Origin of the sequence: Streptomyces sp. NPDC059037 (assembly GCF_042740015.1) — a bacterium.
Lineage (GTDB): Bacteria > Actinomycetota > Actinomycetes > Streptomycetales > Streptomycetaceae > Streptomyces.
The window spans coordinates 1-57,671 of the sequence record NZ_JBHYIG010000006.1 but is presented as its reverse complement, the minus strand read 5'-3'; the positions used below and the strand labels follow the sequence as shown (position 1 = coordinate 57,671).

The 57,671-nt window shown below is 71.1% G+C and carries 41 protein-coding genes and 1 tRNA gene (1 of these 42 running past the window's edge); 11 read left to right on the top strand and 31 right to left on the bottom strand.

The features are described from left to right. The 3 genes from ACFWY6_RS02660 to ACFWY6_RS02650 all read left to right on the top strand — a co-directional run. On the top strand, window positions 1-4,039 hold the 3' portion of the coding sequence (locus tag ACFWY6_RS02660; protein ID WP_384685594.1) for an amino acid adenylation domain-containing protein. The gene continues 3,431 nt to the left of window position 1, outside the view; the window shows 4,039 of its 7,470 coding nt (coding positions 3,432-7,470); its start codon lies off the left edge, out of view; its stop codon occupies window positions 4,037-4,039. Window positions 4,040-4,138: 99 nt separating this feature from the next. Next, window positions 4,139-4,369, top strand: a complete 231-nt coding sequence (locus ACFWY6_RS02655; protein ID WP_384685591.1) for an MbtH family protein — start codon at window positions 4,139-4,141, stop codon at window positions 4,367-4,369. Next, complete coding sequence (locus ACFWY6_RS02650; RefSeq protein ID WP_384685588.1) at window positions 4,366-5,562, top strand: cytochrome P450; 1,197 nt, start codon at window positions 4,366-4,368, stop codon at window positions 5,560-5,562. Before ACFWY6_RS02655 ends, ACFWY6_RS02650 begins: the two co-directional genes overlap by 4 nt. An 83-nt stretch (window positions 5,563-5,645) precedes the next feature. On the opposite strand, the gene ACFWY6_RS02645 is transcribed toward ACFWY6_RS02650, so the two are convergent. The 5 genes from ACFWY6_RS02645 to ACFWY6_RS02625 all read right to left on the bottom strand — a co-directional run bounded on the left by ACFWY6_RS02645 (window position 5,646) and on the right by ACFWY6_RS02625 (window position 11,076). Further along, window positions 5,646-6,662 (bottom strand): aldo/keto reductase family protein, encoded by a 1,017-nt coding sequence (locus ACFWY6_RS02645; protein WP_384685585.1) that lies wholly within the window; start codon window positions 6,660-6,662, stop codon window positions 5,646-5,648. Between the two features lie 514 nt (window positions 6,663-7,176). Further along, on the bottom strand, window positions 7,177-8,433 hold the full coding sequence (locus tag ACFWY6_RS02640; RefSeq protein WP_384685582.1) for an ABC transporter permease: 1,257 nt from the start codon (window positions 8,431-8,433) through the stop codon (window positions 7,177-7,179). Beyond that, complete coding sequence (locus ACFWY6_RS02635; RefSeq protein WP_384685579.1) at window positions 8,430-9,155, bottom strand: ABC transporter ATP-binding protein; 726 nt, start codon at window positions 9,153-9,155, stop codon at window positions 8,430-8,432. The genes ACFWY6_RS02640 and ACFWY6_RS02635 overlap by 4 nt, the downstream gene beginning before the upstream one ends. Then, entirely contained in the window at window positions 9,152-10,519 is a 1,368-nt protein-coding gene (locus ACFWY6_RS02630) for a peptidoglycan-binding protein (protein ID WP_384685576.1), read from the bottom strand. The genes ACFWY6_RS02635 and ACFWY6_RS02630 overlap by 4 nt, the downstream gene beginning before the upstream one ends. Beyond that, complete coding sequence (locus ACFWY6_RS02625; RefSeq protein ID WP_384685573.1) at window positions 10,516-11,076, bottom strand: hypothetical protein; 561 nt, start codon at window positions 11,074-11,076, stop codon at window positions 10,516-10,518. Before ACFWY6_RS02625 ends, ACFWY6_RS02630 begins: the two co-directional genes overlap by 4 nt. 116 nt (window positions 11,077-11,192) lie before the next feature. On the opposite strand from ACFWY6_RS02625, the gene ACFWY6_RS02620 reads away from it, so the two are divergent. Beyond that, the gene (locus ACFWY6_RS02620) at window positions 11,193-13,490 is read left to right on the top strand and encodes a glycosyltransferase family 39 protein (protein WP_384685570.1); all 2,298 of its coding nucleotides are present in this window, start codon (window positions 11,193-11,195) and stop codon (window positions 13,488-13,490) included. Between the two features lie 52 nt (window positions 13,491-13,542). Here ACFWY6_RS02620 and ACFWY6_RS02615 read toward each other — a convergent pair whose 3' ends face one another. The 15 genes from ACFWY6_RS02615 to ACFWY6_RS02545 form a co-directional block, all read right to left on the bottom strand. Beyond that, window positions 13,543-14,730, bottom strand: coding sequence for a cytochrome P450 (locus ACFWY6_RS02615; protein WP_384685567.1), 1,188 nt, complete (start codon window positions 14,728-14,730; stop codon window positions 13,543-13,545). 15 nt (window positions 14,731-14,745) lie between these two features. Beyond that, window positions 14,746-15,933, bottom strand: a complete 1,188-nt coding sequence (locus ACFWY6_RS02610) for a cytochrome P450 (protein WP_384685564.1) — start codon at window positions 15,931-15,933, stop codon at window positions 14,746-14,748. A 1-nt stretch (window position 15,934) separates the two neighbouring features. Then, complete coding sequence (locus ACFWY6_RS02605) at window positions 15,935-23,287, bottom strand: amino acid adenylation domain-containing protein (RefSeq protein WP_384685561.1); 7,353 nt, start codon at window positions 23,285-23,287, stop codon at window positions 15,935-15,937. A 41-nt stretch (window positions 23,288-23,328) separates the two neighbouring features. Next, window positions 23,329-25,506 carry an ABC transporter ATP-binding protein gene (locus ACFWY6_RS02600; RefSeq protein WP_384685657.1) on the bottom strand — a complete coding sequence of 726 codons (2,178 nt, stop codon included), beginning with the start codon at window positions 25,504-25,506 and terminating at the stop codon, window positions 23,329-23,331. Window positions 25,507-25,558: 52 nt separating this feature from the next. Further along, window positions 25,559-25,804: an MbtH family protein gene (locus ACFWY6_RS02595; protein ID WP_384685558.1), complete on the bottom strand. Its 246-nt coding sequence runs from the start codon at window positions 25,802-25,804 to the stop codon at window positions 25,559-25,561. Between the two features lie 119 nt (window positions 25,805-25,923). Continuing rightward, window positions 25,924-27,204: a sensor histidine kinase gene (locus ACFWY6_RS02590; RefSeq protein ID WP_384685555.1), complete on the bottom strand. Its 1,281-nt coding sequence runs from the start codon at window positions 27,202-27,204 to the stop codon at window positions 25,924-25,926. A 16-nt stretch (window positions 27,205-27,220) separates the two neighbouring features. Beyond that, the gene (locus ACFWY6_RS02585; RefSeq protein WP_384685552.1) at window positions 27,221-27,874 is read right to left on the bottom strand and encodes a response regulator transcription factor; all 654 of its coding nucleotides are present in this window, start codon (window positions 27,872-27,874) and stop codon (window positions 27,221-27,223) included. Between the two features lie 59 nt (window positions 27,875-27,933). Next, window positions 27,934-28,734: an alpha/beta fold hydrolase gene (locus ACFWY6_RS02580; protein WP_384685549.1), complete on the bottom strand. Its 801-nt coding sequence runs from the start codon at window positions 28,732-28,734 to the stop codon at window positions 27,934-27,936. A 24-nt stretch (window positions 28,735-28,758) separates the two neighbouring features. Beyond that, a complete protein-coding gene (gene dpgD, locus ACFWY6_RS02575; protein WP_384685546.1) occupies window positions 28,759-29,562 on the bottom strand; it encodes an enoyl-CoA-hydratase DpgD in 804 nt (267 codons plus the stop codon). Then, the gene (gene dpgC / locus ACFWY6_RS02570) at window positions 29,559-30,845 is read right to left on the bottom strand and encodes a (3,5-dihydroxyphenyl)acetyl-CoA 1,2-dioxygenase DpgC (protein WP_384685543.1); all 1,287 of its coding nucleotides are present in this window, start codon (window positions 30,843-30,845) and stop codon (window positions 29,559-29,561) included. Before dpgC ends, dpgD begins: the two co-directional genes overlap by 4 nt. Continuing rightward, window positions 30,842-31,504 (bottom strand): enoyl-CoA-hydratase DpgB, encoded by a 663-nt coding sequence (dpgB, locus tag ACFWY6_RS02565; protein WP_384685540.1) that lies wholly within the window; start codon window positions 31,502-31,504, stop codon window positions 30,842-30,844. Before dpgB ends, dpgC begins: the two co-directional genes overlap by 4 nt. 14 nt (window positions 31,505-31,518) lie before the next feature. Then, on the bottom strand, window positions 31,519-32,628 hold the full coding sequence (gene dpgA / locus ACFWY6_RS02560) for a 3,5-dihydroxyphenylacetyl-CoA synthase DpgA (RefSeq protein WP_384685537.1): 1,110 nt from the start codon (window positions 32,626-32,628) through the stop codon (window positions 31,519-31,521). Window positions 32,629-32,734: 106 nt separating this feature from the next. Beyond that, window positions 32,735-34,069, bottom strand: a complete 1,335-nt coding sequence (locus ACFWY6_RS02555) for a PLP-dependent aminotransferase family protein (protein WP_384685534.1) — start codon at window positions 34,067-34,069, stop codon at window positions 32,735-32,737. 227 nt (window positions 34,070-34,296) lie between these two features. After that, window positions 34,297-35,304, bottom strand: a complete 1,008-nt coding sequence (locus tag ACFWY6_RS02550) for a ParB N-terminal domain-containing protein (RefSeq protein WP_384685531.1) — start codon at window positions 35,302-35,304, stop codon at window positions 34,297-34,299. Window positions 35,305-35,812: 508 nt separating this feature from the next. Beyond that, on the bottom strand, window positions 35,813-36,472 hold the full coding sequence (locus ACFWY6_RS02545; RefSeq protein ID WP_384685528.1) for an LmbU family transcriptional regulator: 660 nt from the start codon (window positions 36,470-36,472) through the stop codon (window positions 35,813-35,815). Window positions 36,473-36,658: 186 nt separating this feature from the next. Between ACFWY6_RS02545 and ACFWY6_RS02540 the strand changes: the two genes are divergently transcribed. After that, entirely contained in the window at window positions 36,659-36,919 is a 261-nt protein-coding gene (locus ACFWY6_RS02540) for a hypothetical protein (protein WP_384685525.1), read from the top strand. A 105-nt stretch (window positions 36,920-37,024) separates the two neighbouring features. Then, entirely contained in the window at window positions 37,025-39,277 is a 2,253-nt protein-coding gene (locus ACFWY6_RS02535; RefSeq protein ID WP_384685522.1) for a peroxidase family protein, read from the top strand. 742 nt (window positions 39,278-40,019) lie between these two features. On the opposite strand, the gene ACFWY6_RS02530 is transcribed toward ACFWY6_RS02535, so the two are convergent. After that, window positions 40,020-40,093 (bottom strand) — tRNA-Pro (locus ACFWY6_RS02530). 108 nt (window positions 40,094-40,201) lie between these two features. On the opposite strand from ACFWY6_RS02530, the gene ACFWY6_RS02525 reads away from it, so the two are divergent. Further along, window positions 40,202-40,735 (top strand): DUF309 domain-containing protein, encoded by a 534-nt coding sequence (locus tag ACFWY6_RS02525; protein ID WP_384685519.1) that lies wholly within the window; start codon window positions 40,202-40,204, stop codon window positions 40,733-40,735. A 120-nt stretch (window positions 40,736-40,855) separates the two neighbouring features. On the opposite strand, the gene ACFWY6_RS02520 is transcribed toward ACFWY6_RS02525, so the two are convergent. Further along, complete coding sequence (locus ACFWY6_RS02520) at window positions 40,856-41,161, bottom strand: hypothetical protein (RefSeq protein ID WP_384685516.1); 306 nt, start codon at window positions 41,159-41,161, stop codon at window positions 40,856-40,858. A gap of 59 nt (window positions 41,162-41,220) precedes the next feature. Here ACFWY6_RS02520 and cobF point away from each other — a divergent pair, with 59 nt between their 5' ends. Together cobF and ACFWY6_RS02510 are read left to right on the top strand one after the other, a co-directional pair. Further along, complete coding sequence (gene cobF, locus ACFWY6_RS02515) at window positions 41,221-42,009, top strand: precorrin-6A synthase (deacetylating) (RefSeq protein ID WP_384685513.1); 789 nt, start codon at window positions 41,221-41,223, stop codon at window positions 42,007-42,009. Between the two features lie 76 nt (window positions 42,010-42,085). Beyond that, a complete protein-coding gene (locus ACFWY6_RS02510; protein WP_384685510.1) occupies window positions 42,086-44,179 on the top strand; it encodes an MDR family MFS transporter in 2,094 nt (697 codons plus the stop codon). An 86-nt stretch (window positions 44,180-44,265) separates the two neighbouring features. On the opposite strand, the gene ACFWY6_RS02505 is transcribed toward ACFWY6_RS02510, so the two are convergent. The 7 genes from ACFWY6_RS02505 to ACFWY6_RS02475 form a co-directional block, all read right to left on the bottom strand. After that, the gene (locus ACFWY6_RS02505; protein WP_384685654.1) at window positions 44,266-45,006 is read right to left on the bottom strand and encodes a cobalt-precorrin-6A reductase; all 741 of its coding nucleotides are present in this window, start codon (window positions 45,004-45,006) and stop codon (window positions 44,266-44,268) included. Window positions 45,007-45,272: 266 nt separating this feature from the next. Beyond that, window positions 45,273-46,016: a sulfite exporter TauE/SafE family protein gene (locus ACFWY6_RS02500; RefSeq protein ID WP_384685506.1), complete on the bottom strand. Its 744-nt coding sequence runs from the start codon at window positions 46,014-46,016 to the stop codon at window positions 45,273-45,275. A gap of 47 nt (window positions 46,017-46,063) precedes the next feature. Then, the gene (locus tag ACFWY6_RS02495) at window positions 46,064-47,581 is read right to left on the bottom strand and encodes a long-chain fatty acid--CoA ligase (protein ID WP_384685504.1); all 1,518 of its coding nucleotides are present in this window, start codon (window positions 47,579-47,581) and stop codon (window positions 46,064-46,066) included. A gap of 113 nt (window positions 47,582-47,694) precedes the next feature. Beyond that, window positions 47,695-48,882: a thiolase family protein gene (locus ACFWY6_RS02490; RefSeq protein ID WP_384685501.1), complete on the bottom strand. Its 1,188-nt coding sequence runs from the start codon at window positions 48,880-48,882 to the stop codon at window positions 47,695-47,697. A gap of 240 nt (window positions 48,883-49,122) precedes the next feature. Beyond that, on the bottom strand, window positions 49,123-50,355 hold the full coding sequence (locus tag ACFWY6_RS02485) for an FAD-dependent oxidoreductase (protein ID WP_384685498.1): 1,233 nt from the start codon (window positions 50,353-50,355) through the stop codon (window positions 49,123-49,125). Next, window positions 50,352-51,794, bottom strand: a complete 1,443-nt coding sequence (locus tag ACFWY6_RS02480; RefSeq protein WP_384685495.1) for an FAD-dependent oxidoreductase — start codon at window positions 51,792-51,794, stop codon at window positions 50,352-50,354. The genes ACFWY6_RS02485 and ACFWY6_RS02480 overlap by 4 nt, the downstream gene beginning before the upstream one ends. A 25-nt stretch (window positions 51,795-51,819) precedes the next feature. Then, window positions 51,820-53,292 carry an FGGY family carbohydrate kinase gene (locus ACFWY6_RS02475; protein WP_384685492.1) on the bottom strand — a complete coding sequence of 491 codons (1,473 nt, stop codon included), beginning with the start codon at window positions 53,290-53,292 and terminating at the stop codon, window positions 51,820-51,822. Between the two features lie 239 nt (window positions 53,293-53,531). Between ACFWY6_RS02475 and ACFWY6_RS02470 the strand changes: the two genes are divergently transcribed. Then, a complete protein-coding gene (locus tag ACFWY6_RS02470; RefSeq protein ID WP_384685489.1) occupies window positions 53,532-54,524 on the top strand; it encodes a hypothetical protein in 993 nt (330 codons plus the stop codon). A 94-nt stretch (window positions 54,525-54,618) separates the two neighbouring features. Continuing rightward, complete coding sequence (locus ACFWY6_RS02465; RefSeq protein WP_384685487.1) at window positions 54,619-56,151, top strand: amino acid permease; 1,533 nt, start codon at window positions 54,619-54,621, stop codon at window positions 56,149-56,151. 15 nt (window positions 56,152-56,166) lie between these two features. Here ACFWY6_RS02465 and ACFWY6_RS02460 read toward each other — a convergent pair whose 3' ends face one another. Together ACFWY6_RS02460 and ACFWY6_RS02455 are read right to left on the bottom strand one after the other, a co-directional pair. Then, window positions 56,167-56,721 carry a GNAT family N-acetyltransferase gene (locus ACFWY6_RS02460; RefSeq protein ID WP_384685484.1) on the bottom strand — a complete coding sequence of 185 codons (555 nt, stop codon included), beginning with the start codon at window positions 56,719-56,721 and terminating at the stop codon, window positions 56,167-56,169. Between the two features lie 43 nt (window positions 56,722-56,764). Then, entirely contained in the window at window positions 56,765-57,499 is a 735-nt protein-coding gene (locus ACFWY6_RS02455; protein WP_384685481.1) for an SDR family NAD(P)-dependent oxidoreductase, read from the bottom strand. Window positions 57,500-57,671: the final 172 nt, after the last annotated feature.

Genomic DNA, 57,671 nt, shown 5'->3' with positions numbered 1-57,671 from the left:
CGGATGGTCCCTTGCACCACTGTGGCAGGACCTCGCCACCGCCTACGCCGCACGCCGTCGCGGTGAAGTCCCCGGCACGGAGCCCCTGCCGGTCCAGTACACGGACTACACCCTGTGGCAGCGCCGGCTCCTGGGCGACGAGGGCGACCCCGGCAGTCCGGCCGCCCGCCAGCTCGCCTACTGGACCGGTGCCCTGACCGGGCTGCCCGAGTGCGCCGAACTCCCCCTGGACCGGCCCCGGCCGCAGTCCGCATCCCACCGCGGCGACACCCTGCACTTCACCGTGGACGCCGATCTGCACCGGCGGATCGTGGACCTGGCAGGGCGGTGCGGGGCGAGCCCGTTCATGGTGGTGCACGCCACTCTCGCCACCTTGCTGACCAAACTGGGCGCGGGCCACGACATCGCGATCGGTACCCCGGTCGCGGGCCGCACGGACCATGCCCTGGACGGTCTTGTGGGGTTCTTCGTCAACACCCTGGTGCTACGCACCGACACCTCGGGGAACCCCGCCTTCCGAGATCTGCTCGCCCGGGTGCGGGAGACCGACCTGGCCGCGTACGCCCATCAGGACATGCCGTTCGAGCGCCTGGTGGACGCCCTCGCCCCGGCGCGCGGGACGGCCCACCACCCCCTGTTCCAGGTGATGCTCGCCCTCCAGAACGCTCCACAGGGTGCGCCGGAGCTGCCGGGTCTGGCCGTCGGGGAGCGCGCGGTGAGCACCGGTGCCTGCCGGTTCGACCTTTCGCTGAGCCTGCGGGAGTCCCGGGGCGCCGACCAGCGCCCGCAGGGCATGGACGGGGTGGCGGAGTACAGCACCGATCTGTTCGACCGGGGCAGCGTCGAGCGTCTCGTCCAACGGTTCCTGCGTTTCCTCGACGCGGTCACCGCCGACCCCGGGCAGCGGATCGGCGCGCTCGACGTGGTACTCGCCGACGAGCGGGAAAGGCTCCTTGCGCAGGGCCGCGACAGCGTGCGGGAGGTACCGCGGCTGCCCCTGCCCGAGCTGTTCGAGGCGCAGGTCGAGCGGGCGCCGGAGGCGACGGCGTTGCTCTTCGACGACGGTGTGGGACCCGTACGGAAGTTGACGTACCGTCAGCTGAATGCCCGGGCGAACCGGCTCGCGCGGTATCTCGTCGGCTGCGGCATCGGCCCCGAGCAGTACGTGGCCATCGCGCTGCCCCGTACGGTCGACTCGGTCATCGCCACCCTCGCCGTGCTGAAGGCGGGAGGCGCGTATCTGCCGCTGGACGCGAACCATCCCGCGGCGCGGCTCCGGTTCATGCTCGAGGACGTCCGCCCGGTGCTGCTCCTCACCGACTCCGGCACCTCGCTTCCCCTGCCGGATGTTCCCGGTACCCCCGGCATGCGCCGAGTCGTCCTGGACCGGGCCGAGACCCGGCACGCCGTCGGCCTGTGCCGGGAGACGGACGTCGCCGACGACGAGCGGGTACGCCCGCTGACGGACACGAGTCCCGCGTACGCCATCTACACGTCCGGGTCCACCGGCCGTCCCAAGGGCGTCGTGGTGACCCACTCCGGTTTCTCCGGTGTCGCCGAGGCGCAACTGCGGCGGTTCGGGGTGACGGCGTCGAGCCGGATCCTCCAGTTCGCATCGCACAGCTTCGACGGCGCCGTGTGGGAGCTGTGCGGCGGGCTCCTCACCGGCGCCACGCTGGTGATGGCACCGGCGGAACTCACCGCGCCCGGGCCCGGGTTGGCCGCCCTGGTCGAGCGGCTCGACGTCACCCACGCGACGCTGCCCCCGGCCGCGCTGACCGTGATGGAGCCCGCTCAGCTGTCCTCCCTGTCCTCACTGATCGTCTCGGGTGAGGCGTCGTCCGGGGAGACGGTCCGGCGCTGGTCGGCCGGACGCCGTTTCATCAACGGCTACGGCCCGACCGAGACCACCGTGTGCGCCACGCTCAGCTCTCCGCTCTCCGGCAGCGGTACGCCTCCGATCGGCACGCCCACCGTGGGCGCGAGCACCTACGTCCTCGACCGCGACCTGTGTCTCGTGCCGCCCGGGATCCCCGGCGAGCTGCACGTCTCCGGGGCCGGACTCGCCCGCGGCTATCTGCACCGGCCGGGGCTCACGGCCGACCGGTTCGTGGCCGACCCGTTCGGCGCCCCCGGCTCCCGGATGTATCGCACGGGCGACATCGTGCGCTGGAACAGCGACGGGGAGCTGGAGTACATGGGCCGCGCTGACGGCCAGGTCAAGATACGGGGGTTCAGGATCGAGCCGGGCGAGGTCGAGGCCGCCCTGAGCACCCACCCGGACGTCGCGCAGGCCGTGGTCGTCCCCCGCAAGGACAGCCGCGGCGCCATCTGCCTCGCCGGATACGCCGTGCCCGCCGGGAACTCGGCGACCCTGAACGGCCTTGAGCTGCGCTCCCATCTCGCCGGTCTGTTGCCCGACTACATGGTCCCGGCCTCGGTGACGGTGCTCGACGCGCTGCCGATCGCGGCAACGGGCAAGGTGGACCGGGCCGCGCTCCCGGCGCCGGACTTCGCGACGCTGTCGGCAGGCCGGGCGCCGCGCAATCCGCGCGAACGCATCCTGTGCGAGCTGTACACCGAGGTTCTGGACGTCCCGCAGGTCACCATCGACGACAGCTTCTTCGCCCTGGGCGGGCACTCACTGCTCGTGACCCGGGTGATCAGCGGGATCCGCCGCCGCCTCGGGGTGGAACTGCCCGTCCGTACCCTCTTCGAACGGCAGTCGGTGGCCGCGCTCCTCGAGGCCGTCGACGGGCCGACCACGCCGATCGACCCGCGCGGGGCGGACGCGTGCGGTCCGGGCCCGGCCGGCCTCGCGGCGGACGCCGTGCTCGACCCGCGGATCACCGTCGGGCCCCGGCTGGAGGGCCAGTCCGGCGACACGACGGACCACGAGAACATCCTGCTGACGGGCGCGACGGGCTTCCTCGGCGCCTTCCTCCTGCGCGAACTCCTCGACCGTACGAGTGCCGACATCCACTGTCTGGTCCGCGCGGACGACACCGAGCAGGCGGCCAGGCGCGTCCGGCGGAGCCTGGTGGAGTACGGGCTGTGGAACGAGTTCACCCGCAGCCGGATCGTGCCCGTGCCCGGCGATCTGGAAAAGCCCCTGCTCGGCCTCTCCCCGGAGCGGTTCGACGCCCTGGCGGCCCTGACTGACGTCGTCTATCACAATGGCGCGCGGGTCAACGCGGTCGAACCGTACGCCCGGCTGAGGGCGTCGAACGTGTCCGGCACCCAGGAGGTGCTTCGGCTTGCGGCCCGCTCGATTCCGGTGCCGGTCCACTACGTCTCGACTGCCGCGGTCTCCGTGAGCACCGACGGGGACTTCGAGGGCCTCGGCCCCGTGCCCGAGTCCCACCGGGTACGCCCGGAGTCCCTCATGCCGGGCGGCTACACGGCCAGCAAATGGGCGGCGGAGCAACTCGTGTGGGAGGCAGCCGAGCGCGGGCTCCCGGTGAGCGTGTACCGGTTCGGCCGGGTGAGCGGACACACCGTCAGCGGGGCCGGTTCCAGCAAGGACGTGCTCTGGCAGCTCGTGCGGGCCATGCTCGTCATCGGGGCCGCGCCGAGCCCGGCCGGTCAGGACGCTCCACCCCCCGTGGTCGATCTGATCCCGGTGGACCACGCCGCCGCGGCCCTCGTCCATCTCTCCCGCCGCCGCGGCAGCCTCGGTCTGGCGCACCATCTCACGTGCCCCGAACCCGTCCCCTTCGACACCGTCCTCGGCCATCTGCGGGCGTACGGCTATCACTTGGACACCATGGGCCTCGACGACTGGACCCGAGCCCTGCGCCGGCAGGCGGACGCCGAGGCGGACCGGGCGGCAGGCGCGGGACTCCTTGACGCGGCCGTGCTGCTCACCGACACCCTGCCCGCGCTCTCCCGCCTGGGACAGATCCGTCTCGACCGGACCAACACCCTGACCGGCCTCGCGGACTCGGGACCCGCGTTCCCGGCCCTGGACGGCGCGCTCATCCGTACCTACGCCGATCACTTCGTCACATCCGGCTTCTTCCCGCCGCCCGCTCGCTGAGCAGCACCTTCACGCGGACGGGACCTGGCCGCCGCACCACCACGCCATCACCTCATCCAGTCACCCACTCATCCAGTCCCCCACGGAAAGGCACGCATCATGAGCAACCCCTGGGACGACCCCGAGGGCACCTTCTCGGTGCTGGTCAACGACGAGGGACAGCACTCCTTGTGGCCGTCCTTCACCACCGTGCCCGCGGGGTGGACCACGGTCCACGGCCCCGCCTCCCACCAGGAGTGCCTCACGTACGTCGAGGAGAACTGGACCGACATGCGGCCCAAGAGCCTCGTCGAGCACTACAACCGGTTCTCGGAGGTGCGGTCCGCATGAGCGACCAGCAGTCACCCCGCAGCTACCCCTTCAGCGAAGCGGTCGCCCTTGACCTCGATCCGCTGTACGGAAAGCTTCGCCACGAAGACCCCGTCCCCCGGGTCAGCTGCCCTTTCGGCGAAGACGCCTGGCTGGTCACCAAGCACACGGACATGAAAACGATCCTCGGGGATCGCCGGTTCAGCCGTGCGCTGGCAGCGGAGCACGACGAGTCCCGCCTCACCCCGCTGCCCATCCACACCAGCATCCTGGGCATGGACCCGCCCGACCACACCCGGCTGCGCCGTCTCCTGGCCAAGGTCTTCACCACGCGCCGCGTCGAGCTCCTTCGCCCCCGGATCGAAGGGGAGGCGCACCGGCTGATCGACGGACTCGTGGCCCAGGGGCCACCCGGTGATCTCATGGAAGGGTTCGCGGTTCCCTTCGCCGGCACAGTCGTCTGCGATCTGCTCGGCGTCCCGTTCGAGGACCGCGAGCAGTTCCGCAGCTGGCTTGACGCGTTCTCCGCCACGACCGTGATGACGGAGGAGGAGATCGAGGCGGACACCGAGCGGCTGCACGGATACATCGCGCAGCTGATGGGCAGCCGGCGAGCGCAGCCGCAGGACGACCTGATCAGTGCCATGGTCAAGGCCAGCGACGAGGAGGACAAGCTCTCCGAGAAGGAGCTGGTGGAACTGGCGAGCGTCCTGCTGATCGCGGGGCACGAGACGGTCTCGTCGCAACTCATCGACTCCCTCTACGTCCTGTTCACCCACCCCGAGCAGCTTGAGCTGCTCAAGCGCAGGACCGAGCTGATGCCAAGGGCGATCGAGGAGCTGCTGCGTTACGTGCCCCTCATCTCCCATGTCACCTTCGCGCGCTACGCCACCGAGGACATCGAACTGAGCGGAACGCTGGTCCGTGCGGGCGAGTCCGTGCTTCCCGCCATTCCCTCGGCCAACCGCGATGAATCGGTGTTCGAGAACGCGGACCTTTTCGACCTGACCCGGGAGCACAATCCCCATCTGGGATTCGGGTACGGAATCCACCGCTGCCTGGGTGCGCCGCTCGCCCGCCTTGAAATGCGGGTGGCGCTGGAGGCGCTGTTCGCGCGGCTGCCCGGCATGAGATGCGCAGTTCCCATGAATTCACTGGAATGGAAGGACGGCATGCAGGTACGGAGCCTGCTGCGGTTGCCGATCGCCTGGTGAATTCCCGGTAAACCCGCAGGGCTTGGCAGAGGGCCTCCCCGCGGACGTGTCATACGTCCGCGGGGAGGCCCGCGCCCGCACCGTCAGGCGAGCCGCCACTCGGGGGACGGGGGGCTGCTCTCGACCGTGGCCGCGGCGTCACGGTTGGCCACCGGGCCGAGCACGGTATCGATCCGGGCCATGACCTCGTCGTCCAGTCTGATGCCGACCGCCTTGACGTTGTCGGTGATCTGCTCGGGCCGCGACGCTCCGAGCACGGCGGCACAGATATTGGGGTTCTGGAGCACCCAGGCGAGCGAGAGTTGAGCGACCGTCAGGCCACCGTCGGCGGCGATCGGCTGGAGCTGCTGCACCCGGCCGAGGACATCGTCCGTCAACCAGGCGGCCAGTTCCGCCGAGCCGTCGTTCGAGTCCGTCGCCCGGGAGCCCTCCGGCCACTTCCCGCCCGGCAGATACTTGCCGGTCAGCACGCCTTGGGCCAGTGGCGACCAGACGATCTGCCCGACACCGAGCTCCTCGCAGGCCGGAATCACCTCGGCCTCGGGCACCCGCCACAGGGCCGAATACTGCGGCTGGTTGGACACCAGGGGGATCTTGAGCTCCCGGGCGAGGGCGTGCCCGCGCCTGATCTGGTCCGCGGTCCACTCGGAGACACCGATGTAGTGCGCCTTGCCGGAGTGCACCACGTCGGCCAGCGCTTCCATGGTCTCCTCCAGCGGGGTGGAGAGGTCGAACCGGTGGGCCTGGTAGACATCCACGTGGTCCGTGCCGAGACGGCGCAGGGAGTTGTCGATCGACTCCCGTATGTGCTTGCGCGAGAGCCCCATGTCGTTGCGGCCCGGCCCGACAGGCGCGAAGACCTTGGTGAGAATCTCCAGGCCCTCCCGCCGCTCTCCCTTCAGTGCCCGGCCGAGGGATTCCTCCGCGTGGGCGTCCGCATAGACGTCCGCGGTGTCGAAGGTGGTGATACCGGCGTCGAGTGCGGCCCGCACGCAGGCGAGTTCCGTCTCTTCGCTTCTCGATGAACTCCGGGTCAGCCAGTTGCCGTAAGCAATCTGACTGACAATTAAACCGCTGCGTCCCAGATGGCGAAAGTCCATGGCCTCAAATTATCAACGGAATTGGGATCGTTCCGGCGAATGCGCAATTGACTAGGGCCGCCATCGGTCGCGGCCTGGTGGTCGAGGTCCTTCCGGACACCACCCGGCATGCGGTGAACTCCCGTCAGTCGTCGGCGAGGCCCGCCGCCGTCAGCTCGGCTCAGGCCGCAGGCGGGATCGGAGTGGACTGTGGCGACCCACTGTGGAAACCGTGCACCGTCACGTTCGTTCATCAAGATCGCGAAGCTCATGTTCCACCGGGTCGCTGTGCGCGGAGACGGCGGCTGCGAAACCGGCCCACCTGCCCCCCGCCAGACCGGAGGTGATCCTCGATCGCTCGGTCGACGCCCTTCTCGCCCACGCCCACGCACCGGACGCCTTGTTCGGCTACGAGGTCCACCACCAACTCCGCGACCCGCCCGAAGGGTTGCGTGCCGCCGCAGACGGTGCGGTGCCCCTGCTGCTCGGGGGTGTCAGCAGGGGCACCGCGGCCCGGGGCGGAACGGCAGCGGGACTACGAGGTGGCCAGCGCTTCGGTGGGAGGCAGCCGGGCGGCTCGTACAGCCGGATAGAAGCCGGCCAGGCCGCCGATCACGAGGGTGGCGCCGACACCGCCGACCATGGCCCAGACCGGCACCACCGTGGTCATGTCCTGGTACGTCGCGTAGCCGATGGTGACGCCGATGCCGAGCAGTACGCCGCCGATGCCGCCGAGAGCAGACAGCAGCAGCGCCTCGGCCAGGAACTGGGTGCGTATCTGGCCTCGGGTCGCGCCGAGCGAGCGGCGCAGGCCGATCTCGGAGCGGCGCTCGAGGACGGAGATGACCATGGTGTTGGCCACGCCGACGCCGCCGACGAGCAACGCCACGCCGCCGAGGCCCAGGAGCAGTCCGCTGAGGGTGTCGTCCGTGGCCTCCTTCGCCGCCAGTACGTCGGAGGGGCGGGAGACGTCGACCTCGTTGGGCACCTCCGGGTTGGCGGTGGCGCCGAGCTTCGCCTGGACGTCCTTGACCGCGTCCTCCTCGGCACGGACGTAGACGGTGGTCGGGTAGCCGTCGAAGCCGAGCTCCTGCTGTGCCACGCCCCAGCCGATCATCGCGTTGTTGTCCAGGTCGGGCAGCAGCTCGTTCGGCGCCATCAGCCCCACGACGGTGAACCAGCGGTCGCCGAGCCAGACCCGTACCTCCGGTCCGGCGTGGTGGACATTCAGCTGGTAGGCGGCGTTGGCGCCGAGCACGACGGCCGGGTACTTGCTGTTGGCCGCGTTGAGCCAGCGGCCGTCCGTGAGCTCGGCGCCGATGGACTTCAGCAGGTCGGTACGGGCGGCGGTGACGCGCAGGCCGCCGGATTCCTCCTTCGGCATCAGGTCGTTGCGGTAGACCTTCGCGCTGGTCTTGCCGAGGGCGGAGACCGAGGTGACGTCCGGGATGTTGCCGATCATCGAGAGGGAGCGCTCGGGCAGGTGCGCGGTGCCGCCGCCGAAGGACTCGCCAGGGGACACCGTCAGGAGGTTGGTGCCGAGTGCGGCGAGGCGCTGGTTGAGGTCGTTGGTGGAGGACGAGGAGATGCCCACCACGCCGATCATGGCGGCGATACCGATGGCGATGCCCAGCGCGGACAGGAACACCCGCATCGGCCGCGCGCGCAGCCCCGAGCCGCCGACCCGGACCACATCGGCCGGGCCCATCCGGGCCGCCTTGGGGCGCGGGGGCGCCGGGAGGCTGCGCCAGGGGGCGGCCCCGGTCTCCCGGGGCGGGGATGTCAGGCTCATCGGGCGCTCCCTCCGGCCATCAGCTCGCCGGCCGCCGCGCCGACAGCCGAGTCGTGCTCGATCCGGCCGTCCTTGAGCCGGACCTCCCGCGGCAGCAATGCGGCGATGTCGCGGTCGTGGGTGATGACCACGACCGTCGTGCCGGCCTCCTGCAGCTCGTGCAGGAGCTCCATCACCACCGCGCCGGAGCGGGAGTCCAGCGCGCCGGTCGGCTCGTCGGCGAGCAGCAGCGGCGGGTCGCCGAGCACCGCGCGGGCGATGGCCACGCGCTGCTTCTCGCCGCCGGAGAGCTGGTGCGGCTCGTGGTAGAGCCGCAGGCCGAGGCCGACCCGGCGCAGCGCCCGCTCGGCCAGCTCGCGTCGCTCGGCGCGGGACCGGCCGCTGTAGAGCAGCCCGTCCGCGACGCTGTCCAGCGCCGGTACGCCCGGCGCCAGGTGGAACTGCTGGAAGACGAAGCCGATGGTGGCGGCCCGCAGCGCGGACAGGTCGCGGTCGCGCAGCTCGTCGATGTCGTGGCCGCCGATACGGACCTTGCCCTCCGAGGGGCGGTCCAGGGTGCCCATGATGTTGAGCAGCGTGGACTTGCCGGAGCCGGAGGGGCCGACCACCGCGAGCAGTTCGCCGTGGTGGATCACCAGGTCGGCGGACCGCAGCGCGGCGAGGTCGCCGTAGGACTTGGAAACCCCGGCCAGGTCGACCACCGGGTGGGACAGTGCGGTCACTTCGGGACCCCCACGACGGTGCCCTCGGAGATGCCGGCGCCGGAGACCTCGACCATGCTGTCGGCGAACATGCCGAGCTTGACCGGGACGTACTCGACACCGTTCGGCGCCGAGGACTTCACGACCTCCAGCGCGTAGCCGCCGCCGTCCTTGGCCACCAGGGCGCTGACCGGGACCGCGAGCACATCCTTGCGGCTCTCCGACTTCAGGGTGACGTCGACCGACGCCGCCTGATAGTTGCCGAGACCCTTCTGATCCTTCACCTTCAGCTCGACGGGGAGGGTCGATGCCTTGTCGCTGTCGCTGTCGCCGGAGCCGGAGTCACCGGAGCCGGAGTCGCCGGACCCCGCGTCGGCGGCGTTGGAGGGCGAGCCGACCTCGGTGACCGTCGCCTCGACGCTCGTCCCGTCGGGGAGTTTGACCTGCGCCTTCGTGCCGTTCTTGACGAGGTCCTCGTACTGGGCGTCGAGGTCCACGGTGATGACCCGCTCGGTCGCGGTCCAGGACAGCACGGTGCCGCTGAGCGCGGCGCCGACCTCGGCCTTCACCTCGGAGACCTTCCTGGCCCCGGGGGCCACCACCGCGTCGCCCGGCTTGACGGTGCCGGTCTCCTCGCGGTTCAGGTCGCCCTGCCACTCCTCCACGGCGGCGGCGGTGTCGTCGTTGTACGTGGAGTCGGCGATGAAGCCGTCGTAGCCGAGGGACTTCAGATTCTGCTCGAGGATCTTGACATCGCTGCCGGACGTGCCGGACTTCATGGTCCGGTAGAAGGGGATGCTGCCGTAGAGCAGGGGCGTCTTCTGCTGGTTGTCGCGGTAGACGTCCCCGCCGCGTTTGATGGTGTCCCCGGCCTTGGGCACCCAGGTGACGATGCCGGAGCCGCCGCCCGCTCCCGGCTCGGCGCCGCCGCCGGAGGACTGGGCCGGCACGGTGGACGCATCACCGTAGCTGAGCTTGCCGTCCACGGTCTGGGTGTCGGTGAGGGAGGTGCGCTGCACCTTCGCTGTCGCCGAAGGGCCTGTGGATGCCTGGGGCTTGTCGTCGTCCTTGCCGCCCAGCGTGCCGGTGGCGGCGAGGCCCGCGGCCGCGGCCACGGCGATCGCCACCAGCACGATCAGGGTGGTGCGCAGCGGCCGCCGCTTGCGGTGGCTGAGCGTCGGCTCCTCGCCGCCGGCGCCGTCCTGGCCGCCGCCGGCTGGGACGGGGGCCGGAGCCGCGGGATCCTGGGCGGAAGCGGCGAGCGCCGCCCCGGCCGGCTGCTCGGTGGCCAGGGCACCGGGCCCGCGCACTTCCAACGCGGCGGCCGGGTCGCTGCCCGGCTCGCCGGGACCCCGCAGTCCGGGGGTGTGGTCCGGCGACGTCACTGCTCGGACCCGTCAGTGAAGTACAGCTCGCCGCCCGGCGACTTGTCCTGGCAGGCCTGCGAGGCCTTCTGCAGTTTCGGGTCGTCGGGCATCATGCCGATCTTGCCGAGCGGTACGTTGAGCCGGGTGCCGTCGATCTCCGGGTCAGGGAACTTCGGGATGCCGTTCTCGCGGATGCACTTCGCCCACGAGGTCACCTTCGAGGTGTCCATCTTGCCGCCGTTCTCGCGGGAGCGCCCCTGCGGCATCTTGTCGCGGCAGGCCTCCATCGCCTGCTGGGTCTTCGGGTCGTTCTGACCGTTGCCGGGGTTCATGATGACCCGGCCGTCGGCGTCCTGCTCCGGGTCCGGGTAGTCGGGCACGCCGTTCGCCCGCATGCACTTCGAGTAGGCCAGCGCCTGGCTGAATCCCTTGTCCTTGGTTCCAGGCGACTTACTGCTCCCCGATTCGGCGGCACTCGAGTCACCGGAGCAACCGGCGGCACCGAAAGCGGCGAGAAGCAGAGCGGACGTGGCGATCAGGGTGCGCGCTTTGGTGCGCTTGCGTGTGATGAGCATGCAGCCGTTTCTACGCGGACGGCGGTCACACGGCGGACACAGCCGCAGCCGTCCAACTGTCCATTCCGCAAGCGTTTGTGACCGCACGGTTACCAGGGTCCTCACACGGTGAGGACATGACACTGACTGCTGCGGCCACCTACCCCGAGGCCTCCCCCGGCACCGCCCCACCGCCCCACCGCCGCTGGTTCTGGCGCTCTCCCCCGGACCAGCCGCCCTGGGCCCGCCCGGCGCTGCTGGGGGTGGCCGCGCTCGCCGCCGTGCTGTACGGCTGGAATCTCACCAGCAGTTCCTACGCCCCGTACTACTCGGTGGCCGCCCGCAGCATGTCGGAGAGCTGGCACGCGTTCTGGTTCACCGCCCTCGACCCGGCGGCCACCATCACCATGGACAAGGTCGGCGGTTTTCTGTGGCCGCAGGCCCTGGCCGCCCGGCTGTTCGGCTTTCACGCCTGGGCGCTGACCCTGCCCCAGGTGCTGGAGGGCGTGGTGTCGGTGCTGGTCCTGTACCGGGTGGTGCGCCGCTGGCAGGGTCCGGTGGCCGGGCTGGCCGCGGCGGGGCTGCTGACCATGACGCCGGTGGCCGCGTCGATGTTCGGCCACGCGATACTCGACGCCTCCCTCACCATGTGCCTGGTGCTGGCCGCGGACCAGTACCAGAAGGCGGTCATGACCGGCCGCCTGGGCCCGCTGCTGCTCAGCGGCGTATGGATCGGCCTTGGCTTCCAGGCCAAGATGATGCAGGCCTGGGTCGTCGTTCCGGCGCTCGCCCTCGGCTATCTCATCGCCGCCCCGCACCCGCTGCGCAAGCGGCTGGGGCAGCTGGTGGCGGCCGGCGGCGTGCTGCTCGCCGTGTCACTGTCGTGGGTCGCGCTGATGACCTTCACCCCGGAGAGCTCGCGCCCGTACGCGGACGGCACGACCAACAACAGCGCCTTCGCCATGGTTTTCGGCTACAACGGGCTCGACCGCCTGCACGACGGCTTGATCGACGGCTCGTTCAAGGGGACCTTCCAGGGTGCGCCGCCGTCGCAGAGCCAGGCCGGCGCCCACGCGGGCGACCCCCAGGCCATGCCGGGCGCCGAGGGGTGGGGCAAGCTCTTCGGACCCCGGTTCGCCGCGCAGATCGGCTGGCTGTATCCGCTGGCGCTGCTGTCCCTGGTCCTCGGCCTGGCTCGGCACCGCCGCGCACCGCGCACCGACCAGCGGCGGGCCGGCTATCTGATGTGGGGCGGCTGGCTGCTCACCTCGGCGGTACTGCTCAGCGCCATGGGGGTCCCGCACACGGCCTACGTCACGCTGCTCGCACCCGCGCTGGCCGCGCTGGCCGCCGCCGGCGTCGTGGCGCTGTGGCGCATCCACCGCACGGCGCTCGGCCCGCCGCAGACCCTGGTGCTGCCGGCCGTCATCGTCGTACAGGAGGCATGGACGCTGCATGTGGCCGCGGAGTACCCGGAGTTCGTGCCATGGCTCACGCCTGTGATCCTCGCGGCGTCCGTCGCGGCCTGCGCGGCGCTCGTGTACGCGGTGCTGCCGACGCCGCCGGACGCCCGGCTGTCCCGCCGGATCGGGGTCGCCGGCCTTGTGGCGGGCTGCGTCGCGATGTTCGCCGCGCCCACGGCGTGGTCGCTGTCGGTGCTGGACTCCACGTACGCCGGCTCGTCCTTCGACGCGTACGCCGGGCCGCCCTACCGGCCGGAGGGCGGCAAGCCGGGGAAGAAGAGCGGCGGGCCGGCCGTATCCGCGGGCGGGCAGGGGGCTTCCGGGCAGCCGGGCCGCTCCTCCGGCCCGTCCGGGGCCCAGAGCGGCGGCGGCATCGTGACCGGGCTGAGCAAGGACCAGAAGAGACTCCTGGCGTACGTCCAAAAGCACAACCGCGGCGCCGAGTACACCTTCTCCACCGACGGCTGGGAGGCGGCGGCCCCGTACATCTACGCCAGGGCCCTGCCCCTGCTGCCGCTCGGCGGGTTCACGGGCGGGGCCAACTCGGCGACCCTGGCCGAGTACCGCGAGCTGGTCGCGGACGGCAAGCTGCGCTTCGCACTGCTGCGCGGCGGCGACGGGAAGACGGGCGCGTCACAGCCCGGAAGCTCGGTGGGGCAGATCAACGACTGGGTCAGGTCCACGTGCACCAAGGTCGAGCCGAAGGCGTACGGCGTACAGCAGCCGGGCGAGAAGGGCCCGGGTGAACCCAAGGGAGCTGAAAGCCCGAAGGGCCCGAAGGGAGCCCAAGACCGGAAGGACCCGAAGGGCCACCCAGGCCCCAAGGCGCCGGAGGAGCAGACGGGATCGAGGTCCTCGGAGGATCAGGCCGGAGCGAAGCCCTCGAAGGGCGAGGCAGACCCCAAGCAGCAGGACCAGGCAGGCCGGCAGGGCCGGGAGACCCTCTATCGCTGCTCCCCCGGCGCCGTATGACACCGGCCGGGCACTGACGTGGGCGACGGCCCTGTCCGGGCCGCCGTCGGCGTCACCAGGCGACCGGCAGCTCTTCCACGCCGTACTGCGCGGCGAAGGGACGGAACCGCAGCTCGGCCTCCGGAACGGCGAGCCGCAGCCCGGGGAACCGCGCCAGCAGCCCGGCGATGGAGGCCCGCAGCTGCAGGCGCGCGAGCGCGGCCCCGATGCAGTGGTGGACGCCGTGCCCGAACGCCAGGTGCGAGGAGGCGTCCGCGCGCGTGAGGTCCAGGCGGTCCTCGGGGCCGCCGGGCAGCCTGGTGCGGTTGACCGCGAGGAGGGAGCAGGAGACTGTCTCGCCGGCCTTGATCTGCTGCCCGCCGAGGGTCACGTCCTCCAGCGCCGTCCGCGGCGACGCCGTCGACACCACCGTGACGTGGCGCAGCAGTTCCTCCACCGCCTGATCCAGCAGCTCCGGCCTCGCGCGCAGCAGCGCGAGCTGGTCCGGGTGCTGCACCAGCGTGAGCACGCCCAGGCCCAGCATCTGCGTTGAGTTCTCCAGCGCGCCCGCGAGAAACGAGTTGGCGACGCCGACCAGTTCGGCGTCGGTCAGCTCCGCGCCGTGTTCGCGGACGATGGTGCCGAGCAGGTCCTCGCCGGGCTCCCGGCGCTGCCGCGCGACGATGCCGCCGAGGTACGAGATGTACGCCTTCTGTGCCGCTATCCGCCGCCGGGCGCGGCTGCCGGAGCGGGCGTCCATCCGGCTGGGCGCGCGCACGTCGAGCATCCGACCCAGCTGGGCGAGGTCGTCGCGCGGGATGCCGAGCAGCGCGCAGCTGACCAGGCCCGGCACCGGCCAGCCGAAGTGCCGCATCAGGTCGGCCGGCGGCCCGTTCTCGGCCAGCACGTCGAGCCGCTCGGCCACCACCGCTTCGACGGCCGGTGCCATCGAGCGCATGTGCCGGCTGGTGAAGGCCGGCGCCAGCAGCTTCCGTAGCCGGCCGTGCTCCGGGGGGTCGTAATGCAGCAGATTTCCGGCCTCCTTGGGCTGCGAGACGGCCTTCTGCTGTACGGGCGGCACGGAGCTGAACCGGTCGGTGTCGCTGAGCACCGCCCGTACCTCCGCGCGCCCCGTGACGACCCAGTCGAAGACTCCGGGGTCGCGGGCGACGGGCGTGCTGTGGCTCATCCGGGTCAACTCGGGCGTCGGGGCGAGGCCGTCGCGGCGCAAATGCGGGGGCAGTTCCGGTGGCTGCGACATGGGGTGCCTTTCCGTTTACCAGGAGACGGGGAGGTTCTCGATGCCGAAGGTGGCCATCCACGGCGGCCGGAACCGCAGGTCCTCGCGGGGCGCCGCGAGCCGCAGCTCAGGGAAGCGACGCAGCACGGCCGCGAAGGCGATCCGCAGTTCCATGCGGGCGAGGGCCGCGCCCGCGCAGTAGTGGATGCCGTGGCCGAAGGCGAGGTGGTTGTCGCCCTCGCGGAGGATGTCGAGGCGGTCGCGGGCGGTCTCGTCCGGTTGGGCGCGGTTGACCGCCAGCAGCGAGCAGGAGACGACCTGTCCGGCCTTGATGGTGTGCTCGCCGATGCGCACCTCCGTCAGCGCCGTGCGCGGTGAGGCGACCGCGACGACGGTGGCGTAGCGCAGCAGTTCCTCCACCGCCCGGTCAAGCAGCTCGGGTTTCCCGCGGAGCACGGCGAGTTGGTCCGGGTGGTCGAGCAGCGCCAGGATGCCCAGGCCCAGCATGCCGACCATGTTCTCGATCCCGGCGGCCATGACGGAGGCGGCCAGGCCTACCAGTTCCTTGTCGGTCACCTCCGGCCCGTGCTCCTTGATCAGCCCGCTGACGAGGTCGTCGCCGGGGTCGCGGCGCTTGGTGGCGACGTAGCGGGCCAGATAGTCGTCGAAGGCCTTGGCGGAGGCGCGGCGGGCCCGCCAGCCGCGGTTGTCGCGCCGGCTGAGGTCGAGGTGGCGGGCGAGTTCCGCCTGGTCGTCGCGGGGGATGCCGAGGAGCGTGCAGCCGACCAGGCCGGGGATGGGCCAGGCGAAGTGCCGCATGAAGTCGGCCGGGCTGCCGGCCCGTTCCATGACGTCGAGGCGGTCCTCGACGATCCGCTCGACCTGCGGTTCGATCCGGCGCATCCGGCGCAGCGTGAACTCCGGCGCCAGCATTTTGCGCAGCCGGGTGTGCTCCGGCGGGTCGTGCATCAGCGGATTGCCGATCTGGGTGATCTCCCGCGACTCCTCCTCGCTGTCGGCCGGTGGCCGGGTGGAGAAGCGGCACCGGGCATCGCCGAGGATCTCCCGTACTTCGTCCCGTCCCGTGGCGACCCAGCTGATCAGCCCCGGCCCGGTGTCCTCGAGCAGCGGCGTCCGCTCGCTCATCACCTCCAGGCCCGGCGGCGGTTCCATTCCCTCCCGCACATGGTTCGGGATGATGTCGAAGGACTTCTCCGCTGCCATCTCAATCGCCCCTTCCGGCACGGATCTTCGCGGTGAGCACGCGGCCGATGCCGGACCGGTGCGCGGATTCGAGCATGTCCTCGTGGCTGGAGGTGACCTCGTGGGTCTCGATGTTCCCGGCAACGTATGGGCGCCAGCTCGCGATGGCCTCGGTGGCCAGCAACTTCTCGGTGCGCCGCTCGGTCGCCACGAACACCAGCAGGTCGCCGCCGAAGCGGCGCGGGGTGTGGTCGCGGATGAGGCCGACGATGTTCATGATGACCTCCCGCATGTTCTCCAGCTGTGCCCCGCGCGCCTCCACGTCCCGGCCGGGACCGGCGCCGCTGTCCTCGTCCCAGCTGCCCCTGCCGTCCACCGGACCGAGGCCGCCCTCCTGGTCGCTGCCGACGGATCCGACGTCCCGGTACGGATACGCGTCGAGCAGCGCGAGCAGATCGACCTGCTCGCCCAGTTCCTCCAGCCGGCACGCGATGGCCTGCGCGACGACACCGCCGAAGGACCAGCCGGTCAGCCGGTACGGGCCGTGCGGCTGCACGCTCCGCAGCTGGGCAACGTAGTCGTCCACCATCTCTTCCATGCTCTGCGGCAGCGGCTCCGGTCCTGCGAGGCCGCGCGCCTGGATGCCGTACATCGGCAGATCGGCCGGAAGGTGCGGCAGCAAGGTGGCGTAACTCCAGCTCAGGCCGGTGCCGTGGTGAATGCAGAACAGCGGCCGGCGATGGCCCTCGGCACGCAGGGGCAGCAGCACCCCGAGGTCCTCGGAGTTTCTGACGGTGCGTCGGCCAACGCCGTCGCGCCGGTGCCGGTCCGGGTCGCCCGCGGCGTGCGGCCGCAGCAGGCCGGAGGCTTCGCGCCGGGCCCAGTGGCCGGTGCGCAGCATCCGTTCGCCGCGGCGGCCGAAGGGGCTGGCGACGAGGCGGCTGCCGGTCTCGCCGGATGCGTCCGGGTAGCGCTGCGCGAGCGCCGGGCCGGTGACGTACACCTCGCCGAGGGCGCCCGGCGGGACCGGACGGAGGTAGAAGTCCAGCAGATGGGCACGGGTACCGTCCGGCCACCGCACGTCCGTGCCCTGGTCGCCGGGCGCGGCCGCCGGCCGCTCGGTCAGGGCCCGCTCGCCCTCGTCAAGGAGTTCGAGTTTGCCGATCGGGAGTTCCGGATCCTTCGCGACCTGCTCAAGGACCCGCACCAGCCGGCGGGCGAAAGCGGCGGCCTCCGGCTCGTCGAAGAGGTCGACGGCGTAGTCCAGGCTGCCGACGATGCCGTCCGGGTCCCCGTAGTCCTCGAAGCTCTCGGTCAGGGTGAGCCGCAGGTCGAGCGCGGAGTTCTGGGGCGGCAGCGGCAGCCTGGTGGTGGCAAGACCCGGCAACCCCGCGTCCTCCCACTTCTCGGCGATGTCGTCGCGTACGTCGAGGAGAACCTGAAATACCGGGTGATGGGCTCCGCTCGACCTCGGCTCAAGCCGCTCCACCAGCCGGTCGAAGGGCACGTCCTGGTTCTGCAGCGCTTCCTGGTACGCCTCCCTGGCCCGCTTGACCAGGGTGCGGAAGGCCGGGTTGCCGTGGGTGTCCAGGCGCAGCGACAGCAGCCCGGACAGCGGCCCGACCACGCCTTCCAGGCTCTCCTCCCCGTCCGGCCGCGGCAGTACGGTGCCCAGCAGCAGGTCCGTGCCGGCGCCGAGCCGGGAGAGCAGCAGCGCGAGCGCGGCGTGCACCGCCGTGAAGGTCGTCGCGCCGGCGGCGTCGGCCGCGTCAAGGAGCTGGGCGTGGGTGTCCGCCGGGATCCGGATCGGGATGGAGGCGGTGCGCCGGTCCGGCCCGGCCGCCGGCTCCCGGTCCGTCGGCAGTCCGGTCCGCAGCGGGGCGTCGGCCCAGGCGGCCCTCCAGTACTCGAGCTGATCGGCGACCAGGCTCTCCGCCTCCTCCTCACCCTTGAGCAGCTCGCGCTCCCAGAGCGCGTAGTCGGCGAACTGCAGTGGCAGCGGCGCCCGTTCGGACGCCCGCCCTTCGCGGCGTGCCCCGTAGGCGGCCGCGAGGTCGCGGATCAGCAGATTCACCGAGGACTCGTCCGCCGCGATCGGGTGGATGACGAGGAGCAGCACATGCCCGGTGGCCGAGAGCCTGAAGAGATGCTGCGCCCAGGGCATCTCCCGGGACAGGTCGAAGCACTGCCGAATACGGGACGCCAGCAGCCCGGGCAGCTCGTCCTCGCTCGCCGGCAGCACCGCCGGCAGCACCGCCGGCCCGGCGCGTACGACGTCGTCGCCGGCCTCGGACAGCTCCTGCACCAGCGTGCCCTCCGGGCTCTCCCGGAACCGCGTACGCAACAGCTCATGCCGCGCCACCACATCGGCCAGCGCCGCCCGCAGAGCCGGCACGTCCAACTCGCCCTCGAGCCGCAGCGCGGCGGCGAGGTTGCTCGTCGCGTCCGCGCCGGCCGCCCGTTCCGCCTGCCAGACCCGCTGCTGGTGCACGGAGGCGGGGAGTTCGGCGGGCCGCTGTTCCACCGCCCGCAGCGGCGGCCGCAGCTTGGCGCCGATCAGCCGCTCCACGCCGACCGGGGTCGAGGCGCCGAAGAACTGCCGGATGCTCAGCTCAGCGCCGAGTTCGGTACGCACCCGTCCCGCCAGCCGCATCGCCAGGGCCGAGTTGCCGCCCAGGTCGAAGAAGTTGTCGTCCGGCCCGACCCGCTCCAGGCCCAACACCTCGGCGAAGAGGACGCACAGGGTCTCCTGGAGTTCACCCTGCGCCGCCTGCGCCGAGACCAGGTTGGCGTAGCTCGGCGCGGGCAGGGCGGACTTGTGCAGCTTGCCGTTGGGGGTGAGCGGCAGCGCGTTGAGCGCCATCACCGTGGCCGGAACCATGTACTCGGGCAGCCGGGCGGCGGCGAACTCCCGCACGGCGTCCGGGTCCAGTCCGGCGCCCTCGACGGGGACAGCGTAGGCGACCAGGCGGGGGTCGCCGGGCCGGTCCTCGCGGACGACGACGGCCGCCTGGGCGATGTGTTCGTGGGCGGCGATGACCGACTCGATCTCGCCGAGTTCGATGCGGAAGCCGCGGATCTTGATTTGTTCGTCGGCGCGGCCCTGGAAGTGCAGTTGCCCGTCGCCGCTCCATTTGGCGAGGTCGCCGGTGCGGTACATGCGGGCGCCGTCGGCGTACGGGCAGGCCACGAACCGTTCGGCGGTCAGCTCCCGACGGCCCAGGTAGCCGCGGGCCAGCCCCGGACCGGCCAAATAGACCTCGCCGGTGGCACCGATCGGCACCGGACGCAGGAAGTCGTCCAGGACGTAGACCCGGGTGTTGGGCAGCGGGCTGCCGATCGCCGGGGGCTGATCGTCCGGTGTGATGCCCTCGTCGAGCGCCACGGCCGTGGCAATGACGGTCGACTCGGTCGGCCCGTAGGTGTTCCACAGCCCGGCCGCCGCCCGCCACTTGGCGGCGAGGTCGGCGGTGAGGCGCTCGGCCCCCAGCACCCAGTTGCGTACGCCGGGGACGGTCTGCGGGTCCAGAACTCCGAGCAGTGAGGGCACCACGCTCGCGACGGTGACACCACTTCCCTCGACCATGGCGGCCAGGGCCTGCGGGTCGGTGCGCTCCTCACTGGCGGCGATCGCCAGGGTGCCGCCGGAGGCCAGGGTCACGGCTACGTCAAGCACCGAGGCGTCGAAGCTGAACGACGCGAACTGCAACGTCACCTCGCCAGGACCGGCGCCCAGCACAGGCCCCATCGCCTCGACGAGATTGGCCGGGCCTCGGTGGGGGACAGCGACGCCCTTGGGACGGCCGGTGGAGCCGGAGGTGTAGATCACGTACGCCAACTGGTCGTGAGCTACCTCTATTTCGAGCGGCAGCTCCGACTCCGCGGTGATCGCCTCCTCCGCGTCGGCCAGCACGGCGGTGTCCAGCACGACCTGTGCCTCGCTGGACGCGACCATGAACTCGAGGCGATCGGCGGGGTACTCCGGGTCCAGCGGCACGTACGCGCCGCCGGCCTTCCACACCGCCAGCATCGACACCACCATGTCGACACCCCGCGGCAACCGCAGACCCACCCGCGACTCCCCGCGCACGCCCTGCCGACGGAGGTAGCGGGCCAGCCGATTCGACCGCGCCTCCAGCTCCGCGTACGACAGCTCCTCGGACCCGCAGCGCACCGCGGCCACGTCCGGGGTCCGGACCACCCACTCCTGGAAGCGCTCCGGCACGGTCAGCGGGCCGAACGGCCGGGTGCCGGCGTTCCATTCCTCGACCACGCGCGCCCGTTCGTCCGTCTCGAGTACGTCGATCTCGCTCAGCCGCACCTGCGGATCCGCCGCCACCTGCTCCAGGACCCGTACGAGACGGTCACCAAGGGCCCGTACCGTCGACTCGTCGAAGAGATCCGCCGCGTACAGAATCCCGCCCCCGAGACCCGCCGGAGCGCCATCCACACCCCACCGCTCGCCCAGCGATACGGACAGGTCGAACCGCGCCGGCAACTCCGCCACGGGCGGGAGCGGGGTGACGCGTAGGCCGGGCAGCTGCCATTCGGCCTCGGGGATGTTCTGCAGCGCGAGCATCACCTGGAACAGCGGGTTGCGGGACAGCGAGCGCGCCGGGTTCAGCTCCTCCACCAGCCGCTCGAACGGCACGTCCTGATGCGCGTACGCCGCCAGATCCGCCTCCCGCACCCGCCGCAGCACCTCGGCGAACGACGGATCACCTTCCAGGTCCGCCCGCAGCACCAGCGTGTTCACGAAGAACCCCGACAGCCCCTCCAGCTGCGCATCCCCGCGTCCCGCGACGGGCGTACCGAGGGGGATGTCCGACCCGGCGCCCATCCGCGACAGCAGCACCGACAGCGCGGCATGCACCAGCATGAACATCGTCGCCCGGCCGTGCCCGGCCGCCTCGATCAGGCGGGCGTGCGTCTGTGCGGACACATCGACGTCCACGGTTCCGCTGCGGAAAGAGGGGGCCGCGGTACGGGCGCGGTCCATCGGCAGCGCCAGCTCGGGTGGTGCGTCGGCGAGCGCGTCCTTCCAGTACGCCAGCTGCCCGCTGATCACACTCTCCGGATCACCCGGGTCACCCAGCGCCTCCCGCTGCCAGAGGGCATAGTCCGCGTACTGCACCGGCAACGGGTCCCAGCCCGGCGCCCGCCCTTCGCAGCGAGCCTCGTACGCCACCCGCAGATCCCGGGCCAGCACCCCCATCGACCAGCCGTCCGAGGCAATGTGATGCACCACCAACAGCAGCACAGACTCCCTCGGCGCCACCCGCAGCAACGACACCCGCCACGGCAGCTCCACACTCAGATCGAAGCCACGGCCGCTGAGCCCGGCCAGAGTCTCATCGAGGCGGGACTCCTCGGTGTCCACGACGGCCGGCCGCGGATGGGCATCATGTCCGGCCAGTACGTGCTGGCGGGGCTTGCCCTCCCGGTCGGGGTAGACGGTGCGCAGGCTCTCGTGCCGGTCGGCGACGTCGCCGAGCGCCGCCTCCAGCGCCTGCAGATCCAGCTCACCCTCCATCCGCAGCGCCAGCGGCAGGTTGTACGCCCCCGCCGCCTCCGAGTCCACGCCGTCCATCCGGCTCAGGAACCACATGCGCTGCTGGCCGAACGACAGCGGCACGTCGTCGGGCCGCGGCTGCGGCCGCAGCGCCACCCGGTTCCCGGCCGCGGCGTCGCCGACCAACCGGGCGATCCCGGCCACAGTGGGTGCGCCGAAGACGTCGCGGATACCCAGCTCGGTGTCAAGCACCGCGCGGATTCGGGCGACGAGCCGCATGCCGAGCAGTGAGTCCCCGCCCAGCTGGAAGAAGTCGTCATCGATACGGACCTCGCCCATGCCGAGGACGTCGGCGAAGAGGGTGCAGAGGATCTCCTCGACGGGGGTGGATGGTGCCCGTCCGTGGCCGGTGGCCGATTCCGGGGCGGGGAGGGCGGTCTTGTCGACCTTGCCGTTGGGGGTGAGGGGCAGGGCGTCCAGGATCGTGATGGTGGCCGGGACCATGTAGTCGGGGAGGCGGGTGGCGGTGAACTCCCGTATGGCGGCGGGGTCCAGCGACGCGTCGGACACGGTGTACGCGACGAGGCGGTCGTCGCGGGCGATGACAGTGGCCTGGGTGACATCCGGGTGGCAGGTGAGGACGGATTCGATCTCGCCGAGCTCGATGCGGAACCCGCGGATCTTCACCTGTTCGTCGGCGCGGCCCTGGAAGTGCAGCAGCCCGTCGCCGCTCCACTTGGCGAGGTCGCCGGTGCGGTACATGCGCGCGCCGTCAGCGTACGGGCAGGCCACAAACCGTTCGGCGGTCAGCTCCCGACGGCCCAGGTAACCGCGGGCCAGACCCGGGCCGGCCAGATACACCTCGCCGGTGGCACCGATCGGCACCGGGCGCAGGAAATCGTCCAGCACGAAGACCCTGGTGTTGGGCAGCGGACCGCCGATCGCCGGCGCTTCGGCATCGGACGTGAAGCTTGCTGGCAGTTCCACGGCCGTGGTCATGACGGTGGCCTCGGTGGGACCGTAGGTGTTCCACAGCCCAGCCTGCGCACGCCACTTGGCGGCCAGGTCGGCGGTCAACCGCTCGGCACCCAGCACCCAGTTGCGGATGCCGGGGACCGTCTTCGGGTCGAGCACGGACAGCAGGGAGGGCACCACGCTGGCCACCGTCACCCCGGCCGATTCGATCATCTCCGCCAGGGCCTGCGGATCCGTACGCTCCTCGCCGGTCGCGATCGCCAGCGTGCCACCGGACGCCAGCGTCACGGCCACGTCAAGAACCGAGGCATCGAAGCTGAACGACGCGAACTGCAGCGCCGTCGTCCCCTCCGAGACGCCCAGCACCGACGCCATCGCCTCGACCAGATTGGCTACGCCCCGATGCGCCACCGCCACACCCTTCGGACGGCCGGTCGACCCCGACGTATAGATCGCATACGCCAACTGATCGAGATCACAGTCCACTTCGAGCGGTGCACCTTGCTCGGCAGCAACCCCGGCCCCGGCTTCCGTCAGCCACTCGGCATCGATCACCACCGACGCGCCACTGTCGACCGTCATGAACTCCAGCCGGTCAGCCGGGTACTCAGGGTCCAGCGGCACATACGCACCCCCGGCCTTCCACACCGCCAGCATCGACACCACCATGTCGACACCCCGCGGCAACCGCAGACCCACCCGCGACTCCCGAACCACCCCAAGCCCACGCAGATACCGAGCCAGCCGATTCGACCGAACCTCCAACTCCCCGTACGAGACAACCTCCGCCCCACACCGCACCGCCACCGCATTCGGCGACCGAAGCGCGTGGGCCCGGATGAGTTCCGGAACGGTGTTGGTGACATTCGTGCGGCGAGAGTCAGACATGCCAGAGGTCTCCACTGGGTCGTCGATCGCTGGGCGCGGAATTAGCGGTGCTCCGGCGGCGGTGGCGGGCCCTGGTGGAAGAAGGGGCCGCCGCCTCCGGGCCCCCCGGGCCCCGGTCCCATGCCCGGCCCAGGGCCCATCCCCGGCCCTGGTCCCATTCCGGGCTCGGGTCCCATCCCGATCCGCACCGGACCACGGCCACCAGGACCGCCCGGCCCAGGCCCAGGCCCGGGCCCGGGCCCGGGCCCGCCCGTATGCACCGGCTCCAGTTCCGGTCGCGGCGCCGGCGATCCGTTCTTCGACTGGTCAGCGAACTGCGTCCGGTACAACTCGGCGTACAGCCCGCCCTGTTCGAGCAGTTCCTCGTGGGTGCCCGACTCCTGGACCCGGCCCTCGTCGATCACCAAGATCTGGTCGGCGTCGCGGATCGTTGCCAGTCGGTGGGCGATGACCAGCGAGGTGCGCCCCTTCAGCGCGGTCTTGAGGGCCTGTTGCACGGCCGCCTCGGACTCCGAATCGAGATGCGCGGTGGCCTCGTCGAGGACCACGACGGGCGGAGCCTTCAACAGCAGCCTGGCCATGGCGATGCGCTGCTTCTCGCCGCCGGAGAGCCGGTAGCCACGGTCGCCGACCACGGTGTCGAAGCCGTCCGGAAGCGCTTCAATCAGCTCCCAGATCTGCGCGGCCTTGCAGGCGTCGATCAGGTCCTGCTCGGTGGCGTCCGGGCGGGCGTAAGTGAGGTTCTGGCGGATGGTGGTGTGGAAGAGGTGCGCATCCTGGGTGACCATGCCGACGGTGTCAAGCACCGACTCCAGGGTCAGGTCGCGCAGGTCATGGCCGCCGATGCGCACCGTGCCGGCGCCCGGGTCGTACAGGCGCGGCACCAGGTGCGTGATGGTCGTCTTGCCCGCTCCGGAGCGGCCGACCAGCGCGGTGAGCTTGCCGGCCGGTGCGGTGAAGCTGAGGTCCCGCAGGGTCCAGGCGTCGCCGGCGCGCTCCGGCATCGGCAGCGCGATCGATTCGAGGGAGGCGAGCGAGACGTCGGCCGCCTTGGGGTAGCGGAACGACACGTTGTCGAACTCGATCGACACCGCGGGCGGCTGCTTGCCGTCGGCACCGTCTCGGGCACCGCTCCCGGCACGGCTCGCCGCCGGCAGCGCCACCGCGTCCGGCTTCTCCGCGATCAGCGGCTTCAGGTCCAGGACCTCGAACAGCCGGTCAAAGCTGACCAGCGTATTCATCACGTCCGCCTGGGCGTTGGAGAGCTGGCCGATCGGCTGCATCAGCCGGGTGAGCAGGGTGGCCAGGGCCACCAGGGTGCCCATCTGGATGGTGCGGTCGATGACCAGATGGCCGCCGACCCCGTACACCGCGGCCGTGGCCAGCGAGCTGACCAGCATGGTGGAGAGGAAGAGCAGCTTCATGTGGACGGAGGTCTGCACTCCCACGTCGCGGCTTCTGCCCGCCAGTCCGGAGAACTCGGCCGACTCCCGGCCGGGGCGGCCGTAGAGCTTGGCGAGGAGGGCGCCGGTGACGTTGAACCGCTCATGCATCATCGAGCCCATTTCGGCGTTGATCTGCATGTGCCGCCGCATGAGCCGCTGCATCCGGCGGCCGATGACCCGGCCGGGCACCACGAAGAACGGGGCCAGCAGCAGGGCGATCAGCGTGATGACCCACGACAGGTAGATCATCGTGATCAGGATGAAGGTGAGGGTGAGCGCCGCGGAGACGACGGTGGAGAGCAGCGACGTGAGCGCCGCTTGTGCTCCCATCACGTCGGTGTTGAGCCGGCTGACCAGCGCTCCGGTCTGGGCCCGGGTGAAGAAGGCCAGCGGCTGCCGCTGTACGTGGTCGAAGACCTCGGTCCGCAGGTCGTAGATGAGCCCCTCGCTGACCCGGGCGGACACCCAGGCCTCCACGAATCCCAGCAGGCCGGCCACGAGGGACAATCCGGCGACTGCCACGGCTATCCATACGACGGCCGAGGTGTCGTTCTTGAGAATTCCGTTGTCGATGAGGTATTTGAACATCACCGGAATGGCAACCGCGATGCCGGCGTTCAGCGTCGTCGTCGCCAACAGGCCCACTATTATGCGGCGGTGTCGCCTGGCGTACGGGAATATTCGCTTGGCGGTGCCGGGCCTGACCTCTTGTCTCCCGATGGACGGATCCGGTCCGTCCCCTCGCACGATCACCGGTCCTGGGCCACCCATCATGGCCACAGCTACCACCTCTGTCCCGTTGTCTCGCCGTCCGGTCGGTCTTCGGTCAGTTGACGGATTCGGCCGTGGCATTCTCGCCGTCGGCCGCGTCCATCGCCTCGGCGAGGCTCCTGGGACGCATGTCCGTCCAGTTCTCCTCGATGTACGACATGCAGGCCGCTCGCATTCCCTCGCCGAAAACGACCTTCCAGCCGTCCGGCACCTCGGCGAATGCGGGCCAGAGAGAATGCTGGTTTTCGTCGTTCACCAGCACCAGAAAGGAGCCGTTCTCGTCGTCAAAGGGATTCGCCATGACCACTCCCGTCAATGGGTTCACCTGGGCGCGGCCAACAATAATCAGGCCCCTGGTAGACGACAAGCAGCGTAATTTGACAGCCCTGTCCAACCGCTTATTCTCGGCACTTGGACACGCTATTTGGACTCGTCGGCCTTTCTTGTCATCGCTCTCGTCGCAGCGCCGGTGAGCTTGCGCTGTGCGGGAAAGGTCACCTGCACGACCAGGCCGCCGTCCGGGCGGTCCTGCGCCGTGAGTTCGGCGTCGTGTGCGGTGGCGATGGAGCGGACGATGGACAGGCCGAGGCCGTGGTGGCCGTCGTCGGCGTTGCGGCGCATCCGCTGGAAGGGGTTGAACAGCCGGTCGACCTGGTCCGCGGGGACCTGCGGACCGGTGTTGGCGACCCGGACGAAGGCCCGGCCGGAGCGGGCGCCGATGGTGATCTCCACCTGCCCGTCGGGGCGGTTGTAGTCGATCGCGTTGTCGAGGAGGTTGGCCAGCAGCCGTTCCACCAGCGCTGGGTCGCCGTGCAGGGCGGCGGGCTCGACATCGGCGACGAGCCGCAGGCCGCGCCGTTCGGCGGCCGGGCGGAAGGTACGTACGATTTCGTCGGCGAGGTGCGCCAGCTCCAGCGGCTCCGGCTGCTCGAGGCCGCGCTCGCTGGTCGCCAGGAACAGCAGCGACTCCAGCAGTCGGCCCTGCTGCTTGCTGATCGCCAGCAGCCGCTGGAAGTTGCTGCGGAAGGACTCGACCGTCGGGGCGCCGTCGATGAGGGACTCCTCGAGCAACGCGTGCTCCATCGTGAGCGGGGTGCGCAGTTCGTGCGCGGCGTTGGCGACGAAGCGTCTATGGGAGTCCAGGGCCGTCTCCAGTCGGCCGAGCAGGCCGTCCACCGTGTCGGCGAGGTCCTTCAGCTCGTCGCGCGGGCCGTCGACGGCCAGCCGCTCGTGCACATTGCGTGCCGTGATCTGCTGGATGGCGGTGGTCATGGAGCGCAGCGGGTGCAGCACCCGGCCGGCGACCAGCCAGCCGAGCCAGATCGCGATCACCGCCGTGACCGCGAGGGCGATCGCCGACTCGAACAGCAGCCGGCTCATCATTTCCTCGTGGGTACGGGCGGCCTGCTGGCGCAGCCCTTCCGTAAGCTGGTCGGCCGACGCCGGTCGGCCGTCGCCGATGAGTCGGCTGTGGCGCGGCGGCTCACCCGACTCCGACGACTCCTGGTAGCCGCTGACCAGGACGGGGCCGCCGGTGGAGCTGGCCACGAGCAGATAGGTGATGGTGAGCAGGACGGCGCCGGACAGGACGAACAGCCCTCCGTACAGCAGGGTGAGGCGCATGCGTACCCGCCGGGGCCGCAGCAGCGCGGCGGCCCGGGCGCGGGTGAGGTGGGTCGCGGTCAGCGGGAACGAGCGCATGACACCTCAGATCCGGTCAGATCCGGTACCCGCCGCGGGGCACCGTCTCGATCACGGGCGGGGACCCCAGCTTCGCGCGCAGCCGGTTGATCGTCGTCTTGACGGTGTTGGTGAACGGGTCCGTTGCGTCGTCCCACACCCGCTCCAGCAGCTCCTCGGTCGGTACCACCCGGCCCTCGGCGGCCATGAGGTACTCGAGGACCGCCAGCTCCTTGGGGTTGAGTGGCAGCCGCTCGCCGCCGCGAGTGGCGAGCCGCTTGCCTGGGTCGAGCCGCAGGTCGCCGTGGTCGAGGATGGGCGCGAGCGCCTGCTGCGGGCGCCGGGAGATGGCGCGGATCCGGGCGATGAGCTCCGGATAGGCGAAGGGCTTGGGCAGATAGTCGTCCGCGCCCAGATTCAGCCCGTCCACCCGCTCGGCCATCGTGCCGGAGGCGGTGAGCATCAGCACACGGGGCTGCTGCGGCTGTTCGGCCAGCGTGCCGCAGACGTCGTCGCCGTGGATCCCGGGGAGGTCCCGGTCGAGCACGACGACGTCGTAGTCGACGACGGAGGTGCTCTCCAGGGCGCGTTCACCGTCGTGTACGACATCGACGGCCATTCCTTCGCGGCGTAATACCCGCGCCACCGATTCCGCCAGCACGGCATGATCCTCAACCACCAGCACTCTCATCGCCCCACCCCTAGCGCAGCCCGGTCGCCTTCAGCCGACAACGCTATCGCTCGGATACGTCAGCTGGGCGTGAAGAATCCGGTCATCGCCTCGTTCACCGCGTCGGGCTTTTCCAGGCAGCCGAAGTGGCCGCAGCCGGAGATTTCGGTGTAACCGGCGCCGGGGATCGCCGCCGCGACCTCACGGACCAGGTGCGGGCGGGCGACGAGGTCGTCGGCGAAGCCGATGACGTGGCAGGGCACGCCGATCCGGCGGTAGGCGGGCAGCCGGTTGCCGATCAGCTGCAGGCCCAGCTGGGCGCGGACCGACCCGGGGGCGGCCCCGGACAGCTCGAAGACGGCCAGCCAGTCCTGCAGGCGCTCCTCGTCATTGAGGGTTTCCGGCGACAGGTTCTGGATCGCCTGCGCATAGGCCGCGTACGCCGGCGGCAGGGCGCCGCTGTCGGCCAGTGCCAGGTCGGCGGCCGCCATGGCTGCGATCAGCGCGTCCGCCCGGCCGCAGGAGGCGATCAGCACGGCCTGCCGGACGAGCTCGGGGCGGGCCAGCAGCAGTTCGGCGACGATGATGCCGCCCAGGGAGAAGCCGACGACCCGGCACGGGCCCGCGCCCAGGTGCTCGATGAGTCCGGCGACATCAGCCGCCATGTCGTCGAGGGTGTATGGCCGCGGTCCGGCTTCGGTCGGCGGGATGCCCCGGTTGTCGACGGTGACGACCCGGTAGCCGGCCGCCTTCAGAGCCGGGACCTGGTGGGTGCGCCAAATCCGCCCGGGCGCGGCGGTTCCGGTGACCATCACCACCGGCTCTCCGGAACCGTAGTCGTCGTAGCTCAGCCTGATCCCGTTGACAGGCACCACCGGCATCGGGCATCCCCCTTTGCTCTCCGCTCACTTACCGGTCCAGACGGGATCGCGCTTCTCCGTGAAGGCCTTGACCCCTTCCGCCGCATCCCCACTGCGTCTGCGGCGCTCCTCCCAGCTGTAGGTGGCGGTGAACGCGTCCGGGAGCGGCATGTCGACCGACGCCAGGGCGGCCTGCTTGATCGCCCGTACCGAGAGCGGGGCACTGCACACCAGGTCCCGCGTCCACTGGGCGACGCAGTCATCCAGCCGGTCAGGCGGTACGACCTCGTTGACCAGGCCGTACCGCAGGGCCTCGGCGGCGTCGAGGCTGCGGCCGGTCAGCAGGTGTCCGAGCGCGACCTTCTGCGGCAGCTGCCGGATCAGCCGGAACGCGCCGCCCGCCCCGGGGATCAGGCCGAGCCGCGCCTCGGGCAGGCCGAACACGGCCCGCTCGGAGGCGATGATCAGGTCGCAGGCCAGAGCGAGTTCGAACCCGCCGCCGAGGGCGTAGCCCTGGACCCGCGCGAGCACCGGCTTGGACAGCGTGAAGCGGTCGGTGAGCCGCGGCCAGCCGCTCTGGCCGCGGCTGCCGAAGGTGGTCGGCGGCGCGCCCTGGGCGCCAAGACGGGCGCGCTCCTTGAGGTCCTGTCCGACGCTGAAGGCGCGGTCGCCGGCCCCGGTGAGTACGGCGACGCGTACCTCGTCGTCGGCCTCGACGTAGTCCCAGACCGCGCCGAGTTCCTCATGCATGCGCAGGTCCATCGCGTTGAGCACGTCCGGGCGGTCGAGCGTGACGTAGGCGACGTGGTCGCGCGTGACGCACCGCACCCGGGGGCCGGCGTCGTTCATCCGGTGCGCCCCGCGAACCCGCCGACCTTGTCGATGACGTCCTCGCCGTACAGGCGCAGCGCCTGCTGCAGCGCGAATTCGGCCATGTACCGGCGGAATTCCTCCGGCGGCTCTTCGACGGCGTTCAGCATTCTGCGGTTCGCGACGACCGCCGGGCTCTGCATCTGCGCCACGCCGCGAGCCACGGCGGCGTCGAGCTCGCCGGGCTCCACGACCTCATCGATCAGCAGCCGGGCGTCCGGTTCGGTCGCCCAGATCCGCCGCCCCGACAGGATGACCTGGCGGGAGATCCGCGGACCGGCGTGCCGGCCGAGGCGGAAGTTGGCGGCTCCCGGCACGATGCCCTCACGGGCGGCGGGCAGAGTGAGATAGGCGTCCGACGCGGCGAGCACCTGGTCGCAGGCGAGCAGCAGCTGCATGCCGCCGCCGATGGCGAAGGTGTCGACGGCCGCGATCCAGGGCTTTTCGACCGTACGGGAATGCCAGGCCCCGGCGTGGTCGGTGAGCAGGCCGGTGACCAGCTTGCGGAGGTAGCCGAGTTCGCGGCGGAGCAGGAAGCCGGTCAGCGAGATGCCGCCGGCATGCAGGCTCTTGAGGTTGATGCCGGCGCTGAACACCCGCTTGCCTCGGTAGCGGGGATGGCTCATCTCCCCGCCCCGCAGCACGCCGACGCGCACCTCCTCGTCGAGGAGCGCGAGGTCCACGGCGGTCTCCATGTCGTCGACCTGCTCACCGTCCTCGGCGTTCAGGCAGTCGTCCCTGCACATCGTCAGGTGCGCGGCGCCGTCCCGCCGTTCCAGCAGGACCGAGCGGGTGCGCAGCACCCCGGTGCGGCGGAACTCCGGCAGCAGCCGCAGGGCGCGCGGCGTCGGCCGCAGCATCGCGTCAAGGACCCGCGGGCCCGCCAGCGGGGAGCGCAGCACCGCCCGCAGGAAGATGCCCTGGTCTATCTCCCAGCCCTCCTTGTCCGCCTGGCGGCGGCCGCGATCGGCGGCGAGCTGCTTCTCCGTCGGCACCAGGCCGGGGTAGGCGTCCGCGGCGGCTGCCACCAGCTCGTCGATGCGCAGCCCGTCGGCGAGCCGCTCGAATACGGCGTCGGCGTGTGTGTCGAGGTAGTGCACCCGCAGCGCCCGGGCCGCGTCCTTGGCGGCGGCGAGCTCCGCGCGCTGCGGGTGCGTGCGCGCACCGGGGTCGGGGAGCGCCGCGATCAGGTCCTCCACGCGGGCCGCCGCCTCTCGCAGGCTCGGCCAGACGTCCCTGACCGGTTGGTCGGGTGCCGTCACGACGCCTCCTGTTGGGCCGTGCCGCGCAGCGCCCGGTCGCAGGCGGCCAGATGCGGGCCGAGCGCGTCCTCGAAGCTCGTCGTCGCGGCGTCGAAGAGCAACTGCCGCCGGATCGCCAGCTCCTTGCCGACCAGCCCGCTGGCAAGTCCGGCGACGGCCGCAGCGGCGGCGGCGGGCTCGTCGACGATCTCGTCGACGATGCCAAGACGCAGCGCCTCGGGAGCCTCGATCGGCAGGCCGAAGAGCACGGCGCGGCGGATCCTCGCCGTGCCGACCAGCACGACGAGCCGGTAGCCCGCCATGCCGGGCCAGGTGGCGGTGGCGTCCCGGGGGATCAGCAGCCGGGTGCCGTTCGTCGCCGCGCGGACGTCCGCGGCCAGGAACACGTCGAGCGCCGTCCCTCCACAGTCGCCACCGGCGACCGCAACCGTGGCGACGGGGAGCCGTTCAAGGCGGCGCAGCGCCCGCTCCCACTTGCTGACCAGCATCACGTCGAGTCCGCTGGTCCAGTCGCCGCTGGGGGCGCCGGAGACGCGGACGGTGAGGATGCCGGAGCCGCCCTGTGCCTCGGCCCGGTCGCAGACCTCCTGCACGGCCGAGACGGCGGCGGCCGACATCGGCTCGGTGCCGTCTACGGTCAGCGTCAACACCTCTTTCACGGCGCTCTCCCGCCTCACCACTGGACCAGTGCCGTCTCGAGGGTGGAGCCTGGCCCCATGGTCATCAGCACGCCGTACTCCCCTGGTTCGGTGACGCCTTCGTCCAGCAGCCGTTCGTAGGAGAAGAGGAAGGAGCCGCTGGACACGTTTCCGTAGTCGCGCAGCACGCTGGTGGTGTGCCGCACGTCGTACCTGGTCAGGCCGAGGTTCACGCCGACCGCGTCGATCACCTTCTTGCCGCCCGAGTGCACCAGCCAGTGGGTGATGTCGCTGCGCCGCAGGCCCGTTCCGGCAAGGAGACGGTCCACGACGATCTCGGCGTGGGCGCCGACCACGTACGGGATCTGCGGGTCGAGGAAGAAGCTGAACCGGGCGAGGTCCCGGTCCCAGTCATAGCGCATGGCCCCGATGGCCTCGGGGATGATGCAGCTGGCGAACTTCAGCAGCCGCGGACCCTCCTCGGCTCCTGCCGCGCCCGTCTGCTCACCGGTTCGTTCGCCCGCGAGCAGCGCGACCGCACCGGCACCGTCGCCGAACAGGCTGTTCACGACGGCCGTGCGCATCGTCGAGTCCATCGCGTACGCCGCCGAGCAGGCCTCCGTGCACAGCACGACGGCGAGTTCGCCGGGGTGGGCCGCGGCCCAGCCGGTGACGACGCCCAGGGCGTTGAGCCCGGCGTTGCAGCCCATGCCGACGATGTCGGAACGGCTGCAGTGCCGGTCGATGCCCAGCTCCCGGATGAGCAGCGCGCTGAGCCCGGGGGTGAGGAAGCCGGTGGAGGTCACGCAGCACAGGTGGCGCAGGTCGGCAAGGTCGGCGCCGGCCCGCTTGAGGCAGGCGCGCAGCGCGTCCGCGCCCATCTCGACGGCCAGTTGCTTGTGTTTGGCGAGCAGGTCGCCCTGCGGCTCCGCGATCCGGGCCCCGGTGGCGTCCACGGCGGGGAGCGTGAGGTGGCGGCGCTCGATGGCGCTGTTGAGGAAGACGGAGCGGACCCGGGGGTCGGTTATTGCGAAGGCGTCGAGCACCTCCTGCTGGCTGTACGAGGTGGGCGACACCGCCGTACCGACGCCAACGATCCGCGGGTGCAGGAACTCCCGCCTCGCGGTCAGGCCGGGCTGAGGCACGACCGGTGCGGATTTCCGGGGAGAATGCGGGCTTTCAAGGATGGCGGTCACCGGAACGTCCACCCCCACCTACGCGGCTTACTGCGCAGCAGTCCTGAGTAGCTGGTCACGTAACTCCCCCTTCCCTTCCGGGGTTCTCCGCCGCTATGAAGCGGGCGAGCCGCGCGGTGCCTTCTTTCATTTCCGCGGGCGTCAGATAGCTGATGGACAGGCGGATGCCGTGCTGGCCGCCGCCGTGAGGATGGAAGTTCCGCATCGGCGTCCAGATGACTCCGAATTCACGCGCGGAGCGGGTCAGAGCGGCCTCGTCCGCCGCGAAGGGGACCCGCATGCTGAGGAAGAACCCGCCGGCCGGCTCGTTCCACCGCACTCCGAGCGCCGCACGGCGGTCGGCGGGCAGGGCCTCGCCGAGATGCCGGAGCATGGCTCCCATGGCGTCGCCGTAGTAGTCGGCAGCTTTGGAGTTCAGCTCCGAGAGCCGGCCGTCGGCGGCGAGCAGCGCGCCGGCCACGGCGGCCTGGCTGAGCGACGGGGTGTTCACCGTCACCATGCTCTTGATCTTGGCGAGTTCGGCTGCGAGCAAGCCCGTACCGCCGGCGCCGTCGTCGACCCGCTGGTCGGCGACGACGAAGCCGACGCGAGCCCCGGGGAAGACCGTCTTGGAGAAGGAACCCAGGTGCACCACCGAGCGGCCGATGTCGAGGGACTTCAGCGTCGGCAGCCGCGGGCCGGGGCTCACCATCCGATACGGGCTGTCCTCCACGATCAGGAGGCCGTGCCGCCCGGCCAGGCGAAGGAGAGCCCGGCGGGCCGGCTCGCTCATGGTGGTGCCCGCCGGGTTGGCGTGGTCGGGCAGCACGTAGAGGGCGCGCGGGCGGCGGCCGCGGGCCAGCTGCTCCTCGATCGCCGCCTCCACGTCGTCGGGGTGCAGCCCGTCCTCGCGTTCCTCGACCGGGCAGACGGCGATGTCCAGCAGCCGGGCCGCGCCGGTGATCCCCACGTAACAGGGGCTGGAGACCAGCAGCACGTCGTCGGGGCCGGCCATCAGCGCCCGCAGCACCAGGAGCATCGCCTCCTGTGCGCCGACGGTGACCACCAGCGACTCGGCCGGGACGTCGATGTCCTCGTCGGCCCGCAGCGAATCGGCGATGATCTCGCGGATGGTGCCCGCGGTCGGGCCGTACTGATAGAGGGCGGTCCTGATCTCCTGCGGCGAACTCCCCTGCGCGGCAAGGTGGTCGAGGTAGCCGCGGATGTAGGTAAAGACCTGCTCGGTGTCGAAGAAGCCGTCGTACGGGCGGCCGGGGGCAAAGGAGATCGCATCCGGATAGCGGAAAGTGATCTCGTTGAGGAAGTTCATCGTGTCAAGGACCGGGTCGGCGAGGGAGTCGTGCAGGTCCTGCCTGAGTAAATCCGCCGGCGCAAGCTGCCGCGTTATCATGGACTCCCCCAAAAAGGCCGCCTTGCAATTCAATGAAGGTAAGTTTCCGGCTTCAGCATCACACGTGCACCAGGATTCGACAACGACGTCCAACCGGACGCGGTGAACTCCTGGACAAGGGAAATTATGATGCGGCGGGAAAATGAAATCGCGACTGGACCGAGCCCGTCCAACCAGCTGAATTCGCCACTTGGACGGCCCGGTCGGGCAGCCGCGATCAACTATTCCTACGCCGTAACCTCATAATCCATGCGCGCGGCGATCTCCTCCCAGACGCCCGCGCACTCGCGGGCGAGGCCGGTCACCGTCCCCTTGCAGTGCGGGGGCACGCTGTCGATAATCGCCTGCCACTCCGCACCGGCGAGGGTGAGGAAATTGAATAGCCGCAGCAACGTACGTCCGGTGTCGCTGAACCGCAGGGCGGGGTCGGATTTCAGCCGGTCCACGGCCGCCACCCGCTCCGCGATCCGCGACCTGCTGATCGCCCCGCCATCACTCGTCACCGCGGGCGGCTCGGTCCTCGCCCGCTCGGCGGGCGTTGCCGGGACCACGGCCTCGGGCCGTGGACGCGCCCGAACGCGCGGCTTCGGCAACGGGTCCTCGCCGCGGCGCAGCCGGTTTCTGACGTCCCTGGCGGTCTCCGGCGATATCTGGGCCTCACGCGCGATCTGCCGCAACGACAGCCCGGGATTCTCCTGGATGAGCTTGCTGGCCAGCACGCGTCCGGCAGCGATGTTGACCGGCCGGACCCGCCCGTCCTGGCCGATTCTGCTGCCCTCGATGAGGTTGCCCCCGGCCGCCCGCCGGCGGATCTCGGACACGATGCCGGGCGACAGACCCGTGGTCGTGGCGATCATCCGGTCCGACCAATGCGGGTGCGTCGTGATGATCCGGCCCGCCGCCTGCTTCCGGTCCGCCATCGACAGCGGCAGGCCATGCGCGACGTTCGACTCCACCGCGAGCACGAAGGCGTCGGATTCGCTTCCGTCGAAGTACGTTACGGGGATCTTTTCATCACCGCGAAGCTGCGCCGCCCGTAATCGGTGCACCCCGTCGATCACCCGCATGGTCGGCCGATGCACCAGCACTGGAGGAAGCGGAACCCGCACTTCCACCAAGGCCTGTATATGGTCCTGATCATCACCCGCACTACGCGGCGAAGCGGCGACGGACAATGAGCTGATCTCGGCTTCGAATACCATCTCTTGTTCGAACTGAGGCTGGCCAGACTGCATCACAAGCTCCTCTCGAGGTAACTCCTGCGAACCAGCTCGCACTCAGCGGTGCATGGCGTTAGGCGTACCCCAAAGGAGTGTGGACCAGGTGATACCGGCGTCGCTTCCACTGTGGATCTTCCCCACGGCTGAGCGCATTGGACTTCTCCCCCCGCAATGCCACCGCACGGGCCGAATAACGACCCTGTTAGCCGCTTGGGACTCTAACACCGTCCATCGGCTCTGACGCCAGGAATCCGGACACCGTACGCCCCGTCAAGAGGGGGTCGGCCAGATGCCTCAGGCGGGGCCGAGAACGTTGGCCCTGGCTCCGTACGCAAGGGAATAGACGCAGGTCCGACGGGTGTGTGCGGCCGGCTTCCGCCGACCGCCGACGGAATCCGCACGGCCGGCAACCCGTATCTGCACAGCCAGCGGGCAATTGGCACGAAACAGGGGAGAGAATGCGCGATTCCGTTGTCTCGCCGGCGAGACAACGGGGCGAACGCCCTACGGTGAAAACGGAGTTTCAGATTTCGAGAGAGGCATCGAGCAGGGCCGCAGATTCCCCGGGATCGTCGGCCGCCTCGTCCAGCATGCGGACAATCCACTCCAGCAGGTCGAGCCCTGCCGCCGCGGCAGCCCTTTCCCAGCGGACCCGGTGATCGGACGGCAGATCGAGCTGCACCTGCGGGGCAAGTGACCCTCCGCCGGAATCACGCCGAGGCCGGGTCCGGCGGCGCAACTCATTCCGCGACCAGCCGCCCTGCTCGGCCCGGGTCAGCCAGACCTCCCGCTCCTGCGCAGGACATCCGGCCACCTCGGCATGGTGCTGGAAACTGAGCTGCGCATGCCGCTGGGCAGGCTCGAACTTACCGGCGACCCAGGCATAGTTGCGCAGGGTCTGGTAGTCGAGGCCGGTGTCGGCCACCGCCTTGCGGTAGCGGTCGGGATACTCTTTCCTGCCGTATATCAGCCAGTCGCCCAGCCACCATGCCGACGAATCCGCTACCACGAATATCTGCCGGCCGATATGGCGCCACTGCGCCAGCGGAAGACCGGGGGACAGCGTCAGCGCGGTGCGCCGGGGCGCCATCCGGGCGTCCGGTGTGAGCCGCGCCCGGCCCTCGACCGGCGGCTGTGCCGCCTGCTCGCTCCCGCGCGCCGCTCGCCCTGCAGATGTGCGCAACTCATCGCCCCCTTGATCACTCGCTCATCCTCCACCTCGGGTGGTCTCGGCGAGGTAACAGGAGCAGACGAACGAGCGGCGGAGCACCCCTTCCTGCCATGTGGCCCTGTGTTACAACGGAGTTACCCATTCCCCTGTCTACTGGTCGCACAGCCCTCAGCCCCGCGAGCAGATACAGGAGGCCCCATGGCCACCGCTACCCGGCGCTGCGCCGAATGCGACGCAGAGTTCGCCTGGACCAGCCGGAACCCCACCCGCAGGTTCTGCGCCCCTGGCTGCCGGGCCCGGTGGTGGCGGGCGCAGCAGCTGCGGGCCGCCGAGGCACCGGAGCCGGCGGAGGCCCAGTACGCGGCCGAGCCCGGCGCCGGCCTGGGCGCCTTCCACGAGTGCCCCAGCTGCGGCGAGCTCCTCACGGTCATCAACCTCCTTATCCCCGACGCCCGTTGACGCGGGCCCGCCATGCCCCGTCCAAACAGTCGGTTCTGTCACTTGGACAGCGCTCCGGGCATTCTTGGCGAGGCATTCGACCGCCATTTACGGAGGGGACGACAGATGAGACGCGCGTGGTGGGTGGTGGCCGGGCTGGTGGCAGCGCTGACCGTGCCACCCGGCGCGGCGGACGCCAAGCACGGCGTACGCCCGCAGATCCAGTCGCTGGACGGCAGTGGCAACAATCGGGCGCACCCGGACTGGGGCCGGGCCGATAGCCCGTATGCGCGCTTAACTGCCCCGAATTACGCCGACGGGCACAGCGCCCCCGTCGCCGGGCCCGACCCTCGCTACGTCAGCAACCGGATCTTCGGCGACGAGGAGGTCCTGGGAGTCAACGACGTACCCGCGGTGAACATCTTTTCCGAGCGCCAGGTCAGCCAGTGGGGCTGGGCCTGGGCGCAGTTCCTCGACCACACCTTCGCGCTGCGGCTTGGCGAGCAGGCCAGTGACCCGCAGGGCGAGCGGGAGGACATGAAGGGCGACGGAAGCGATCCGCTGGAGCTGATATCCGGCAAGCACTATCTGCCGTTCGTACGGTCCAGGCCGGCCGACGGCACCGGCGTGGCCAACGCGCGCCAGCAGGTCAACATGCAGAGCTCCTACCTCGACGCCTCCGGCGTCTACGGCACCAAGAACACCCGCCTTGACTGGCTCCGGCAGGGTCCGGCGGACGGCAATGTGGCCAACAACGGGGCGAAGCTGCTGCTGCCTGACGGGTACCTGCCCCGCCGGGACGCGCGAGGCGACGCCTCGAACGCTCCTGCCACGGACATCGACGGCCGGCTGCACGCCGATCCGGCCAGTGCGGCGGTCGCCGGGGATGTGCGGGTGAACAACAACATCGCGGTGACCGCGGTCCAGACGCTGTTCGCCAGGGAGCACAACAGGATCGTGGACGCGCTGCCCGCGTCGCTCAGTGAAGAGGAGCGGTTCCAGATCGCCCGGCGGGTGGTGATCAGCGAGATCCAGTACATCACCTACCGCGAGTTCCTGCCCGCCATGGGGATCAATCTGCCGCGCTACCGGGGCTACGACCCGAAGGTGAACACCACGCTGTCCAACGAGTTCGCCGCCACCGGCTACCGGGCGCACAGCATGATCCACGGCGGCTTCTCCGTCACCCAGCCCGCCGACCGCTACACTCCGGCCCAGCTGGACGCGTTCCGGGCCGCGGGCCTACCCGCCTTCCTCACCAACGACGGCAAGGTGGTCGTCGAGGTCGACATGGTGCACACCCGCGACAACCCATCGCTGGTCAAGGGCCTGGGTCTTGGCCCGACGCTGCAGACCATCGGAGAGCGGGCGCAGTACCGCAACGACGAGACGATCGACCACCTGCTGCGCAGCGTGCTGTGCGGGCCGGAGAGCGCCGACCCGAAGTGCGTCTTCGACCTGGGCGCGACCGACCTGGCCCGCAGCCGCGACCACGGCATGCCGTCGTACAACTCCATGCGCCGGGCCTACGGCCTCCCGCCCGCCCGGTCGTTCACCGACATCACCGGTGAGGCCACCGACGCCTTCCCGAAGGACCCGGAACTCACCCCCGGCAACGAGATCAACGACCCGGACAGCACCGACTTCACCAATATCACCAACCTCTTCGGCAGCAAGGTCGGCCACCGCAACGACCCGCGCGACCACTCCACCGTCAGCTACACCAAGCGGACCACGCTCGCCGCCCGGCTCAAGGCGATCTACGGCTCGGTCGACCGGGTGGACGCCTACGTGGGCATGCAGTCGGAACCGCACCTGAAGGGCTCGGAATTCGGTGAGCTGCAGCGGTCCATGTGGGCGCGGGAGTTCCGGCGGCTGCGCGACGGCGACCGGTTCTTCTACGGCAATCAGGCCGGCACCCTGGAGGCGATCTCCAAGAAGTACGGCATCGACTTCCGCCACAACCTGGGCGACCTCATCGCGGCCAACACCGACATCAAGCGCACCGAGCTGCCCGGCACGGTCTTCTTCCCCCGCGGCGAGGTGCCGGCCGGCTCCTGCCGGGTGAGCTACGCGGCGGAGCCGAAGGCCGGCGGCGAGTTCACCGGCACCATGAAGATCAAGAACACCGGGCGGACGCCGCTCGCCGCCTGGTCCGTGCGCTTCCGCTACGCCGACGGCCAGCAGATCAAGCAGTCGGAGGGCGCCGAAGCCATCCAGAACGGCACCGACGTCGCCCTGCAGAGCCCCGGCTCGGACGGCGCCCTGGCCCCCGGCCAGACCCGCCGGGTCTCCTTCACCGGCACCCTGCCCGGAGCCAACAGCACCCCGTCCGACTTCAACCTCAACACCACCGGGTGCGCCACCGGATACCGGTAGTCCGTTAAACCCGGCGGTAGGAGGACTTGACGCCTGCTCGGGGCGCTCACAGAGCGGGTGACCTTCCCCTCGCAGCGTAGAGGCCCTGGCTGCAGGAGAAGTTGAGGGTCATGGCAGGCAAGAGGCGGAAGTTCGACGCGGAGTTCCGTGAGGGGGCTGTGCGGATCGTCGCCGAGACCGGCAAGCCGATCGTGTAGGTCGCACAGGATCTCGGGATCAACGAGACCACGCCGGCGAGCCGGGTGTCGCCGGCCCGAAGGTCCGGCGGGGCCACGGCGACGGGCGAGAGCGAGGAGCTCGCGCGGCTGCGGCGGGAGAACACGCAGCTGAAGGAAGAAGGAAGAAGGACAACAAGGAGCTGGCCAGGGAGCGTGATGTGCTCAAGCGCTGCATGGTCTTGTGGGTGAAGTAGCTGTGGCGGACCCGGCGTTGCTCGTCGGGGTGATCAGCGACCAGAAGACCGTGCACAGTATCCGTGCTCGTCGCTCCCCCGCTGTCCCCGAAGACACCAGCTCCGGGAGTCCACGCAGACATGGGGTCGGTGTAAGCCGTCAAGGGGGCGAGTGGGAGCACGGCCCCATGACGAGTATTCGGTAAGGGGGCGAACAGCGTGCCCCCTTGCCTCGTACACCAGACCGGGTAGCGGAGATCCTCCGTGGGAGCGGCCCCCCGCTCCCAAAAACGCTCCCACACACGAAGTAGGGGCCATCCGAAGATGACCCCTACCTGCGACTCTTTCGAGTCGGGACGACAGGATTTGAACCTGCGACCCCTTGACCCCCAGTCAAGTGCGCTACCAAGCTGCGCCACGTCCCGGTGCGCGTGTCCCGCGGTGTTCTGCGTGATCGCGCAGACAGAACTTTACCCCACGTTCGGGGGTGGTCCGCTCCCTCGTCGCGGGGTGCGGGGAGGGACAATCGGCGCATGAGTTCCGCACCCCGATCCGATGAACCTGGCCGTGACCGTGACGCCGAGGGGCGGGCCCGCAACGCGCGGCCGCGTGACGGGCTCGGGCGGCCGTTGCCGTACGGCGCCGAAGGCGTGGAGCGGCAGCCCGAGGGGGTCACGCGTACGCCCGACGAGACGATCGCCCAGGCCCAGGCCCTGCTGGACGCCGGGCGGCCCTTTCACGCGCACGAGGTCTTCGAGGACGCCTGGAAATCGGGCCCTGATGACGAACGTGACCTGTGGAAGGGGCTTGCGCAGCTGGCCGTTGGTCTCACCCACGCGGCGCGCGGCAACGCCACGGGCGGTGCACGGCTGCTGCTGCGCGGTGCGGCCGCGGTGGACGCGGCGCGGCGTGAGGAGCGGCCGTACGGGATCGCGGTGGACGGACTGCTCGGCTGGGCGCGGGAGTTGGCCGAGCGGGTGGAGAAGGGCGGCTCCCCCGTGGACGCGGCCTCGTGCGCGCCGCGGCTGCGGGGGGACGCGGCTCCGGGCGGGGAGGGGAGTGTGTAGGCCGTGGCTCCACGCCTCGCAGGGCGCGCCCGTCGCGTCCCGCGGCTGCACACCTCGCAGGACGCCCGCCACATCCCGTGCTCCACAACAAGACGCCCGCCACACCCCGAGCTGCACGCCTCACAGGACGCCAGTCACATCCCGCCCCTCCACACCCAGCAGGACGCCCGCCGCGTCCCGCCGCTCCACACCTCGCAGGACGCCCGCCGCGTCCCGCCGCTCCACACCTCGCAGGACGCCCGCCGCACCCCGCCCCTCCACACCCAGCAGCACGCCCGCCACACCCCGCCCCTCCACACCCAGCAGCACGCCCGTCGCGTCCCGCCCCTCCACACCTCGCAGGACGTCCGTCACACCCCGCGGCTGCACACCTCGCAGGACGCCCGTCACACCCCGCCCCTCCACACCCAGCAGCACGCCCGTCACACCCCGCCCCTCCACACCCCCGAAGACACCCGCCGCACCCCGTGCGGCAGACTCTCGGCGTGCGAAAGATTCATGTCATCGGCATCGGCGCGGGCGACCCGGACCAGTTGACCCTGCAGGCCGTCAAGGCCCTCAAGAGCAGCGACGTGTTCTTCATCCTGGACAAGGGCGGGGAGAAGGACGACCTCGTGCAGTTGCGGCGTGGGCTGCTCGACGAGCACCGGGCCGACGGCGCGTACCGCGTGGTCGAGGCGCGGGACCCGGCGCGGGACCGGAAGGCGGGCGGTGCCGATTACTCCCCCGCCGTCGGGGACTGGCGCAGCCGCCGGGCGGACATCTATGAGCGGCTCATCGCCGATGACATGGGCGAGGACGAGAGCGGGGCCTTCCTGGTGTGGGGCGATCCCGCGCTCTACGACAGCACCCTCGGGATCCTGGAGGAGGTGCTCGGCCGGGGCGAGGTGACCTTCACGTACGACGTCGTGCCCGGCATCAGCAGCGTCTCCTCGCTCGCCGCCCGGCACCGCACGGGACTCAATCGCGTCGCGCGGCCGGTGCAGATCACCACGGGGCGCCGCCTCGCCGACGGTGGTTTTCCCGAGGGGGTCGATGACGTCGTGGTGATGCTCGACGCCCATCAGGCCTTCCGGCAGTACGCCGGGCGGGCTGATGGCGATGGCGGTGACATGTATATCTACTGGGGGGCCTACATCGGGACCGCCGACGAGATCCTCGTCTCCGGGCCCCTCGACGAGGCCGCGCCCCGCATCGAGGCCCTCCGGGCCGAGGCGCGTGAGCGCAAGGGGTGGATCATGGACACATACCTGCTGCGGCGCAACCTGGACTGAGCTCTCCGGGGTCCGGCGTCACCGGACCGGCCCGGTCCGGCATGCACCTGCCCAAGGGCGGTGTGAGGGTGGCCGTGTGACCACCACCGCCCAGCCGGCCGCCGAGGCCCCGGCGCAGGGGCCGCCCGTCCTGGACAAGCGCCGTCGCAATGTCGTCTTCGTGACGATCATGCTGGGGATGCTGCTCGCCGCGCTCGACCAGACCATCGTGGGCACCGCGCTGCCCACCATCGTGTCGGATCTGGGCGGCGCCGAGCACATGTCGTGGGTGGTGACGTCGTATCTGCTTGCCGAGACCGTTGCCACGGTCCTCGTCGGGAAGTTCGGTGACCTCTTCGGGCGGAAGGTCGTCTTTCAGATCTCGGCGATCGTCTTCATCACCGGCTCGTTCCTGTGCGGGCTCTCGACGAACATGACGCTGCTCATCGCCTGGCGCGCCCTGCAGGGCATCGGCGCCGGCGGTCTGATGGTGACGTCGATGGCGTTGATCGCCGATGTCATCCCGCTGCGTGAGCGCGGGAAGTACCAGGGTGCCATCGGTGCCGTCTTCGGGGTGGCCACCGTCATCGGGCCGTTGCTCGGCGGCCTTTTCACCGACCATCTGACCTGGCGCTGGGCCTTCTACGTCAACGTACCCATCGCGATCGTCGTGGTGATCGCGGCGGCCCGCACGATCCCCGTCGTGAAGTCGGCGGTGCGGCCCGTCATCGACTATCTCGGCATCGCGTTCGTCGCGATCGGGGCCAGTGCGCTGATCCTGGCGACGAGTTGGGGCGGCAACCAGTACGCGTGGGGCTCCGGCACCATCATCGCGCTGTTCGTGGGCGGCGCCGTCGCGCTCGCGCTGTTCTGTGTGGTCGAGACGCGGGCCGCCGAACCGATGCTGCCGATGCGGCTGTTCGCCAACCCCGTCTTCACGGTCTGCTCGATCCTCAGCTTCATCGTGGGCTTCGCGATGCTCGGCGCCATGACGTTCCTGCCGACCTATCTGCAGTACGTGGACGGGGACTCGGCCACTGTCTCGGGCGTGCGGACACTGCCCATGGTGATCGGGCTGCTCATCGCGTCGGTCTTCAGCGGCAATGTGGTGAGCAAGACCGGGAAGTATCGCGTCTTCCCGATCGCGGGTTCGCTGGTGATGGCGCTCGGGCTGTATCTGCTCTCGCTGATGGGGCGCGAGACCAGTACGTGGCTCGAATCGGTCTACATGTTCGTCCTCGGCACCGGCATCGGTCTTTGCATGCAGGTTCTGACGATCGCCGTGCAGAACACGGTCGCGTACGCGGATCTGGGCACCGCCACGTCGGGGGTGACCTTCTTCCGTACGTTGGGCAGTTCGTTCGGGACGGCGGTGTTCGGGACCATCTACGCCAACACCCTTGAGCCCAATCTCAAGGACGGGGTCGCGGCCGCTGCCGCCACCGGCGCCGCGGACCCCGCCGTGGTGGCCAAGGCGGCACAGAGCCCGCAGGGGCTGCACGATCTGCCGCCCGACGCGGCCGCGCCCATCATCGAGGCGTACGCCGACACGCTGCACACCGTCTTCCTGTGGACGGTGCCGGTGGCGCTCATCGGGTTCGTGGTTGCCCTGTTCCTCAAGCAGGTGCAGCTGCGGGACAGCGCGCGGATGAGTTCGGCGGACATGGGCGAGGGCTTCGCGTCGCCGACGACGAGCGGCTCCCCGGACCAGGTCCTCGAACTGACCGTCGGGAACATCATCCGCAAGACCGGCATGGACACCGCGCGCCGCGTCATCGGGGACTCCGACACCCGGCTCGACATGGCGGGCGCGTGGGCCGTGATGCAGGTGACGCTCTTCGACCGGATGGTGGGCCACGCGAACCTCGGTCTGATCGCGGCTCGGCGTCGGGTGCCGCCCGAGGTCCTGGTGCCGGTCTTCGACCGCATGGTCGAGGAGGGCTTCCTCACCCGCTCCGGCATGCTCTTCTCGCACACCCGGGCGGGCGAGCGCGAGGCCGATGTGATCGGCAAGGCGTGGGCGAAGTGGCTGGGCGAGCAGGTGGAGAAGGACAGCGGGCGTCCCGCCGACGCGGATCTCATCAGGGCGGTCGACGCGATCGCCAAGCGTCTTCTGGTGGAGGACCTTGAGCACGGTCTGTCGCCCGAGACGCGGCGGCAGCCGCTCGCGTCGGCCAAGGCCGCGGTGTGATCAGTCAAGGGCGAGGTGTGATCAGCCACGGCGCCGGGGTCTGATCAGCCACAGCCGAGCTGTTGTCAGCCACGGCCCAGGCGCGATCAGTCAAGGCCCAGGTGCGACAGCACGCTCGCCACATCCGGCAGCTCGCGCGCTCCCTCCGGTGCCGGCGGGCGGCGGACGATCAGCACCGGCACGGACAGCGCGCGGGCCGCGGTGAGTTTGGCGGCCGTGGCGGCGCCGCCGCTGTCCTTGGTCACCAGGACGTCGATGCGGTGCTCGCGCAGCAGTGCCGTCTCGCCCTCGACGGTGTAGGGGCCCCGGTCGAGCAGGATCTCGGTGTGGTGCGGCAGCGGCGGTTCGGGTGGCTCCACGGAACGTACGAGGAAGTGGAGTTCGGCCAGGGACGGTTCCGCGAAGGCGGCGAGGCCAAGGCGCCCCGTGGTCAGGAAGACCCGGCGGCCGAGCGAGGGCAGCAGGGCCGCGGCCTCGGCGAGCGAGCCCGCGTCGTGCCAGACGTCGCCCGGGGTGGGCCGCCAGCCGGGCCTGCGCAGCAAGGCCGCCGGGACGCCGGTCGCCGCCGCGGCCCGCACCGCGTGCTCGCTGATCGTGGCGGCGAAGGGATGCGTGGCGTCCACGACGGCGTCCACGCGGTGCTCGCGCAGCCAGGCGGCGAGGCCGTCCACGCCGCCGAACCCCCCGACGCGTACGTCGCCTTCGAGCGCGGCGGGTCGGGCGACGCGCCCCGCGAGCGAGGTGGTCACGCGGACATCGGGCCGGGTGGCGAGGCGCGCGGCGAGCGCGCGGGCTTCGGTGGTTCCGCCGAGGACGAGCACATGCATGGTGCCGAGGCTACGTCGCGCCACCAGCGCCTCGTCGGCGAGGCGGCGCGTGGACGAGGCGGCGCGTGGGCGCGTCGGTGAGTGGGCGCGTCGGTGAGTGGGTGCGTCAGCGCGTGGACGAGGCGGCACGTGGGCGCGTCGGTGAGTGGGTGCGTCAGCGCGTGGATGAGGCGGCACGTGGGCCAGGCGGCACGTGGGCGCGTCGGCCCGTGAAAGAGGCGGCACGAGGACACGTCAGCCCCTGAAAGACGCGGCACGAGGACGCGTCAGCGGAGCAGCAGCTGGAGTCCGCCGAGGACGGTCGCCCCGATGACCAGCTGCTCGAAGAGCCGCTGGTTGATGCGGTGCACGGCGGCCTTGCCGATGTAGGCGCCCGGCAGGACGAAGAGCACGAGCGCGGCGTCAAGAAGCAGCGAGTGCGCGTCGATCAGGCCGAGGCCCACGCTGAACGGCACCTTGGACGTGTTGACGATCAGGAAGAACCACGCCGATGTGCCCAGGAAACTCAGCTTCCGGAAGCCCGCGGAGAGGAGGTACATCGAGAGGACCGGGCCGCCCGCGTTGGCGACCATGGTGGTGAATCCGCCGAGCACGCCGTACGAAGGGGCCTTGAGCCGGGAGCCGCGGCCGAGCTCCCCCTCGTCCGCCGGGGCCCGGCGGCGCCACAGCGTGACCGCGGCCATCAGGAGCAGGATCGCCCCGATGGACGTACGCACTCCGGTGTCGTCGGCCCACATCAGGAAGACGGTGCCCACGACCACACCGGCCGCGACGGCCGGGAACAGCCGCCACAGGGTGGGCCAGTGGGCGTGCCGGCGATAGGTGAGGACGGCTAGCACGTCGCCCGCGATGAGGATCGGAAGGAGCACACCGGTCGACTCGCGGGCCGGCAGGACCGCGGCGAAGACGGCGAGGCTGACCGTGTTGGCGCCGCTGACGGCGGTCTTCGAGAAGCCGACCAGCAGTGCGGCCGCGGCGAGCGCGGCGAATTCCCAGAGCGATATGTCCATGCCGGGAACAGATGCTAGACCCATCTATCGTCCTGGGACGGCACGGCCTAGGCCCTGCTGTAGGTGGCCCGCAGCTCCCGCTTGAGGATCTTCATGCTGGGGCCGAGCGGCAGCGCGTCGGTGAACTCCACGCGGCGCGGGTACTTGTGCCGGCCCAGGTGTTCCTTGGACCAGGCGGTGATCCCCGCGCCGTCGGGGTCCGAGCCGGGCCTCGGGACGACTACGGCGCAGATCTCCTCGCCGTGCACGTCGTCGGGCAGGCCGATCACCGCGGCGTGCGCGATGTCCGGGTGCCGCATCAGGACCTCCTCGACCTCGCGCGGGTAGACGTTGAAGCCGCCGCGGATGATGACGTCCTTCTTGCGGTCGACGATCGCCAGGAACCCGTCGGCGCCCTTGGTGCCGAGGTCACCGGTGCGGAACCAGCCGTCGACGACGGCCTCCTCGGTCGCTTCCGGACGCCCCAGGTAGCCGGAGAAGACGTTGTGGCCGCGGATGACGACCTCGCCGAGCTCCCCCGCCGGGAGCAGCTCGATGCGCCCCTCGACCTCGGCGCGGGCGATCTCCACGTCGACGCCCCACACCGGGTGGCCGATGGTGCCGGCCCTGGTGCCGAAGACGGGCTGGTTCACGGAGGCGGTGGGCGAGGTCTCGGAGAGGCCGTAGCCCTCATAGATCTGTACGCCGAAGGTCTCCTCGAAGCGTTCGAGTACGGCGACGGGGAGCGAGGCGCCGCCGGACACGCACTGCCGCAGGGCGGGCAGTTCGGCGGCCGTGGCGGCGGCCGCCACCAGGTTCACGTACATCGTCGGCACCCCGTGGAAGGTGTTGACGCCCTCCGCCGCCATCAGCTCGATGGCCCGCGCCGCGTCGAAGCGCGGCAGCAGGACGAGGGTGGCGCCCGCGCGCCAGGTGGCGTTCATGGAGACGGTCTGGCCGAAGGCGTGGAAGAGCGGGAGCGCGCCGAGCGCGATGTCGTCGCGGTGCACGTCGTGGGCGTCGAAGGCGCAGACGGTCGCGTTCATCACCAGGTTGAAGTGGGTGAGCACGGCGCCCTTGGGGACGCCGGTGGTGCCGCTGGTGTAGAAGACGACGGCCGGGTCGTCGGCCTCCCGGGTGAGGTACGTCGGCAGGGGCCCGGTCTCGCGCGCCAGGGTGTCAAGGTCGCCGTCCGCGCCGAGGGTGAGCATGCGTACGCCGGTGGCGGCGGCCGCGGCCTTGCCGGTCTCGGCCTGCGCGGGGTGGCACAGCAGCAGGGTCGCGCCGCTGTCCCGCAGGACGTGCTCGACCTCCTCGGCGGAGAGCAGGAGGTGTACGGGGACGACGACGCCGCCCGCGGCGAGGATCGCGTAATAGGCGCGCGGGAACGCGGCGGTGTTCGGCGCCATCAGGGCGACGCGGTCCCCCGGCTCGACCCCGAGGCCCACGAGCGCCGCGGCCTGCGCTCGGGCCTGACTCCACAACTCGCCGAAGGAGAGCCGGAGTTCACCCTCGACGAGGGCGGTGTGGTCCGGCCTGCGGCGGGCGGGCTCGGCGAGGATCGAGGCGAGGGACAACGTGGCCATGGGTGGTGCTCCGTTTCCGTGCGGCCTTTGGGTCTTGCGCTCTTGCGGTCATGCGGTCTTGCGCTCTTGCGGTCTTGCGGGGTGACGCGGTGGCGGTCCGGTGTGGCGCGGGCTCAGCCGCGCTCGACGAGCAGCGCACTGCCCTGGCCCACGCCGACGCACATCGTGGCCAGGCCGCGTCCTGCGCCGGTGCGGCGCATGCGGTGGAGGAGCGTGGTCAGGATGCGGGCGCCGGAGCAGCCGAGCGGGTGGCCGAGCGCGATGGCGCCGCCGGTCGGGTTGACAAGCTCCGGGTCGATGCCGAGGGCGTCGACGCAGGCGAGGGCCTGGGCCGCGAACGCCTCGTTGAACTCGGCCTCCTGGACGTCCCCGATGGACCAGCCGACGCGAGCCAGCGCCTTCTGGGTGGCGGGGACGGGGCCGATGCCCATGACGTCCGGATGGACACCGGCGGAGGCTCCGGCGACATACCGCCCCAGGGATTCGAGCCCGAGGTCGTTCAGGGCCTCCTCACTGACGAGGAGGAGCCCCGCCGCGCCGTCGTTCATCGGGGACGCGTTGCCCGCGGTGACGGTGCCGCCCTTGCGGAAGACCGGGCGCAGGCCGCTCAGCTTCTCGTACGAGGTGTCCTCACGGACGCATTCGTCGAGGTCGACGACGGTGCCGTCGGGCCGTGTGACGGGGAGGATCTCGTCGTCGAAGTGGCCGTTCTTGCGGGCCTCGGTGGCGCGTTGGTGGCTGCGCAGGGCGAAGGTGTCCTGGCGCTCGCGGGATACGCCGTACCGCTCGGCGACTTCCTCGGCGGTCTCGCCCATGGCAAGAACCCCGTGCAGCTCCCTCATCGCCGGGTTGACCAGGCGCCAGCCGAGCCGGGTGTCGAAGGTCTCCATCTTGTGCGGCAGCGCCTCGTCCGGGCGCGGGAGCACGAAGGGGGCACGGCTCATCGACTCGGAGCCGCCCGCGAGGACGATGTCGGCCTCACCGGCGGCGATGGTGCGGGCGGCGGCGGTGACGGCCTCCATGCCGGAGGCACAGAGCCGGTTCACGGTGGCGCCCGGCACGGACTCCGGGAGGCCCGCGAGGAGGGCGGCCATCCGGGCCACATTGCGGTTGTCCTCGCCCGCCTGGTTGGCGGCGCCCCAGTAGACGTCGTCGATCCGGGCGGGGTCGAGCTGCGGGGTACTCGCGACGAGACCGCGTACGACCGTGGCGGCGAGGTCGTCGGGGCGTACGGAGGAGAGGGCGCCGCGGAGTTTGCCGATGGGGGTGCGGCGGGCTGCGGCGAAGTGGACTGGGCGCACGATACGGCTCCGGATCGTCACGGTTGATCTCACATGGTGGTCTCACGATATAAATTAGCACTGCTAGTTTTGGAGTCTAGCCGGGGGTGGGCGCCGGGGGAAGTGCAGCTATATCGCGTCGCGGAGGGACCGCGCCCCGAAGGGGCGCGGGGCTGTGACATGTGCGGCTCCGCCGCGTGGGCGCGACCAGCCACATCCGACCCGCAGTCGCAGTACGGGCCTTCCAGCGGAGCGCCAAGCTCAGCCCAGCCCGATCCGCACCCCGCCACCCGCCGCGTCGACCAATCCGACCCAGGCCCCCGACAGGTGCAGCGCCCCGTTGGGCAGCACCCTGCGCGGCACCCTCGCCCGGTGCAGGCACCGCCCGTCCTGGGTGACGAACAGGACGGGACGGACCAGGGTCTCCGCCGTACGCAGCAGAAAGCGGGCCCCGGGAACCGGGGGCTCGCCCGGTACCAGGCGGTTCGGCGCCACCCACCGCAGAGGTGCGACGGCTTCGACAGGCAGCCCCGCGGACGCCGGCCAGTCCGCGCCCTCCAGATGGCGGCGCACCGCGACCGCCGCGGCCGCGCCCTCGCGCGCCGCGGCCCTCGCCGGTTCCACCGCGTGCAGCACGTTGCCCACCGCGAACACCCCGCGCGACGCCGTACGGAACGCACCGTCCACGGCGGGGCCCCGGGTCCCGGAGTCCAGCGGCACTCCCCCGCGCCGCGCCAGTTCCTGCTCGGGCACGAAGTCCCCGGTGAACACCACCGTGTCGCAGGCGATCGCCCCGAGCCGCCCGTCGGCGTGCCGCAGCCGCACCCCCGAAAGCCGCCCCCTGCCCAGGAGTTCGACGACCGTGGCGCCCGTCAGGAGCGGCACCCGGCGCCCCAGCCTGGCCGATGCGGCCCGCGCCCGGCCCACCTGCGGCCGCGTCTCCTCGGTGACGAGCGCGGCGACCTCGACGCCCGCGCGCCGCAGGGCGGCCAGCGCCGCGTAGCTCACCGGCTCCGCGCCGACGACGACCGCGCGGTTCCCGATCCGCTGGTGGTGGAGGTGCACCGCCTGTTGCAGTTCACCCGTCGTGTAGACGCCCGCCGGTCGGGTCCCCGGCACCAGGCGTGCGGCGCGCGGCCGTTCCCGCGCCCCGGTGGCGAGCACGACGGCACGGGCGGTGATCCGCTCCAGGCCGTGCGGTCCGGTCGTGTCGACCACGAGCGCCCCCGCCCACCCGGTGGCGGACACCCCGGTCCGTACGGCGGCCCCGGCGCCGAGCGCTGCCTCGACGAGGCGGTCCGCGTACTGCGGCCCCGTCACTCCCCACCGCCCGAAGCCCCGGTGGTGGCAGTGGCGCGGCACTCCGCCGGCCCGCCCCTCGCGCTCCAGGACCTCCACCGTGCCCGCACCGGCCGTGGCGAGCCGCCCGGCCGCGGCGAGCCCCGCGGGTCCGCCGCCGATCACGAGTACGTCGATGGTCCGCTGCCGCCTCATCGCGCCGCCCCCGACTCGCCCCACCCGTCGAAGAGTTCGCGCACCGCGGCCCCGCAGTAGAACCCCTGGCACCGGCCGCCGCGCGCCCGTGTCCGGCGCCGCAGGCCGTCGAGCGAACCGGGCGGGACCGTGCTGATCAGGGCGTCCCTGATCTCCCCGCGGGTCACGCGTTCGCAGTGGCAGACGATGCTGCCGTAGGCGGGGTCGGTCGCGATGAGGTCGGCGCGCTGATAGGGGCGGGGGAAGGCCTCCCCGAGGTTCGGCATGCGCACGGGGTCGAGGTCACCGGCGTGCGTCAGGTCGAGTTCGGGTCCCGCCGCATCGGCGAGCAGGTCCACGACGTACGCGGCGATCGCCATGGACGCGGTGAGGCCCGTGGAGCGGATGCCGCCCACGGTGATCCAGCGCTCATCGGGAGAGGCGTGGATCTGGTAGTCGTCGTGCTCGGTGGCGGCCCGCAGTCCGGCATAGACCGTGGTGACCTCCTCGTCGAGCAGCGCGGGCAGGATCCTTCGACCCTTGGCACGCAGCGTGTCGAGCCCGTCCGCGGTCGTCCCCGTGGCCGTCTTGTCGTCCAACTCCTCGGCGGTGGGCCCGAGAAGAACGTTTCCGTACACGGTCGGCGCCACCAGGACCCCCTTTCCCAGTGCTGTCGGCACGGGCAGGAGGATGTGGCGGACCAGGTCGCGGGCGAGTTTGTCGAAGACGATGAGCTGGCCCCGGCGGGGTGTGACGGCGAACTTGCCCTCACCCAGGAGCTGTTGGTCGAGGTCGTCGGTGTGCAGTCCCGCTGCGTTGACGAGGTAGCGGGTGCGCAGCACGCCCCGGGAGGTGGCGAGCTCACGGCATCCGCCTGCCGGGTAATCCACCCAATCACCCTTCTCCACACGGCAGTTGAGATGCAGATGCACTCCGCCGCGGACGGCTTGGGTGGCGTACGCGAGGGTCGTCGTCCAGGGGCAGATGATGGACTCGCCGGGGACGTCGAGCGCGCCGAGGGCGCCGGGCCCCAGGTGCGGTTCGCGGGCCCGCACCTCGTCGGCGTCGATGATGCGGGCCGCCGTGTAGTGGTTGCGTCGGGCCTTGTCCAACAGGCCGGGCAGGGCGGCCAGTTGTTCGTCGTCCCAGGCGACGAGCAGCGCGCCGACCGGCTCGACGGGGATCCCCGAATCGGCCGCGTACGCGGCGAGCAGGCGCTGCCCCTCGCGCACCAGGCGGGCTTCCAGGGAGCCCGGTATGGCGTCGAAACCGGTGTGCAGGATCGCCGTGTTGGCCTTGGACGTGCCGTCGCCGACATCGCCTGATGCCTCCACGAGGGCGACGCGGAGCCGGTGGTGCCGGGCGAGTTCGCGGGCGATGGCCGAGCCGACCACGCCCGCGCCGACGACGGTCACGTCGTAGGGCTCGGACGGGAGTGGGCCCTTGCTGGTGAGGGTCATCTCGGCCGCCCCTCGGTGGTGACGGTCATGGCGTCGGCGCGGGCGCGCGGTCCAGGAGCGCGGCGACCGCCGAGCGGAAGCCTGCGAGGCGTTCGGCCGCCTGCCCGGCGTCGATCCGCGGCTCGTACACGGCGGCGGGCCGCCACCGCGGCACCACGTCGCGCACGCCGAGCCTCGGGTCCAGGCCCAGGCGCGCGACGGCGCCGACGCCGAGGGCGGTGACATCGGGCAACGCCGAGACCTCCACGGGCAGTTGGAGCAGATCCGCCTGGGTCTGCATCAGCAGGGCCGAGCGGGTCAGGCCGCCGTCGACGCGCAGGCTCGTCAGGGGCTCGCCCAGGTCGGCGGCCACGGCGTCGGCGAGCGAGACGACCTGGGCGGCGATGCCTTCGCACAGGGCGCGGACCAGGTGACCGGGGGTCGTGTCGAGGCCGAGCCCGGTGATCGAGCCGCGCAGATCGCCGCGCCACCAGGGCGCCGCGAGCCCGGCGAGTGCGGGTACGAAGGTGACGCCGCCCGCGTCGGGGACGGCCGCGCCCACCGGGTCGATGTCCTCGGCCCCGGCGATCACCCCGAGGTCGGTGAGCCAGCGGACGGCGGACGCTGCGGTGTAGACCTGCCCGTCCAGGCAGTAGCTGCTCTCCCCCGCGAGCCGCCAGGCGACGCAGCTGACCAGGCCGGAGTCGCCGCGGCGCGGGCGCGAGCCGGTCTGGGCGAGCAGGAAGGCCCCGGTGCCGTAGGTGCATTTGGCGGTGCCCGGCTCGGTGACGTCCTGGGCGAGCAGCGCGGCCTGCTGGTCGACGAGCAGTCCGGTCAGCGGGAGTTCGGGGCCGAAGGCCTTGGTGGTGCCGACCGGGCCCGCTGCGTCGACGACGCGCGGCAGCCGCTCGCCGCCGAGCCCGAAGACGTCCAGGGCCCGCGGCGACCAGGCGACGTCGTCCAGGCCGAGCAGCTGGGTGCGTCCTGCCGTCGCCGCGTCGGTGACGAACTCTCCGGTGAGCCGGTGCACGAGCCAGGCGTCGCTGGTGGTGACCACGCCGTCCCGGGTGAGATGACGGCGTATCCACGCCATCTTGGGCGCGGCGAAGTAGGGGTCGAGGGGAAGCCCCGTCAGCTCCCTCAACTCATCGGCGTACGGAGCGAGTTCCGTGCACAGTGGCTCCGCGCGCCGGTCCTGCCACACGATCGCGTCGGTCAGCGGCCGGCCGGACGCGGGGTCCCAGGCGAGCACCGTCTCACCCTGATTGGCGAGCCCGACGGCGGCGACCGGCTCCCCCGCCTCGTCCAGGGCGCGGCGTCCGGCGTCGACGACCGAGGCGAGCAGCGCGGCCGGATCGACCTCCACCCGGCCGCCTGGCAGATGGCGCGGGCGCACCGGCGCGGTGCCGGAGCCGATCACGCCGCGCTCCGGGCAGAGGACGAGCGCCTTGGTGCCGGACGTGCCCTGGTCGATGGCGAGGACGGCCTCGCCGCGCGGAGCGCTGCCATTCGTGATCACCGCGGAAGCCTGCTACAGCGGCCACGAGGGCGTCAAGGGTCCCTCTTCCGCCCCGATAGAGACGCAAATCGCCAACCGGCGCGCCGAGTTGAACACAATTCGATCCCAAAAGATCCATGAACCGCCATGGAAACGGAACATCCAGATCTACACTGACCGCCGAGCAACACCGTTGTGCCGCAGGCCAGTTCAAGCCATCCGTCCGTCCGCCATCCGCCCTCCTCCCCCACAGAGGATTCATGCCCATGCCGTCCGGCCGCCCCGTCTATCACCCGGCGGGCCACGACGAACAGTTGCGCGCCGTGCTCCAGGACCTCAAGGCGGGTCGCTGGGTGTCGACGCGGAACCTGCTCGACGCGACGCCCGACTGGGGTCTGTGGACGCAGCGCACGCAGATCCTGGCGGCCGCCGTCGCCGGTTCCGACGTGATCAGGGCCTGGCAGGAGGAGGAGCCGCTCAGCGAGGCGGCTGCCGTCCTGCACGCCAGGGTGCTCGTCGAGCGGACCCTGCGCGCCCACCGGGCCGGGCACCGCCACACCAACGATCTGTGGCGCGAGGCGGCCGCGGCGTGCGGCGCCATGGCGGACGCGTCCCCCGAGGATCCCGTGCCGTGGATCTGTCTGCTGGCCCTGGCCCAGCTCGACAAGGGGCAGCGGTGGGACGAGCACCGGGCGCCCGCCCCGGAGCCGATGCTGTTCCCCGGACCCTGGCATCTGCTCGCCGAGGCCGACAAGCGCGACCCCGGCAATCGCGAGGCCTACCACCGCATGCTGCAGTTCGCCTACGCGCGTCGACCCTCGGGGCCGCTGACCGAAGCGGTCAACTTCGCGCACTGGGCGGCCGGTTCGGCACCCGCCGGGTCCGCGCTGCACGTACTGCCCCTGTACGTACGGGTCGAGCGGTACCGCAAGGACGGCGGCAGCGAGCGCGCCCTCGACCTGCACTGGATCGGCGACGACGCGACCCGGTCCGCGCTGCGCGCCCTGCACCTGTGGTTCGAGCACACGCTGCCCGCGGCGACCTCGCTGCTCGACCTCAACCATCTGGCCCACGCGTTATGGGGCGCACACCAATTCCAGGACGCCGTACGGGTGTTCACGGTCCTCGACCCCTTCTACACCGTGGCGCCGTGGACGTACCGCACCCGGTCGCCCGGTGACGCGGAGGCGGCGGCCGAGGCGTTCGTCCAGGCACGCACCCGCTGTATGAGCGCCGTACAAGATCCGGGCTGAGGCGTCCGGGCCGCGCCGGGCCGCGCCGGGCCCATCGAAAGCAGCACCACCCGCTCTCTCCCCCCAGTCCCCGCTCCCCGACGGAGGTACATCCGTGTCCCGCACCACCTGGTCGTCGAGCCCAGCCGCGACCTCGACCCCGCTGCCAGACGAGGAACAGAGACTCAGAGAACTCGGCTACCAGCCGGTCCTGGCCCGCCGGATGGGCGGCTTCGGCAACTTCGCCATCAGCTTCTCCGTCATCTCCATCCTGTCCGGCTGCATGACCCTGTACGGGTTCGGCCTGGGCACCGGCGGCCCCGCCGTGATGCTGTGGGGCTGGGCGGGTGTCGGCCTCTTCGTGCTCTGCGTCGGCCTCGCGCTCGCCGAGGTCACCAGCGCCTATCCCACGTCCGGGGCCCTCTACTACATGGCCGACCGGCTCGGCGGCCGCCGCTGGGGCTGGTACACGGGCTGGCTCAATCTGCTCGGTCTGCTCGGCGCGATCGCGGGCATCGACTACGGCGCCGCGCTGTTCTCCGGGGCGTTCCTGAACCTGCAGTTCGGCTTCACGCCGACGCCGGAGAAGACCTTCCTGATCTTCCTCTGCATCCTGCTCCTGCACGCCGTCCTGAACCTGTTCAACGTACGTCTGGTGAGTCTGCTCAACTCCATCAGCGTGTGGTGGCACGTGGCCGGTGTCGCGGTGATCGTGGGCGTTCTCGCGATCGTGCCGGACCACCACCAGTCGCCGTCGTTCGTCTTCACCGAGTTCGTCAACGACACCGGGTGGGACAACCCGCTCTACGTCACGGCGATCGGCCTGCTCCTCGCGCAGTACACGTTCTCCGGGTACGACGCGTCCGCGCACCTGTCGGAGGAGACCTCCAACGCCTCGGTGTCCGCGGCCCGCGGCATCGTGCGCGCCATCTGGGCCTCGTGGATAGCCGGTTTCATCCTGCTGGCCGGGCTGACCTTCGCGATCCAGGACTATGCGGGCACGCAGGGCAGCGAGACCGGTGTACCGCCCGCGCAGATCATGATCGACGCGCTCGGCGAGTCCGGGGCGACCGCGCTGCTGCTCATCGTGATCGTGGCGCAGCTGTTCTGCGGCAACGCGGAGACTGCGGCGGCGAGCCGCATGGTGTTCGCGTTCAGCCGTGACAACGCGCTGCCGGGCTCCGCGGTGTGGCGCAAGGTCAGCTCCCGCACGCAGGTCCCGGTGCCCGCGGTGTGGCTTTCGGTGGGCCTGGCCGCGCTGATCGCGCTGCCGTCGCTCTACTCGGCGACCGCGTACACGGCGGTGACCGCCATCAACGTCATCGGCATCACGCCCGCCTACGCCATCCCCATCTTCCTGAAGCTGCGCGCGGGCGACCGCTTCCAGCCGGGCCCGTGGAACCTGGGCCGCTGGAGCAGGCCCATCGGCTGGATCGCGGTGCTGTGGGTGGCGTTCGTGACGGTCCTTTTCTGCCTGCCGCAGGTGTCACCGGTGACGGCCAAGTCCATGAACTACGCGTCGATCGCGCTGGCCGTGGTGCTGATCCTCGCCACGGTGTGGTGGTTCGTGGCGCGCCGCTCCTACAGCACGCCGTCGGCGTACGGATCGGAGCGGGAGCAGGCGGAGATCGCGGAGGACATCGTCTGAGCTGTCCTCTGGCCGCTACGGCCGGCGGTCGTTGAGGATGCGCTGGAAGAGCCGGTGGTCGCGCCAGGCGCCGTTGATGTGCAGATAGTCCGGCGCGACACCGAACTCCTCGAAGCCGCACTTGGCGAGGACGCGCTGCGACGGCACGTTGTCGAGGAGGGTGCCCGCCTCGACGCGGTGCAGGCGGAGTTCGGTGTCGGCGGACGCGCAGGCCTGCGTGACGGCGGCGGAGGCAAGACCGCGGCCGATGTGGTCGACGTCGATCCAGTAGCCGAGGATTCCGCTGCGGAAGGGGCCGAGGGAGATCGCGGAGAGGGTGACCGTGCCGACGATGTCCCCTTCGCGGTCGAGCACCCAGGGCGCCGCCCGCCCGGCCCGGCACTCCTCCAACTGGGCGCGGAGCCGGGTGGCCTGCGCCTGTGGGGTGAAGTAGCTCTCGGGCCGGGTCGGCTCCCACGGCTCCAGGTGGGCGCGGCTGCGCAGCCGGGCGCGGGCGAGACCGTCCGTGTCCTCCAGCGTGGCGGGGCGCATGACGACGTCAGGGGCGATGCGTACGGAGTCGCTGATCATGCGCCAAGCGTAGGGAGTGCGGAGGGGGTGCGGGCCGGTTGGTTCACCTTCCGCCCGCCACGCGCAGGATCGTGCCGGTCGCGTACGAGGCCTCGTCCGAAAGCAGCCAATGGACGGCCGCCGCGATCTCATCGGGCTGCCCCGAGCGGCCCAGAGGGATCCCTGCCGCGAGCTTCGCCGGGCGCTCGGGGTCGGCGTGGAACTCGGTCCAGATGACGCCGGGGGCGACGGCGTTCACGCGGATGCCGTGCCCGGCGACCTCCTTCGAGAGGCCGACCGTCATCGTGTCGACGGCGCCCTTGGCGGCGGCGTAGTGGATGTACTCGCCCGGGGCGCCGAGGGTCGCCGCGGCGGAGGAGATGTTCACGATGGCACCGCCGCCGGTGCGGGTCATGTCGCGGACCGCGCGCCGTGCGCAGAGCAGATAGCCGAGTACGTTCACTTCGAGTGCGCGGCGCATGGCGGCGGGCTCGGCCTCCGTGAGGGGGCCCACGGGGGCGCCGACGCCGGCGTTGTTCACCAGGCCGGTCACCGGGCCGAGTTCCGCGGCGGCGGTCTCGAAGAGGCGGTCGACGTCCGCCTCTTCGGCGGTGTCCATCTTGACGGTGACGCAGCGGGTGCCGGCCTCGCGGACGGTGGCGGCGACCTTCTCCGCCGCTTCGGCGTCGGAGTGATAACCAAGGGCGATGTGGTGGCCCTCGTGCGCGAGGCGGGCGCAGATGGCCGCGCCGATGCCGCGGCTGCCGCCGGTTACCACGGTGACGGGGGTGTGCGGCATGGGGTCCTCCACGGTTCTCGTGCTCTCGGGCTGAGCTGATCTTGGGTTGCGGTTTGATCGATCATTCCCCAACCCCCCCCCCCCCCCCAATAACGGCCCGGGGGGGGGGGTGTTTCGGGCGCGCCGGGTATACCCCTACTTGTTGGGGTTTTTGGTCGGGGTATGGGGCCGG

What these genes read in the sequence shown, in the direction of transcription:
- ACFWY6_RS02655 (WP_384685591.1), top strand. Translation starts at nt 4,139, where the DNA reads ATGAGCAACCCCTGGGACGACCCCGAGGGCACCTTCTCGGTGCTGGTC.
- ACFWY6_RS02650 (WP_384685588.1), top strand. Translation starts at nt 4,366, where the DNA reads ATGAGCGACCAGCAGTCACCCCGCAGCTACCCCTTCAGCGAAGCGGTC.
- ACFWY6_RS02645 (WP_384685585.1), bottom strand. Translation starts at nt 6,662, where the DNA reads ATGGACTTTCGCCATCTGGGACGCAGCGGTTTAATTGTCAGTCAGATT.
- ACFWY6_RS02640 (WP_384685582.1), bottom strand. Translation starts at nt 8,433, where the DNA reads ATGAGCCTGACATCCCCGCCCCGGGAGACCGGGGCCGCCCCCTGGCGC.
- ACFWY6_RS02625 (WP_384685573.1), bottom strand. Translation starts at nt 11,076, where the DNA reads ATGCTCATCACACGCAAGCGCACCAAAGCGCGCACCCTGATCGCCACG.
- ACFWY6_RS02620 (WP_384685570.1), top strand. Translation starts at nt 11,193, where the DNA reads ATGACACTGACTGCTGCGGCCACCTACCCCGAGGCCTCCCCCGGCACC.
- ACFWY6_RS02615 (WP_384685567.1), bottom strand. Translation starts at nt 14,730, where the DNA reads ATGTCGCAGCCACCGGAACTGCCCCCGCATTTGCGCCGCGACGGCCTC.
- ACFWY6_RS02610 (WP_384685564.1), bottom strand. Translation starts at nt 15,933, where the DNA reads ATGGCAGCGGAGAAGTCCTTCGACATCATCCCGAACCATGTGCGGGAG.
- ACFWY6_RS02605 (WP_384685561.1), bottom strand. Translation starts at nt 23,287, where the DNA reads ATGTCTGACTCTCGCCGCACGAATGTCACCAACACCGTTCCGGAACTC.
- ACFWY6_RS02600 (WP_384685657.1), bottom strand. Translation starts at nt 25,506, where the DNA reads ATGATGGGTGGCCCAGGACCGGTGATCGTGCGAGGGGACGGACCGGAT.
- ACFWY6_RS02595 (WP_384685558.1), bottom strand. Translation starts at nt 25,804, where the DNA reads ATGGCGAATCCCTTTGACGACGAGAACGGCTCCTTTCTGGTGCTGGTG.
- ACFWY6_RS02590 (WP_384685555.1), bottom strand. Translation starts at nt 27,204, where the DNA reads ATGCGCTCGTTCCCGCTGACCGCGACCCACCTCACCCGCGCCCGGGCC.
- ACFWY6_RS02585 (WP_384685552.1), bottom strand. Translation starts at nt 27,874, where the DNA reads ATGAGAGTGCTGGTGGTTGAGGATCATGCCGTGCTGGCGGAATCGGTG.
- ACFWY6_RS02580 (WP_384685549.1), bottom strand. Translation starts at nt 28,734, where the DNA reads ATGCCGGTGGTGCCTGTCAACGGGATCAGGCTGAGCTACGACGACTAC.
- dpgD (WP_384685546.1), bottom strand. Translation starts at nt 29,562, where the DNA reads ATGAACGACGCCGGCCCCCGGGTGCGGTGCGTCACGCGCGACCACGTC.
- ACFWY6_RS02555 (WP_384685534.1), bottom strand. Translation starts at nt 34,069, where the DNA reads ATGATAACGCGGCAGCTTGCGCCGGCGGATTTACTCAGGCAGGACCTG.
- ACFWY6_RS02550 (WP_384685531.1), bottom strand. Translation starts at nt 35,304, where the DNA reads ATGCAGTCTGGCCAGCCTCAGTTCGAACAAGAGATGGTATTCGAAGCC.
- ACFWY6_RS02540 (WP_384685525.1), top strand. Translation starts at nt 36,659, where the DNA reads ATGGCCACCGCTACCCGGCGCTGCGCCGAATGCGACGCAGAGTTCGCC.
- ACFWY6_RS02535 (WP_384685522.1), top strand. Translation starts at nt 37,025, where the DNA reads ATGAGACGCGCGTGGTGGGTGGTGGCCGGGCTGGTGGCAGCGCTGACC.
- ACFWY6_RS02525 (WP_384685519.1), top strand. Translation starts at nt 40,202, where the DNA reads ATGAGTTCCGCACCCCGATCCGATGAACCTGGCCGTGACCGTGACGCC.
- ACFWY6_RS02505 (WP_384685654.1), bottom strand. Translation starts at nt 45,006, where the DNA reads ATGCATGTGCTCGTCCTCGGCGGAACCACCGAAGCCCGCGCGCTCGCC.
- ACFWY6_RS02500 (WP_384685506.1), bottom strand. Translation starts at nt 46,016, where the DNA reads ATGGACATATCGCTCTGGGAATTCGCCGCGCTCGCCGCGGCCGCACTG.
- ACFWY6_RS02495 (WP_384685504.1), bottom strand. Translation starts at nt 47,581, where the DNA reads ATGGCCACGTTGTCCCTCGCCTCGATCCTCGCCGAGCCCGCCCGCCGC.
- ACFWY6_RS02485 (WP_384685498.1), bottom strand. Translation starts at nt 50,355, where the DNA reads ATGAGGCGGCAGCGGACCATCGACGTACTCGTGATCGGCGGCGGACCC.
- ACFWY6_RS02480 (WP_384685495.1), bottom strand. Translation starts at nt 51,794, where the DNA reads ATGACCCTCACCAGCAAGGGCCCACTCCCGTCCGAGCCCTACGACGTG.
- ACFWY6_RS02470 (WP_384685489.1), top strand. Translation starts at nt 53,532, where the DNA reads ATGCCCATGCCGTCCGGCCGCCCCGTCTATCACCCGGCGGGCCACGAC.
- ACFWY6_RS02460 (WP_384685484.1), bottom strand. Translation starts at nt 56,721, where the DNA reads ATGATCAGCGACTCCGTACGCATCGCCCCTGACGTCGTCATGCGCCCC.
- ACFWY6_RS02455 (WP_384685481.1), bottom strand. Translation starts at nt 57,499, where the DNA reads ATGCCGCACACCCCCGTCACCGTGGTAACCGGCGGCAGCCGCGGCATC.